The sequence below is a fragment of the Pseudomonas sp. CFBP13508 genome (assembly GCF_005233515.1).
In the GTDB taxonomy this organism is placed as follows: Bacteria; Pseudomonadota; Gammaproteobacteria; order Pseudomonadales; family Pseudomonadaceae; genus Aquipseudomonas; species Aquipseudomonas mercuritolerans.
The window spans coordinates 684,169-741,839 of sequence record NZ_QFZZ01000002.1; the positions used below are offsets into that span (position 1 = coordinate 684,169).

Genomic DNA, 57,671 nt, shown 5'->3' on the forward strand with positions numbered 1-57,671 from the left:
AGTAATCAAGGTAAATCGGCAATTTCATGGACTATCTCCTAAATCAGGGCTGGCGTGCCGCGGGTAGCTCTTCGGCTGTCATTCGACGGCGGACGCTTCAATCTTGTCCAGGCGTGGCGCCTTGCTGCTGCAACGGCGCTGGTCCTGACGCTGGGCCACTTCTTGTACCTCACGGCGAGTCACAAGGTCGGCCAAGCTGATACCGCTCAGAAATTCGTGAATCTGCAGGCTCAAATCGCACCACAGATGATGGGTCAGACAGGTATCGCCGGAATGGCAATCGCCCTGGCCCTGGCACTTGGTGGCATCGACCGATTCGTTCACCGCATCGATCACTTGGGCGACCTGAATGCCCTGCATGTCGCGGGACAACTGGTAGCCACCACCCGGACCGCGAACGCTGGAAACCAGGTTGCTGCGGCGCAGCTTGGCGAACAGCTGTTCGAGGTAGGACAGGGAGATGCCTTGGCGCTCGGAGATATCGGCCAGAGACACCGGCCCGTGCTGCGCGTGCAACGCCAGGTCAAGCATGGCGGTCACGGCGTATCGGCCTTTTGTAGTCAGTCGCATGGACAGTTACCACGGAGTTCGGAATGGGCGGGAGTATGCAATTCCCGAGCATTTAAGTCAACTATAAGACCTAGTGCTTTAGTCGGGTTTACCCGCAAAAGAGCGCGCGCACTATAGCAAAGACGGGGCGCGGACAGCCAGCGCAACCGCGTGATCGTTCTTCGCGAGCAGGCTCGCTCCCACATTGGAATGCATTCATCTGTGGGAGCGAGCCTGCTCGCGAAAAGCAGCGCCGCGGTTCAGCCGGCTTTGGATTCGTCCTTGCCCTTCACGCAGGCGAAATCTTCTTCACGCAGCTCAGGCAGATCTTTCGCACAGTAATTGCTGCCCAGATCCTTCAGCGCCCCGCACATACCCTCCAGACGCCCGTCCACCGCTTGCAGATGGTCGAGCAACTGGCCGATGGCGCGCGCCACCGGGTCGGGCATGTCTTCGCTGACACCATAAGCGTCGAAACCGATCTTTTCCGCCATGGCTTTGCGCTTGGCGTCCTGCTCTTCATCGGTCTTGACGATGATCCGCCCCGGAATTCCCACCACGGTGGCGCCCGGCGGCACTTCCTTGGTCACAACAGCGTTGGAGCCGACTTTGGCGCCGGCCCCCACCGTGAACGGGCCGAGAACTTTGGCACCGGCGCCGACCACCACGCCATCACCCAGCGTCGGGTGACGCTTGCCTTTGTTCCAACTGGTGCCGCCAAGGGTCACGCCTTGATAGATGGTGACGTCGTCGCCGATCTCGGCGGTCTCGCCAATGACGATGCCCATGCCGTGGTCGATGAAGAAACGCCGACCGACCTTGGCGCCCGGGTGAATCTCGATCCCGGTCAGCCAGCGACCGAAGTTCGACACCAGTCGCGCCAGCCATTTCAGTTCGTTGCGCCAGAGCATGCCGGCCAAACGATGAATCCAGATCGCATGCATGCCGGGGTAGCAGGTCAGAACTTCAAAAGCGTTACGCGCCGCCGGGTCTCGATGGAATACGCTTTGGATATCTTCACGCAAACGCTCAAACATCATTTAATCCTTCCGCTTTAGAAGCTCGCCACGGGCCGCTTTCTGGGTTTCCGTGAGGATGCCACGCAAAATATTCATTTCCGCCCGGCTGACCGAGCTGCGTCCGTACAACCGGCGCAGGCGCGCCATCAAGTGCCGTGGTTTTTCCGGATCGAGGAACTCGATGGCGACCAGCGTCTGCTCCAGGTGCTCATAGAATCGCTCCAGCTCATCCATGGTCGCCAGCTCGGCACTTTTCACCGAGGCCACTTCTTCTTTCTCGACTTTGCTCGGCTGACCCTGTGCGGCCAGCCAGGCCATGCGCACTTCATAACTCAACACCTGCACCGCCGCCCCGAGGTTCAGCGAACTGAACGTCGGGTCAGAAGGGATGTGCACATGAAAGTGACATCGCTGCAGCTCTTCATTGGTCAGGCCGGAGTCTTCACGACCGAACACCAAAGCGATCTCGGCGCCCTGCCCGGCTTCCTCGACCACTTTGTTGCCGCATTCGCGCGGATCGAGCAGCGGCCAGGGAATACGCCGGTCGCGGGCGCTGGTGCCGAGCACCAGATTGCAACCGACCAAAGCGTCTTCCAAGGTGGCGACGACTTGCGCGTTTTCAAGAATGTCGCCGGCACCGGAGGCGCGGGCGTCGGCCTCGTGGTGCGGGAAGACCCTCGGTTCGACCAGCACCAGTCGCGACAGACCCATGTTTTTCATGGCGCGCGCGGCCCCGCCGATATTGCCGGGGTGGCTGGTGTTGACCAGGACGACACGAATGTTCTGCAGCAAGGGAGGCGCTCTCGGACACAGGAAAGGGGGGCAAATCTTACAGAACAGCCTACCGTTAAGCTATGAAAGCGAACAGCGTCCTTCACCTGAAGAAAAGTTCTGATAGAATGCGCGGCTTTCTTTAACAACCTTAGGTGACACATCCATGCAGCCCATGCTGAATATCGCGCTGCGCGCCGCCCGCAGCGCCAGTGAACTGATCTTCCGCTCCATCGAGCGCCTGGATACCATCAAGGTCGACGAAAAAGACGCCAAGGATTACGTATCCGAGGTCGATCGCGCCGCTGAACAGAAAATCATCGATGCCCTGCGCAAGGCTTACCCGAATCACTCGATTCAGGGTGAAGAAACCGGCCTGCACGCTGGCACCGGCATCGAAGGCGAAGAGTACCTGTGGATCATCGATCCGCTGGACGGCACAACCAACTTCCTCCGTGGCATTCCGCACTTTGCAGTGAGCATTGCCTGCAAATATCGTGGTCGTCTGGAACACGCAGTGGTTCTGGACCCGGTCCGCCAGGAAGAATTCACCGCCAGCCGTGGTCGCGGCGCTCAACTGAACGGTCGTCGTCTGCGCGTAAGCGGTCGCACCAGCCTCGACGGCGCTCTGCTCGGCACTGGCTTCCCGTTCCGTGACGATCAGATGGACAACCTCGACAACTACCTGGGCATGTTCCGCGCCCTGGTTGGCCAGACTGCCGGCATCCGCCGCGCCGGTTCGGCGAGCCTCGACCTGGCTTACGTAGCTGCCGGTCGTTTCGATGCGTTCTGGGAATCGGGCCTGTCCGAGTGGGACATGGCTGCAGGCGCCCTGCTGATTCAAGAAGCCGGCGGCCTGGTGAGCGACTTCACCGGCGGTCACGACTTCCTGGAAAAAGGCCACATCGTTGCCGGCAACACCAAATGCTTCAAGGCAGTGCTGACGGCGATCCAGCCGCACCTGCCGGCCTCGCTGAAGCGCTAAGCTTTACGCGAAACCAAAAAGCACCCTTCGGGGTGCTTTTTTTATGCCTGCAATTCCAAACAGCACAATTCCCTGTGGGAGCGAGCCTGCTCGCGAATGGGCGTGTCAACAAAGGAAATATCAACTGTTGGACCATATTCGCGAGCAGGCTCGCTCCCACAGGTGAGAATCGCGCGCTGCCCTGAATCGCGGGTATAAAAAAAGCACCCCGCAGGGTGCTTCTTTTCACATCCGTAAATCCTTACTGAGCCGGCTCATTCTGCGACAGGATCAGCTTGCCTTCCTTGTCGACCGGAATCTGGTTACCCGGATCGCGATCCATCCGCACTTTGCCTTCCTTGCCATCAAGCGAGTAACGCACGTCGTAACCGACGACCTTGTCGCTGATGTCATTGACCGTGTTGCAGCGAGTTTGCGTAGTGGTGTAGGTGTCACGCTCCTGCATGCCCTCCTGCACCTTGTTGCCCGCGTAACCGCCACCGACCGCACCGGCCACCGTGGCAATCTTCTTGCCGGTACCGCCGCCAATCTGGTTACCCAGCAAACCACCGGCCAGCGCGCCGACCACGGTACCGGCGATCTGGTGTTGATCTTTTACCGGTGCCTGACGGGTCACCGTTACATCCTTGCATACTTCACGTGGAGTCTTGATCTGTGTCTTGACCGGCTCAACGGCTAATACTTGCGCATACTCAGGGCCGCTTTTAACCAGGCTGTAGGTGGCAACAGCACCCCCGGCTGTGACACCGACAGCACCCAATACCGCACCAACCAGCAACGACTTGTTCACATGAACCTCCTGACCATCACATGCGGGACGCGCCCGCGCTTCTCCCAGCCTTGGAGCACAAAAAAAGGCGCGAGTTCAACTCGCGCCTTTTGTTGGCTGACAGCCGGGAAATCGTGGCCGTTATGGACGGTCGTCGACTTCCTTATCGCTGTTGGCCGGAGGAATCAGATCCTCGGTGGTCAGGTTCAGCCAGATCAGCACCACGTTGGCGATGTAGATCGACGAGTAGGTACCCGCCAGTACACCGATGAACAGTGCGATGGAGAAGCCGAACAGGTTGTCGCCACCGAAGAACAGCAGCGCCGCGATCGCCAGCAGAGTGGAGATCGAGGTCGCCATGGTGCGCAGCAGGGTCTGGGTGGTCGAGATGTTGATGTTCTCGATCAGCGTCGCCTTGCGCAGCACGCGGAAGTTTTCACGCACCCGGTCGAAAACCACGATGGTGTCGTTCAGCGAGTAACCGATGATCGCCAGCACCGCCGCCAGCACCGTCAGATCGAAGGTGATCTGGAAGTACGAGAGGATACCCACGGTCACGATCACGTCGTGGATCAGCGACACAATGGCGCCGACCGCAAACTTCCACTGAAAGCGGAACGCCAGGTAGATCAGGATGCCGCCGAGCGCCAGCAGCATGCCGAGGCCGCCCTGGTCGCGCAGCTCTTCACCGACCTGCGGGCCGACGAACTCGACACGCTTGACCGTCGCCGGGTTGTCACCGCCGACCTTTTGAAGCGCTTCCGCTACTTGATGGCCCAACTGCGGGTCTTCACCCGGCATACGCACGAGCAGGTCGGTGGTCGCACCGAAGTTCTGCACCACGGCTTCGTGATAACCGGAAGTCGCCAGTTGCTCGCGCACCTTGGTGACGTCGGCCGGACGCTCGTAGGTCAGCTCGATGAGCGTACCGCCGGTGAAGTCCAGGCCCCAGTTCATGCCCTTGGTGGCGACACTGAACAAGGCAATGACGGTAAGCAGCAATGTGACGCCGAACGCGAAGTTGCGAACGCCCATGAAGTTGATTGTACGTAACATGGCAGCCCCTTAAATCCACAACTTCTTGAAGTCACGTCCGCCAAAGATCAGGTTGACCATTGCGCGGGTCACCATGATGGCCGTGAACATCGAGGTAAAGATCCCGAGGGACATCGTCACTGCGAAACCCTTCACCGGGCCGGTGCCCATGGCGAAGAGAATGCCGCCGACCAGCAAGGTGGTCAGGTTGGCGTCGAGAATCGCAGTAAATGCCCGGCCGAAGCCTTCGTTGATTGCCCGCTGCACAGTCATGCCGGCGGCGATCTCTTCACGAATCCGCGAGAAGATCAGTACGTTGGCGTCGACCGCCATACCCATGGTCAAGACGATACCGGCGATACCCGGCAGGGTCAGCGTGGCGCCCAGCAACGACATCAACGCCAGCAGCAGCACCATGTTCACCGCCAGCGCGACGGTGGCGATGACGCCGAAGAAGCGGTAGATGGCGATGATGAACAGCGATACGAACAGCATGCCCCACAGGGAAGCGTCGATACCTTTTGTGATGTTGTCAGCACCCAGGCTCGGACCGATTGTGCGCTCTTCAGCGAAGTACATCGGTGCAGCCAGACCACCGGCACGCAGCAGCAGCGCCAGTTCGGACGACTCGCCCTGACCGTTCAGGCCAGTGATGCGGAATTGCGCACCCAGCGGCGACTGAATGGTCGCCAGGCTGATGATCTTCTTCTCTTCCTTGAACGTCTGCACCGCAACGTCTTTCTCGACGCCATCAACCACTTGCTTGGTGTAAGTGGTGACCGGACGCTGTTCGATGAAGATCACCGCCATGCTGCGACCGACGTTGGAACGGGTCGCGCGGCTCATCAGCTCGCCACCATGACCATCCAGACGGATGTTCACTTCAGGCGTACCGTGCTCGCCGAAACCGGCCTTGGCGTCGGTGACCTGGTCACCGGTAATGATCAGACCACGCTCGATCTGTGCTGGCGGACGGTTGCCTTCACGGAATTCGAACGATTCGGAAGTGGCTTTCGAAGCGCCCGGCTCGGCGGCCAGACGGAACTCAAGGTTGGCCGTCTTGCCGAGAATACGCTTGGCTTCGGCAGTGTCCTGCACGCCCGGCAGCTCAACCACGATGCGGTTGGCGCCCTGACGCTGCACGATCGGTTCGGCAACACCCAGCTCGTTGACGCGGTTACGTACCGTGGTCAGGTTCTGCTTGATGGAGTATTCACGGATTTCCGCCAGCTTGGCCGGGGTCATCGCCAGACGCAGCACCGGTTGACCGTTGAGGTCGGCCGGAACAATGTCGAAATCGTTGAAGTTCTTGCGGATCAGCGCACGGGCCTGTTCGCGGGAGTCTTCATCGCTGAAGCCCAACTGAATGGCACCGCCCAGTTGCGGCAGGCTGCGATAGCGCAGCTTCTCTTTGCGCAGCAGGCTCTTGACGTCGCCTTCGTAGACTTTCAGGCGCGCATCGAGGGCTTTGTCCATGTCCACTTCGAGCAGGAAGTGCACACCACCGGACAAGTCCAGACCCAGCTTCATCGGGTGCGCACCGAGGTTGCGCAGCCATTGCGGGGTGGTCTGTGCCAGGTTCAGCGCGACGACGTAGTCATCACCCAATGCCTTGCGCACAACGTCCTTGGCCGGCAGCTGGTCTTCAGCCTTGCTCAGACGGATCAGACCGCCCTTGCCGCCCGCCGTCAGCGTAGCCGCCTTGACGTTGATGCCGGACTCTTTCAGCGCTGTGCTGACGCGAGCCAGATCGGCGTCATTGACCTGCAGAGCCGTGCTGGCGCCGCTGATCTGAATCGCCGGGTCATCGGGGTAAAGATTGGGAGCGGAATAAATCAGACCGATCGCCAGCACCGCCAGGATCAGAATGTATTTCCACAGAGGGTATTTGTTCAGCATCACGCCGCCCGTTATGAACGCGGGGCGCCTTGCGCGCCCCGTCGATTGAGTAGAAGTTGTTGCTCTTAGATCGCTTTCAGCGTGCCTTTTGGCAGCGTGGCGGCGATGGCGCCTTTCTGGAACTTCATTTCCACGGTGTCGGACACTTCCAGAACCACGAAGTCATCGGCAACCTTGGTGATCTTGCCGGCGATGCCGCCAGTGGTCACGACTTCGTCGCCCTTCTGCAGGCTGCTCAGCAGGTTCTTCTGCTCTTTGGCGCGCTTGGCCTGTGGACGCCAGATCATCAGGTAGAAGATGACCAGGAAGCCGACCAGGAAAATCCACTCGAAGCCGCCGCCCATTGGGCTTGCAGCAGCCGGTGCAGCTGCGTCAGCCATGGCGTTAGAGATAAAAAAGCTCATTTAGCACTCCAGTTGCAAATGTTGAATCTTGGGGTCAGAAAACTCAGTCCAAAGGCGGGACGGGAAGTCCGCGTTTGGCGTAGAAGGCATCGACAAAGGCGGCCAATGTACCCTGTTGAATAGCCTCGCGCAAACCAGCCATCAGCACCTGATAATGGCGCAAGTTATGGATGGTATTGAGCATGCTGCCGAGCATTTCGCCGCACTTGTCCAGGTGATGCAGATAAGCGCGCGAGAAGTTCTGGCAGGTGTAGCAATCGCAGGTCGGATCCAGCGGCGATTCATCATGGCGATGGAACGCGTTACGGATCTTCAGCACACCGGTATCGATGAACAGATGCCCATTGCGGGCATTACGGGTTGGCATCACGCAATCGAACATGTCCACCCCGCGGCGCACACCCTCAACCAGATCCTCCGGTTTGCCAACGCCCATAAGGTAACGAGGTTTGTCAGCGGGCATCTGGCCCGGCAGATAATCCAGCACCTTGATCATTTCGTGCTTCGGTTCGCCCACCGACAGACCGCCGATGGCGAGGCCGTCGAAGCCGATCTTGTCGAGGCCTTCGAGCGAGCGCATGCGCAGGTTTTCATGCATGCCGCCCTGGACGATACCGAACAGCGCTGCGGTGTTGTCGCCGTGCGCATTCTTCGAACGCTGCGCCCAACGCAACGACAGCTCCATCGATACGCGCGCGACGTCTTCGTCAGCCGGATACGGCGTGCATTCGTCGAAGATCATCACAATGTCGGAACCGAGATCGCGCTGCACCTGCATCGACTCTTCCGGGCCCATGAACACTTTGGCGCCGTCGACCGGAGAAGCGAAGGTCACGCCCTCCTCCTTGATCTTGCGCATCGCGCCGAGGCTGAACACCTGGAAGCCGCCGGAGTCGGTGAGGATCGGGCCTTTCCACTGCATGAAATCGTGCAGGTCGCCGTGTTCCTTGATCACTTGAGTGCCGGGACGCAGCCACAGGTGAAAGGTGTTGCCCAGAATGATTTCCGCGCCCGTGGCGACGATGTCGCGCGGTAGCATGCCCTTGACCGTGCCATAGGTGCCGACCGGCATGAACGCCGGGGTCTCGACGGTGCCACGGGGGAAGGTCAGGCGACCACGACGAGCCTTGCCATCGGTGGCCAGCAGCTCAAAGGACATTCGACATTCGCGACTCATTCTGTTTCCTCTGGGCCTGTCTGTTCAGGGGCAGTTGGAGCGGGATTGCGGGTGATGAACATCGCATCCCCGTAACTGAAAAAGCGGTATCCGTTTTCCACGGCGGCCTTGTAGGCGGCCATGGTTTCGGGATAACCGGCAAACGCGGAAACCAGCATCAACAGCGTGGATTCCGGCAAATGGAAATTGGTCACCAGGGCATCGACCACATGAAACGGCCGGCCCGGATAGATAAAGATGTCGGTGTCGCCACTGAACGGCTTGAGCACACCATCGCGCGCCGCACTTTCCAGCGAACGCACGCTGGTGGTGCCGACCGCAATCACCCGACCGCCACGCGCACGGCACGCAGCGACCGCATCGACCACATCCTGGCCGACTTCCAGCCACTCGCTGTGCATGTGGTGATCTTCGATCTTCTCGACACGCACCGGCTGAAACGTCCCCGCGCCGACGTGCAACGTCACGAACGCAGTCTCGACGCCCTTGGCGGCAATCGCCTGCATCAGCGGCTCATCGAAATGCAGCCCCGCCGTCGGCGCTGCGACCGCACCCAGACGCTGGGCATACACGGTCTGATAACGCTCGCGATCCGAGCCTTCATCCGGGCGGTCTATATAAGGAGGCAACGGCATGTGCCCGACGCGATCGAGCAGCGGCAACACTTCCTCGGCAAACCCCAGCTCGAACAACGCATCATGACGCGCGAGCATCTCGGCTTCGCCACCGCCGTCGATAAGGATCTTCGAACCCGGCTTCGGCGACTTGCTGGAGCGCACATGCGCCACCACGCGGTGCGCATCGAGCATGCGCTCGATGAGAATTTCCAGCTTGCCGCCGGACGCTTTCTGCCCGAACAGCCGCGCCGGAATCACCCGGGTATTGTTGAACACCATTAAATCGCCCGGGCGCAAATGCTCAAGCAAATCAGTGAATTGACGGTGTGCCAGGGCGCCGCTCGGCCCATCAAGGGTCAGCAGGCGACTACCGCGACGCTCGGCCAACGGATGGCGGGCGATCAGCGAATCAGGAAGCTCGAAAGTAAAGTCAGCAACGCGCATGATGGGGTTCGTCTAGCAGGGCCGGAAAGTCTAGCGGAAATATCAAAAATTGACCATGAAACGTGATTGACCAACGGTAATCACCTCTCTATACTTCGCCGCCATTGAGCCCTGATGGCGGAATTGGTAGACGCGGCGGATTCAAAATCCGTTTTCGAAAGGAGTGGGAGTTCGAGTCTCCCTCGGGGCACCATATAGCAGTATCTGAAAGTCTCTACCAGACTTTCAGACCCAGAGAAACCGGCCACTTGGCCGGTTTTTTTGTGCCTGTCTGTTTATCCCTACTCCTATCTCCCCCGCGCTCGTCAAAGGCTGGCGCGCAGGCCAGTTCGCAGAGTTGTCGGCGTGATGACTTCGGCAAAGACGTGCTCGTTCCATTGTAGACGTGAGTTTGCGCCTCGCCGGCAGTCGTTCGGGACGCAATGCACGCAACGACTTGCAGAGTTACCTCGGCGGTTTCGACAGTGCACAACGTGCGCGTCTGGTCACTCGTTTAGGCTGGCATGACAGCGCCTTTCTCCTGCCCGAGCAGCAGGTGGGCACGCACAGCGAGCACCTGCATTTCTACGAAGCGGGTGCGCAGCTTCCGCCGATCAGCGAAGCAGGCACATTGGAACAATGGCAACAGCAGATCGGCGCGTTGTGCGTCGGCAACCACCGCTTGGCGTTTGTCGTCGGCGTGGCCTTCGCGGGTCCGCTTCTGCACATGCTCGGCCATGAGTCGGGTGGCTTTCACCTCTACGGCGATAGCTCTGGCGGCAAGACCACTCACCTGCAAGTTGCGGCCTCGGTCTACGGCGGACCACGCTTGGTGCGATCGTGGCGATCGACCGATAACGCGCTGGAATCTATCGCAGCAGCACATTCGGACGGTCTCCTGGTACTCGATGAAATCGGCATGTGCGATCCGCGCATAATCGGCGAGACGGTTTACATGCTCGGCAATGGCACCGGTAAAGCTCGCGCCAATGATCGAGGCCAAGCAGGCCGACAGGTGCAGGAGTGGCGTTTGCTGTTTTTGTCCACGGGCGAGAAGACCTTGGCGCAGCACATGGCCGAAGCCAACAAGGAGCTAAAAGCGGGCATGGAGGTCCGCATGCTCGCCGTCCCGGCCGATGCCAGCAAAGGCCTCGGCATGTTCGACACGCTCAACGGTTTCGAAGACGCGGCAGCACTGTCCGACGCGCTCAAAGCCCGCGTGGCGAACTACTACGGCACGCCGCTCACCGCGTTCTTGACCGCGCTGTGCGAACCCGGCAAGCGCCACGGATGGGCGGCAATCCTGCGCCGCACGCTGGAAGGGTTTATTGCCCAGGCGCTGCCCGCCTCTGCGAGTGGACAGGCACACCGTGCCGCGGCGCGCTTTGGTCTCGCGGCTGCTGCGGGCGAGCTGGCCACCGCTATGGGCATCACCGGCTGGCCGGACGGGACCGCCACCACTGCTGCTCGCGTTTGCTTGAACGCTTGGCTCAACGAGCGAGGCGGCGCCGGCAACTTCGAAGGCGATGCGATCTTGGCGCGTCTGCGGCAAGTCATCGAGCGATTTGGTGAAAGCCGCTTCACACGGTGGGAATCGGCGGCGGCCAAGATTGATGAACACGGCCCTCGTACCATCGACCGCCTCGGCTTTCGCAAAACGCTGGAGCACGGTATGGGCGACACCATGCACACCACCAACACCTATTACGTGCTGCCTGAGGCGTGGCGCTCCGAGATCTTCCGGGGCATGAACATCAACGCCGTGAACAAGGAGCTGTTGCAGCGCGGAGTGCTGGAACCAGCCAGCGACGGCAAGGCATCGAGTTTGGTCCGGTTGCCCGGTTTGGGGCCACAGCGCTGTTACATCGTGAAGACGATTCCCGGAACGGATGACCGCGAGGCTCGGGCTGCCTGAGTGCATCTCTGCTGATCGAGGTAGCGCCGGCTTATTCCCGGCCTCGCCAGCCGTCATTCAACCCAAACCCAATTTGAAGGAACAAGAGAGATGAAAGAATTCCAAGCTTCTACCGAACAACATGAACTGCTAGCCAGCGAACTGGGCTGCAGCGAGGCCATCTTACTTTCACTGCCGAATTCGGATAGCACTCTCGCAGCCGCTGACTGCGAGAAGAAGCAACGGTTGATCAATGAGATCGACCAACTGACCACCCGCCGTGATAAATACCTGAGGGCGGCTGAAGAGCAATACGCCGAGATGGCACCTTTGGAAGCATTACTGGAGGGCGACGAAGAATTAGACGCGAATCGTCTGCGTGAAGTCCGCAGTGAGTACAACACGCTGAAACTTCCTTACGACTCAAATAAACACCATGCCTGGATCTTAGATGCTCAGATCACTCGACGCGAGCAACTGCTCAATCATGAAACCTTGATGGCGGGTTACACCGATTCGATAGCGAACTGGAAAGCCGACGAACTGGAGCTCAACGAAAAACGCGACAGCCTTAGCACGCGCTTGGTACAGGTCCAGCAGCAAGCAGAAGAGGATATGGCCAAGGCCCGGCAAGCCGAAACCGATGCCGCCACCGCTTATGCGCAGGCAGTGGCCTGGGGCGACACCGAGGGCGAAAAGAACGCCAATACAGACGCGCAAAAGGCTGCGAAAAACCTCGCGACTGCCATCGAGCACAATCGACGCCAGCACCTAATCATTAACGCGCTGGAGCAGGAGCTGGTCATCGTCGACCAGCACATTGCCGAGGCGCAAAGGGAACACACTGCCATCCAAAGAACGGCCTTGTTGCTGGCCGAAAAGGTACTGGAAGAGCAGTGGAACGAACAAGCTCAGGCACTGATGGATATGGGCGCCAAGCTATGGGCTGCTCAACGTTGCTGGGGGGCGAACACCTCAGCCTGATGAAGCTGGTGCTTCCAAAAGAAGGTGAAGATTTCCACAGCTGGAATTGGCACGAGCTGGCGGATCGATCCGGCCAGTACAGCGTGCAAGACATCCTAGCGCTTTAACCAACTTAGCCACTTCAAACAGCCTGCACATGCAGGCTGCTTGAAACCCCTGTCGAGCCTTTAGATCATGATTACTCAATTTGAAATTAATGCTGGCGCAAATACGAATGACGTTATTAAATCGAGGATAAGCCATTTGAAATGGTTTGCTTGATATTTTAGATATAAAAACCGAAAAAATAACGAGATTCCAGACGATGACTGTCGATCTTATCAAGGCAGAAATAAGCCGTATAGAAGGCCGTCTAAAAAAATAGTTGTTGGCGCTGGACATGTACGGGATACGACCATTCAAACTACCACAACCCAAGCATATGAAGCAGAATTCTTAAATCTTCCCATCATATAAAGGGAGACAGTAACAAAAAGCAAAAATAATCAAATGCCAAATATCATTCAAATTTTTCTCAGACTTGACTGACCAAGAAAACAATATAAGAGGGTTTAATACAGCCCTCTTATCCCCCATAAAAAAAACACATGCAAATCCCAATTCATACAGCTATCGATATAGTCCGCAACAATGCAAAATCACCTCAAGCCAAATCTGCACAACTGCATCCTGATGCCGCTGTATTTATGTAGTGTGGCTGGTCCCCATATCAATTGTGAGCCAAGCGTCAGCCCGCTCTTCCCCAGAGAAGAATGCACGAACCGAAGATCGAGGCTCTCTGTCGGCATTTTTTGAGAATTTTCTTCCTACCATGCAATAATTATTAGATTAAGCTGATTCCTGTCTAAGGACGCGGCCCGGGAAATAGCCGCCACCAGAAGGAATTGCCTATGCCGATCTCTGACCAGTCAACAGTCCTCGTCCCTGCTCAATCCACCCTGGCTCAAGAATCACCTTATCGCCTAAGGATATCTAGGCTAACGGTCGACAAATTGGGTGTAAAACTCTACGACAAGGCAAGTGCGGTGGTGGCTGAGCTCATCGCTAACGGATATGACGCAGACGCCGAAACGGTCACCGTACGCCTACCTCTAAACATTCAGCTAGCATCGCAATCCGGCGGCGTGCTGGCTGATCTAGGACATGTGATAGATGTGGAGGATGACGGCCACGGGATGTCGCCAGAAGAAGCGAACGATTTTTTTCTAAGGGTTGGCGCCGACCGGAGAGCCAGGCTCGGCCAAGATGGAGGCAAATCAAGACAGAAGAAACGCCCTGTAATGGGGCGAAAGGGTATAGGAAAATTAGCACCTTTCGGAATTTGCAGGAAAATTGAAGTGTGGTCTGCGGGTGGGGAAAAGACACCAAAAGGCTACGCCATAACCCATTTCCACATGGATTTCGACAAAATTGTCACAGACGAGGATGATGCTGTACCGTTGGAAATTGGCGACGAGGATCGAAAATGGAGTCCTAAATCCGGCACGCGGATTCGGATGACATCCTTTTTAGCTAAGCGTGTCCCAGATCAAAAAACCTTCCTGCGACAGCTATCTGTGAGATTCACCTTTGCCAAGCCAGACTTCAGAATTGTAATCGTTGATAAAAACAAGCCAGAAGATGAACCCGTTACGGTGGACCCATTAGATATTCCGCTTCTCCCAGGTACCCGTGTCGATGTATCTAGTAGGCCAGTTATTGCCGATGACGGTACTATGCTCGCAGTTACAGGTTGGCTGGGAATGGCCAAAGAAGCGTATAAAAACGAAGAGATGATGGGCGTGAGAATTTACGCACGGGGAAAAATTGCGGGGGTCACTCGTGATTTCAATCAACCGGCGGGCTTCACTGGCGAATTTGCAATGCGCTCATATCTTGTCGGGCAAGTGGAGGCAGAGTGGCTCGATCTTGACAAAGGAGAAGATCTGGTTCGAACCGATCGTCAAGATATACTGTGGGACTCCGATTATGGCCAGCTACTTCGTAAGTGGGGTGCTGAGCTTATCAAGGAAATAGCCCGCACTTCTCGAGAGCCTCGCCGAATTCGAATTAGAGATGAATTCCTCAAGAAATCCGGCATTGAAAGTAAAGCCAAAGAGCGTTTCGGAGATAGAGAAGTCGCGCGTGTAGCGATTGAGCTTGCAAAAAAATTCGGTGGATTTGCAGCTGAAGATGAACTCAACGATGAAACTTATGTCGAGGACCTGTCTCAAATTATTCTCTCTGTTGCGCCGCATCAAGCCTTAATGGAAGCTTTTCACGAATTCACCAATCAGGCGATCAAAGGTGAAGCCTCGTTGGATCAAATGCTAGACATATTTAATAAGGCTCAAATTGCTGAACTTGCGTCATATGCGCAGATAGCAGCTCAACGTGTACGAGTAATAAAAGACCTAGAACGCATCATCGATGAATCCATGGATGAGAATCAATTTCAGGCTCTTATTGCCAAAGCTCCCTGGCTTATCGAGCCATCTTGGACCGTCATCACAAAAAATCAAAGTTTGAAAAACTTCAAACATGCATTTGAAGCATTTTGGAAGAAACAGCATGGAACTGTAATAAGTTTAGCTATCGGATACGAAGACAAACGCCCAGACTTTACACTTGTTACTATCGACGGGCTTTTGCACATTGTCGAAATAAAAAAAGCGTCACATACACTGGATGATAGCGACTTTGAACGACTTATAAACTATCACGATGCGTTCAAACAATTCTTTGAAGAAAACAAAATCACAGTATCTGAGTTTTATCGAGAGTGGCGAATAGACTTGGTAGCGGATGGCGAAAACTTAAAAAAAAGCGCGAACAAGCATACCTATGAAAGTTTCGAAAACAGTGGAAGAATGAAACGCGTAACATGGCGAGATTTCCTTAGTCGCGCAAAAAAAGTCCATGAACAATTTTTGGATGTCTACGAGCTAGGCAAAGAAAAAAGACAAGGCAACACAATATGAAAAAGCTGCGAGCAGTAAGCTTATTCTCTAACTGCGGAGCTGGCGATGTCGGCTATCGGAAAGCAGGGTTTGAATTTGAAGTAATGGCCGAACTAGATCCGCGAAGACTAGAGGTTTGCCTATTAAATCATGACGGAGCCGAAGGAGTAGCAGGGGACTTAAGAGTTACTTGGCCAACCGTCATAAAAAAGTATAGATCTAGAGCTGGAAAAGCTCGTCCAGCTCTTCTGTGCGCCTGTCCTCCGTGCCAAGGAATGAGTTCAGCACGCTCCGGAAAGGGAAGCCATGACGATCCCGAAGCAGGTTCAAAAGATGAGCGTAACCTCCTTGTCACCATTGTCGCGAAAGTCGCCCTAGAGCTACAGCCGGGAATTTTGGTTGTAGAAAACGTACCGGCCTTCTTTTCACGCAAGGTGCACCACCCCGAGGATAAAGAGCCTGTCTCTGCTGCGAATTATCTAATAAGTACGCTTGCTGAAAACTATGTCGCCTTTCCCATTATTACTGATTTATGTGACTTTGGTATTCCTCAATCTCGTAATCGAGCGTTTCTCACACTAGTTCGCAAAGACCTACCTGGCTTAAAGGACATGTTAAAAATTGGACGTGCTCCTTTTCCTAGAGCTACACACGCCCTAGATGTCGGCAATAGCCGGCCCGTTACAATCATGGAGGCTCTCGATAGTTTTGGCTTACCAGAGCTAGATGCAGCCACATCAACTTCAGCAACTGCTGTGGAGTACGCGGGCTTTCATTCCGTTCCTGTTTGGAACGAGCGGATATATGCAATGGTAGCTGCGATACCTAAATCATCAGGTAAAAGCGCTTGGGAAAATGAAAGATGTATCGATTGCGGCCCCGTCAATGTTAACGCTGAATCAATTGTGTGCCCAATTTGCAGGTCGCCTCTATTGAGACCTATCGTCCAGGACGAAGGGGCCTATCGCTTTGTAAAGGGGTTCAAGAGCAGCTACCGTCGAATGCATGCCGAACGACCAGCAGCCACAGTGACCACCGCAAGCGGCCATATTGGTAGCGACTATACAATTCATCCAACGCAGAATCGCCTACTCAGTCCTATCGAATGCGCCCTTTTACAAACTTTTCCCTCTGATTTTAAATGGGGAAACACACTGAGTAAGTACGGACATTCAAACGTTCGAGAAATGATTGGTGAGGCGGTTCCACCGGCTTTTACAAAAATGCACGGACAAGTGCTACGGAGCATTTTCTTGAGAAAATGGGAAATCGCACCTATGCCTCAAAGTGACGAGCGCGTTAAAAAAGGCTGGGATAAATTAGCCGCAGCTGCTCGCAAAGACGGGCGTACTGACCCTAGAACCTTTTTCGACCTAAACACTTTTCAGAAACTGAATAAAGAAAAAAACACATCCTCAACTTTCAAAGCATCTGAATGTAATCTTTGATCATTCCGACAATTTAGCTGCGCGAATGTACTATTCGCGCAGCTGCTCACCCTCGAATCACTTAGGTGAACCCGGTACAGGCTTGAGCCTGGTTACCAAGTCGCGCAACAGCGGCTCTCTTTCACTCATTTGAGTCAGGAAATCTTGCACAGCTTGCCCACCCAATTCACAAACCTGCTGTACTCGGGAATCATCACCATATGGGTCCGTACCGACCAAGAGGGCACTAAGCAAATCCATATGCCCACGGCGCGACCGAAGCAAAACATTATCCCAAGTTTCAAACTTAATCACTTCGGACTCAAGCCTCGATATATAAGGAGCATGTGAACCTGCTACTAGAAGCCCAGTTACAGTAGCGGTTTGAAACCGTGAAGACAAATATAAAACATATGAATGAAGCTGTTGATATTCTTCATTTTCCGCTACATCGCCTGGCCCCTTCAGCTCCACAATCAGTATGTCTCTATCTTCCGGAGTTCCAAAAAAAACAAAGTCGGGCAGCGTTCTATCTGCCGGCATTGCCGGAAAAGGATTTCGTTTATCAATAAGATGCGCTTCATCTTTAACAATGGTTGCTAACGCTTTACGATAGACGTATTTTTCGTATTTTGTGTTTAGAATCCAAGGAAAACTTTCGATCAACTGCTGAAGCTGGGTTTCTTGACCTTTGAGGATATGCCCGTGAAGTTGCGTTAACGCAAACACCCGCAAAGAGAATGCTACCGCCAGCGAAAGGCTTTCTGGGACAAGCTCATCGTTTAGCCTATTAATTGAGCCTACAAATCCGTCCGGCTCGAACGTAGTCACTTCCTTCCAAAGCTCTTTAATAAGCTTACGGGCAGGCTCGTGGACCCACGCTTTGGCAGCGGCCTCAATCAATCGGATTTTTGCTTCCTGATCCTTACCGAGACGCGGAGAAACGTCACTTATCAATGATGCGAGATGAGTTTTTTCTGATGCACGCAATTTAATATTAGGCGACTTTTCAATAACGCGATTTATTAACTCTTGATCTTCCTTATCGGAAATTTCTCTACGTTTTTTCTCGTATTCTTTAATCCAAGACAAAACTGATTTTGCCCCCCACTCATGAAGAGACTCTAAGTCAGGATCCTCCCAATTAACGCTAGTACGATCTGTCGAAATTGTGTCTTGCTGCAATTCATCTATCCAATCAGCCTCGACAACGGCGTACATATATCGAGAAAAGATCTCACGACCTTTGACACCGAAAAAGAAAGGTCTGTCTTGGCCAATTTTCCCGTGAGCATAGACACCCACCCCAGCCTCTTCTTGTGACCATGTCGCCGACTTTACGAACCCAACCCAGTATTTTATCTTTTTCTCGCCTTGGGGAGTACTCAGAGACTGCTCTAACATACCTTCTGAAGGTATACGCAACTCCCACTCGGGGAAAGCGTCGCTTTCACCGAGAACGTCCCCATTGATATGAACTTTAAAATCAGGTCTAGTGAGGGTGACAGTAAAGCGCCTTCCTAAAGACTCACGCAATTGAGTTACCGGAATAGAGCGCTTTGAAGTTAGCTCTGTTGCGAAAATTAAAGTTCCAGACTTAGTAACCTCAATAGCTTTAACAAATCTGGCAAGCGTCTTTTCCATCTCTGGAAATTCGTTATTTTTCAATTCCGCCAACGGCACCTGATCTGCCAAAATTCTCGGTGCGTATATTGCAGTCGCCGAAACGTCTTCATTTTCCGACTGCAACATCAGGTTGTAATCGAATCTTAGCCACATCACTGACCCTTCGTGGACTGTAACCACATGGACAATACGTGCGACGCCGAACGGTGCAAGCTTTCCAATTCCTTTGCGGCCCATGGGATAACGCGATTCGACCTTCTTAACATCTTCTGGTCTAGGCTTGGGTCTTCCCACTACCAAATAATTGCTAACCAATAACGCTTTGCTCATTCCTACGCCATCATCAAACACACTGATCGCGTCAGGTATACCAATATCATTGGTTAACAAATCAACATAAACATTTTTGGCCATTGCATCCCAAGAATTGGACACAAGCTCGGCTAAAACATTCGTAGGCTTATTCTGATATAGCTTTAGGCCTAAATGCTCAATCACATTATGCGCAAATCTAAGGGTGAGGGGCACATTCTCTAGGGGGTCAGTCACTATATCCAGCCTTCCATTCCGTGCTCGCGCTTTGTCCAGGTCTACATGACCATCCCTGCGCTTTGTGGGTTAGTGGGTTAGTGGCCACTAGAATGCCACGCTCTACCTGCGATTGCAGCTTAAGACATCATCGCTGTATCTGCTGGAACCATTCTGGGACATATGATCCAGCCTTGAGGCACCATGCTTCTGTTACACCGCTCGTAGATGTAACCTCGTACCCCAAGGCTACGAAAAAGAATGTTACCAGCAGAAAACCTATATAAATCAATAACTTAAAGAACCTGTAACTTTCGTAACACCTGTAACCTCCTATAACCCCACTCCCCGGTGAGCAATGGTCATCCGGCGAGTATAGGCGTCGATTTAGACTTAGGCCGTGCGCTCCTTGCCTGCTGGGACCCCTGTTAGTGTAGAAAACATACGGGGTCGGAAACCCGCAGGACCTTGTTAGCGGGAGAATTCCCAGCTTAGTGAACAGGTGAACCGGGTGAACTGCCGGTTCACCTGTGCAATTGCCCTATGAAATGGCCTATCTGAGGTGACCATTACCGAAACGGTAATGGTGGCTGTTTTTCGATGTGTTTCTTTCAATTTCAATGATTGAAATTCAGTAACCCCTGAGTCCTCCCACTAACGAAGCCCCGCGGGTTTCCGACCCCGTGTGGGACGAAAAGCGCCAGGGGCCCCGGCGCTTTTCCGCTCAGAAAACGGTAACTCATCAAGGATCTGACCTATGGAGCTAAGCTGCGGGGGGACCTCATCATTAAGTGATCAAACAGTACTGCAGACCACGCTATGATCGCCCCAGCAATGAAGCTAGACGGAATAAGGAAGGTGCGACTTGAGAGATACATCAACAGACAAAAACTTGGTTGATCATCCTAGCTTGGTTGTTCTTTTCCCCCACATGCACAGCTACTGCGAAAAAGGTCTAAGCAATCATCTTGAAGGCAAAGATCGCTTTCAGGTTTCAGCCATTGAGACCTACGCCACCGGAGTCTTTTCACGGGTCGATGAGCTTGATACCGCGTTGGTCTCCTTGCGCTTAGCGTGCAGATTTGTAACTGAGCTTGGTTCCGAGCCAAGTCCGAGCCCAGCTATCTATCGTTACCACTACGAAAACTTCGTGCTTCGTGTAATAGGCCTGGTGGATCGGGCACATCGACTGGTGGGGGCTTCTCTGCTCCTGCCCTCAGAGAAATATGAGGCGATGGGAGGAAATAGCTTTGTTCAGAAAGCCACAAAAACAAAGCATCCTAAATTGTTTAGTGCTTTGGGCGCGGTAGCGAACGCCGTGAATAGCTACCGTGGACCTAGAAATGAGCTGATCCACTCAAGTGCTTACTCTAGTCGTGAGCTGGGGATATTCGTGGGGATAGAGCAGTTCAACGTGGATACCGGTTCGGTAGACGTGAACGAGCTTAAACGTGAGTACTCGTCGGCAGGAGCTGCCGAAATCGAGCGAACGATTCGACAGCTGATGGCAACCCTAACCGCGTTACTAGACGAGTTAGGCCCGGCCTTTTCCATAGCGCATAAATTCAACGCATCACAAACGAATTGATACAGGCGGCGCTTACCGTTAATTTCTATACCAATGCTCTTCTAGAATTGAGCAGCGTGTATCCCCATGTGTATCCCAGCATGTAGAATCTCGCTACAAGACACGGTTTATATGGAACGCTCGAGTCTCCCTCGGGCACCAACACAGAGAAAAAGGTCTTGCGAAAGCAGGGCCTTTTTTCTTCTTGAGGGAAGTGGTTTACATGCTGACCTGTTCATCAACAGCTTTTTTAGATGCAGGTGCAGCTATCAAAGTCGGAAAGCAATCTCCTTCCAGATATAGGCGTAGTTGTATTTCAGCCAGCGAACCAGAATTTTGTCGAATTGCCTCCGGCACCAATTCCTTTCTCTAGCTGATAGCCTCTGCTCTATCGACTGTCTCAGTAGGTCGGGATCGAACCCCGTCCATACCGGTGGCACTGCGGCCACGAGATTTGTGAAACACACCGGTGCGACCTCTGAATACAGGATTTCGTACAACATTTCCGGGTCGAAACCTCTGAGCTTGCTCGCTACAAATTCATATTCGACGGGAAAATCATTGAATGGCTCTGAGAGCGCGGCTCTGACTTCAGTCAGTTGTGGTTCAGCCAGACGACATGTCAAATGCGTAATTCCTTCAGCTATTCATAACGAATACAAAGACGGACTCATCAGCCATTGCCGAGACTGCACATGCCATCCAGCCGAGCCTCGAGTGTCAGTTTTACCGAGGGTTCCATCACCTCCATCTTCCCATCGAGTCTAGCGTCTGCGGCAGAAGGGCTAAACCCGATATTGCGCAATGTGGTTCAAGGAAAACACATTGCCATTCAGGTCATGGTAGGTGGCGAGAACGTGGCGATTCCCTATCGAATACACCACGAGGGGCGTGAGCAAAGCCGCTACCAGCTTACCGAGCTGCAAAGCGTCATGTACTCCTGCATCATGACTAGACATCATGATGGGCACGTCCGGCAACGTCAGTTGAAGCAAATCATCACTGTGTCTCAGCCATGGGTAGTCCCATTCGTGATTCAACTGGCCGGTGAATATGTCGTGGAGATACTCGATACCTGTGAAGATCATCTCGTGATGCTCGATCCGGTGCTATACGGCAACTTCATCAGGGATAACCCAGCGTATTTTCGTACTCAGCAGGATCGGATGATCAGTTACTGGGATTGTTACTACCGGCACCTTTACAAGCATCGTCAGGACTATGTGGGGTTCAGGCTGTTCGGGCACTTTTGTGAGTTAGCCAAGGGAAGGATCTGAGGTATTTCTGTACCGGGTAGGCTCCCATCAAACGGCTCCGTAAGGGATGAGCTTTTATTTCATCGGTTAGTTTAAAATGCGCCGCGCTCCGAATACCGCGATCCCCGAACGCCTCCAAGGATTTGCCATGGAAACCTCACTGGAAACCGTCGCCCTCTTCTCCCTCAAACTTGCCTACGAAGAAGAGGGCCTGAGCCCCATCCTGCGCGATGACATGGTCATGGGCGATTATCAGAAAGACGTTTTCGACTTACTGGTGAAGCGCGGCGATGTCGAGGCCATTCAGTTCAAGATGAACGAATGCCTGAACCTGGCGCTGGATGCTTTGGGCGGGGTCGAGAAGCCGTTGGGGCGGGAGTTGCGCAAGTTGTCGGCGGAGTTGGCTCAGGCGCGGTCGGTGGAGCAGCTGGGTCAGCCGCTGCTCGCGCTGAAGGGGTATCTGCGCGACATTCTTTGAGTGCCGCGCTAGAGCCATGCCGTTATCTCGTCCGATCAGCGACGAGCTTTCAGTACTCGAATATCCATTGGAAAGCCGTCAGCGCCAGCCAGTATTTTCCAGCCCATGTATTGAAACTCACCATTGGGATCGATGTAGTCGCCCTTCTCTGGCTGCCCGCCGCCAACTATCGCAACACGCTTCACTTCGCCGCAGCCGCCATCCGATGGTCGCACGGTATAGATCACATACGGCTTCACGTATTGCGTGGCGCGGAAGTATTGGCCGCAGATTTCGTCGACGGTGATGAGCATGGTTTTCAGGCGGGCTTCGCCGTCGGTGTCTTCGTGCAGTTTCAGGAAGGAGATGTCGCCGACGTCGCTGTAGCCGAGGGAACGGGCGCGTTGGTAGGCGGGGGAGTTCTGGTGCGCAATACGGCCCTCCTCCACACCCCGTTGCATTTGCGCGGCGAACTCGGCTTTGCCTTGGGCCAGGGTTGCCTCGGCGTGGGCCGCGACGTTTTCGCAGTGGGCGTACTCGCTGGAGTCGAGGTGTTGCGGTAGCAGGTTGAGGCGGCGCTCGTTCATGGAGGCGAGGCTGTCTTGCAGGCCGGACGTTAGTGCATAGGCAGCGGAGACGCGACCGCTCTGGACGTCGGCGATTGTCTCCTGCATCCGCTGGCAATTGGCGAGGTAGTAATCCCAGCTGGCTTGCGGGTGTTCTTGCGCGAAGCTGAAGGTCGGGGTGATGACGGCGACAAGGGTGAGGACGCCGAGCAGTTGCGGCAAACGGGTTGTGGAAAACATGGGTAGTCCATTACAGAGAAGGCATGGCGCGACGCTACTATTTTGCTATCGTGCCGTCCACTCTCAACAGGCGAACAAGTTGTCGCCTCTGTCTCGTAGCCAGGAAAGAAATCCGATGGATGCTGTGTTGTGTTTGGTAGTCATGGCTGCAATGTGGTTCTGGGTGGTGCGACAGCGCGGGCAATGGAATCTGTTGTTGGCGAACCTTGCCGGAGCGGGTAGCGCTGTGGTGGTCGGCATTGTCTTCACACTGCTTTATGACGCGCTGTTCGGCACCACCATGGCAGCGCCCGGACTGCATAACAGCCTGGTGGTGTTCATGACCAGCGCGGGCGTTCTGGCGGGTGTTTGGCTGTGGATCGCCAAGCGTCGTCAGCCGGCGCATCCGGTTGCCCGTCAACTGCTCGCGGGGGTCTGTGGCTTTGCCGCCGGGATGGTCACGTTGATTTTTCTGGCGGCGAATTATTTTCCGCAGCCGTAGCCGGACGGCGCGTCTATTTTGCTATCTTGCCGCGCATCGTCGGGGCTCGCTGATCGTCTCGCGCCGCGTTTGGATTGTTGAAAGGTAAGGAAAGGATCAAATGGAGTTTCTGCGTTTTCTGGCGTTCGTCGCTGTCTGGGGTTTCATGTGGCGCTGGGTGGTGAAGAACCGCGGTAGCTGGAATATTTTCTACGGCAATATCGTTGGCGCGGCGGGTGGGTTCATTGTCGGGCTGGTGATGTTGTCGATCACGTTCTCGCTGTTTCCTTCGTCGTTCGATCACGAGGCGCAGGCGCAAAACACGCCAGTCGTCGAATCGACCTCTGTGTTGCCTGAAGCCGAGGCTGTCACGCCCGCCACCGAGCTGAAAGATGCGCCGGTTTTTGCCGCCATTGAGGCGGACGACAAGCCTTCTCCCCCGGACTCCGCACTGTTGCCGAATAACGTCAGCCGAGCGCCGAAATCAATGGCGGTACAGACGGTGCTGAATCAGAGCGACTACGAGGGTCGCATGGCCCTGGCCGCACTGAACAAGAAGTTGCGCGGCGACGCACAGGCCGACAAGTCGATGATCGCGTATGTCATGTGCAGCCCGTTTGTCACCAGCACCCTGCGTTATCCCGCTTCGGCGCGTTTTGCTGACAGCAAAGCGCTGGTCAGTCATCGCTACAAGGATCAGGTCTACAGCTTCAGCAACAGCGTCACTGCGCGCAACATGAATGGCGACGATGTCACCTACCGTTTCGATTGCTCCGTGCAGGAATTGCCACGGGTTGATGCGACGGCTGGGGAGTGGCGTTTGCTGGCGCTGAAACTGCAAAAAGCCGACTCTTAAGGCTGATTTAAGGGATCAAGGCGCCGGCTGCGCTATTATCGCCGGCCTGTGCGCCTTGAGCTTTGCCCTCGATGTTTTCAACACCTGATGACCTTACCTCGCTGCCTCCTGTACTGGCCGGCCCGCTGCTGCGGCGGCTGGAGCCGACGCGCGTGGTGCTGTGGCTGGTGGGCTCGCGTGAACTGACGCTGACCTTGCGCCTGCAAGGTGTAGGAGATATCCCGCTCGACTCAGCGAAATGCACGGTCATTGCCGTAGGCCGTCATGCGTTCGTGCATCTGATCGACGTCCAACTTGAATGCGCCCTGCCCTGCGACACGTTTATCGATTACGACCTGCTGATCGATGACGCCATCGGTATGGCTGAGTGGGCGCCTCATCTGCTTTACCCCGGCGCTACCTGCGCGAACCTCGTCGTGCGTTCGCGGATCGACCAATTGCTCCACGGCTCCTGCCGCAAGCCGCATCATCCGGCAACCGATGGTTTGCTCTGCGTCGATCAATTGCTGGCCGACGAAGCCGATGCGCAACGACGTCCGGCGTTGCTGATGATGAGTGGTGATCAGGTCTATGCCGACGACGTCGCCGGGCCGATGCTGCGGGCGATTCATGCCTTGATCGAGCGTCTGGGTCTGTTCGATGAGCACCTTGACGGTGCCGTGGTCAGCGACAGCGCCAAGCTCTATGAGCACCCGGCCAGCTACTACCACCGCGCGGATTTGTTACCGGCGCTGGAGAGCAACGAGACCTTGCGCGAGCGATTTTTCGGTGGCGCGCGTAAGCCGATTTTCACCAGCAGCAGTGCCGACAATCACCTGGTGACGTTCGCCGAAGTCATGGCCATGTACATGCTGGTGTGGTCGCCGACGCCGTGGTCGCTGATCAATCCGAGCGCGCCGACGCTGACGCCGGAACGCCGCAAGCGCTACCACCTCGAGCAGACGCGCATCGATGCCTTCAAGGCGGGCCTGGGCAACGTCGCGCGGGCGCTGGCGCATCTGCCGAGCCTGATGATTTTCGATGATCACGACATCACCGACGACTGGAATCTTTCTGCGCAGTGGGAGGAAACCGCCTACGGCCATCCGTTCTCCAAGCGCATCATCGGCAATGCGCTGATTGCTTATCTGTTGTGTCAGGGCTGGGGCAACAACCCGGACGCTTTCAAAGGAATGCTGGAGCAGACCGCACAACTGAGCGCCAGTGGCGACGACGGCTATCTGGACATGCCAGTGCAGGACGATCTGATTGATCAGTTGCTGCGCTTTCAGCAGTGGCATTTCGTGCTGCCGAGCAGTCCGGCGCTGGTGGTGATCGACACGCGTACGCGGCGCTGGCGCAGCGAGATGGCACTCAAGCAGCCGTCGGGCCTGCTCGACTGGGAAGCCTTGAGCGAACTGCAGCAGGAACTGCTCGATCACCCTTCGGCAATCATCGTGTCGCCGGCGCCGATCTTCGGCGTGAAGCTGATTGAAACCGTGCAGAAAGTGTTCAGCTGGTGCGGTTATCCGCTGCTGGTCGACGCGGAAAACTGGATGGCCCATCGCGGCGCGGCCCAGGTGATCCTGAACATTTTCCGACACTCGCGCACACCGGGGAACTACGTGGTGCTGTCCGGCGATGTGCATTATTCCTTCGTCTACGAAGTGCTGATCCGCCACCGCAAGGCCGGCCCACGGATCTGGCAGATCACCAGCAGCGGCATCAAGAACGAATTCCCGCCAACGCTGCTGGAATGGTTCGACCGCCTCAACCGCTGGCTCTACTCCCCGCGCTCGCCGTTGAACTGGTTCACCAAACGCCGCTTGATGCGCATCGTCCCGTATACGCCGGAACATGCCGAGGCCGGGGAGCGGCTGTGGAATTCGGCGGGGATCGGACAGGTGTTTTTCAATGAACAGGGGCAGCCGAGCGAGATTGTTCAGCACAACTCGAATGGGGCGGAGAAGACGAGGATGCTGGCGCCGGAGTTTGCAAATGCGCCGGACTAAAGCCATGCGCTGATCTGTGGGAGCGAGCCTGCTCGCGAAGGCGCAATTTCAGTCGACATCTACTGTGAATAGTCGACCGCTTTCGCGAGCAGGCTCGCTCCCACAGGGTTTTGCGCAGACCAATCAATGTGCGGCTAGAGCCCGCCCAACCCCTCTGACGATCATCCCCACCTCGCGCTCATCAATCGTCAGCGGCGGCAGCAACCTGATGGTCTTGCCACGAGTCACGTTGATCAACAAGCCGTGATCCCGCGCGGCGATCAGCGTCAGATCGCGCACCGGTTGTTTCAGTTCGATACCGATCATGAGGCCCTGCCCCCGGATTGCCAGCACGTTCGGGTTGTCTGCCAATTCGGCGCGCAAGCGTTCCAGCAGCCGTGCGCCCTGCACCCGCGCATTCTCCAGCAGGCCTTGCTCTTCGATGATGTCCAGCACCGTGCAGCCAACCCGACAGGCCAGCGGATTGCCGCCGAAAGTGCTGCCGTGGCTGCCCGGGGTGAACAGGTCCGCCGCGCGGCCACGGGCCAGGCAGGCGCCGATCGGCACGCCATTGCCAAGGCCTTTGGCCAGGGTCATGACGTCGGGAACGATGCCTTCGTGCTGGAAGGCGAACCACTGCCCGGTGCGGCCGATACCGGTCTGGATTTCATCGAGCATCAGCAGCCACGAGTGGCGATTGCACAGGTCGCGCAGGGCTTTGAGATAACCTGGCGGTGCGACTTGTACGCCACCTTCGCCCTGAATCGGCTCGACCAGAATCGCCACGATGCGCGCGCCGTGTTTGCGCTGTATTTGCTCCAGCGCGGCGAGATCGCCGAACGGCACTTTGACGAAGTCCCCCGGCAGTTCGTTGAAGCCCAGGCGCACCGCCGGGCCATCGCTGGCAGACAGCGTGCCGAGGGTGCGGCCATGAAACGCGTTGGCCATGACCACCACCAGCGGCTGCTCGATGCCTTTGCGCCAGCCGTACAGGCGCGCCAGTTTCAGTGCCGTCTCGTTCGCTTCGGCGCCGGAGTTGTTGAAAAACGCGCGCTCCATCCCCGACAACACAGTCAGCCGCTTGGCCAGTTGTTGTTGCCAATCGATGCTGTACAGGTTGGAGGTGTGCAGCAGCAATCCCGCCTGCTCGCTGATCGCCGAGACAATGCGCGGATGCGAGTGGCCGACATTGGTCACTGCCACGCCGGCAACAGCGTCCAGATATTCGCGCCCCGCCTGATCCCACAGGCGCGTGCCCAGGCCCTTGGTGAAACTCAGGGCCAGTGGTTGGTAGGTATTCATCAGGGCGGCGGTCATGACGTGAAACTCCATTGCAGGTCGGTGTTTTTGCAGTATGGTTAGCCACCTGAGCTGGATAAACTCGGAAAAACTTCAATCATTTAAAAGCTGAGCTTGATAATGGATTTGTTCCAGTCGATGGGCGTGTACGTCAAAGTGGTCGAAACCGGGAGCATGACGGCCGCCGCCGCTAAGTGCGAAATGTCGACGACGATGGTGGGCAATCATCTGCGCGCGCTGGAGCAACGGCTCGGCGTGCAACTGCTGCAACGCACCACGCGCCGCCAGCGCCTGACCGAATTCGGCAGCGTCTATTATCAGCGCTGCCTGGAAGTGCTCGGCCTGGTGGCCGACTCCGAACGCCTGGCCGAACAAGCTTCGGACGAGCCGCGCGGTTTGCTGCGTATCACCGCGCCGCTGACCTTCGGCGTCGAACGACTGACCCCGGCCCTCAGCGAATACTCCTTGCTCTATCCGCAAGTGAAGCTCGACGTGGTGCTGACCAACAGCCGTCCGGATCTGCTGGAGAACGGCCTCGATGTCGCGTTCCGCCTGGGCAATTTCGACCAATCCAACCTGATCGCCCGGCCTTTGATCGACTACACCCTGACGGTCTGCGCTTCCCCCGAATACATCGCGCGGCGCGGCATGCCGCACACGCCACAGGATTTGCAGCAACACGAATGTCTGTCCTTCGCCTACCCGGCTGGGGATGACTGGCAATCGGTGGAAAAACGCTGGCGTCTCAGCGGCCCGGAAGGTGAAGTCCTCGTTGACGTCAGCGGGCCGATGCTGATCAACAGCTCCGCCGGACTGCATCAAGCGGCGCGCAACGGCATGGGCATCATGATGCTGCCCGATGCGCTGGTGGAGCAGGATCTGCGCGACGGCAAACTGGTCAGGGTAATGACGGACTACCAACCGCCGAGCAGGCCGATGCATCTGTTGTATGCGCAGGATCGCTATCGACTGCCGAAGCTGAGAAGGTTTGTCGAGTTTGCGATGCGTACGTGGGGGAAACCCGCTGACGCCATGCTCGGAAAATAACGCACGCCGGGAAAAATCCCGACCACCATACCGTTGCTCCGTGACAACGCCGCCCCGCTCCCCTAAATTAGTCGGCCTGAAAAAGACCTCGTGCTTTCTCGCCTCAACTCAAGTTAAAAAAGTAGTGAAATTTCAATGTCCGATTTCAACACCGCTGAATCCGTAGTCACCCAGTCGTCCAAAGCGGAATACGAAAACTCCATCAATCTTTCACAACACCTGCCACAAGCCAAAATCATCAGCGAGATGGTCCTGGACGCGTTCCAGTCGACCCGCGAAAGCGACCAGATCCGTGAATTGCGTGCGGCGATCCGTCAGGCGCATGACAGCTTTGATGACGACAAGGCGTACGAGCTGATGGGCGAACTCAAGCGCCTGAAAGACGCCGAGGCAGCGGACATCGCCGCGCTGGAAGACCTGAGCAGCAGGTTCTCGATCGGGCGCATTCTGTCCAGCTTCAAGGACGATCCGGCGTTTCAGGAAATCGTTTATGGTCTGGCGCTGAAGGTGCTGAATCAGACCCACCAGGCGATCAGCAACCCGAGCGGCGGCAAGAGCAAGGCCGCCAAAAAGAAAGAAGTGGAAATCTTCACCATCAGCAAGGACGGCGCCAGCGTAACCCTGCCAATGCGCACGCCGCGTTCGCGCCTGAATGTTGATCGTGAGGCACTGGAATTCCTCGGTTTCACCTTCGTGGGTGAAGGCGATGAAGCCGAGCTGGAGAGCGAAACCTTCGTCGATAACGCCGGCACGGAACAGGCGGTGAACCGCAAGAACATCATCACTGCCCTGCAGCAGCAGACGGCGTTTGACGGGTATAGCATCGCGGCGCAGTAATCTGCAAAGCGCTTGCGAAAAAGCCCCGCACTGAGATTCAGGCGGGGCTTTTTGTTGTCCGGCTTGTGATTCGTGAGGAGGCGAAAATCGTCGCCCCTCATCGGAACGCCGCCCGCCCAGCCCTCTCCCGAGGGAGAGGGAGCCGACTTGTGTGATTTTCAAACCTGAGTTCGGCTCGGTATTTCAGGTCGGCGTATATCTTGAGAGCCCCTCAGTCAGTCCCCTCTCCCTCCGGGAGAGGGTTAGGGTGAGGGCAAACCGCTACCCCCCTCAAGCCGAAGGATGCAACGCCGCAATCATGTCCACTTCAATCGCCGCATTCTTCGGCAACTGATACACGCCGATGGTCGTGCGCGTATGCCGCCCGGCATCACCCAGCACATGGCTGAAGACATCCGAAGCGCCGTTGGCCACTTCGCTCAGGTCGACAAAGTCAGCAGTCGACTTCACATACACCGTGACACGCAACAACGCGCGAATCTTGTCCAGCGAACCGACCGCATCGACGATCAGCGCCAGGCAACGCATGGCGCTGATGCTTGCGGCGGCTTGCGCATCCTTGAGGTTCAATTCCAGCCCCACGCGACCGGGATACAGGACCTTGCCATTGACCCGCGGCACCATGCCGCTGATGTACAGCTCATCGTGATGACGGATCAGCGGCGCGTAATTGCCACCGGCGGTGTTCTCGCCATAGATGTCGTAGTTGAGTTCTTTGGCCAGGGCGATAAAGCGCTCATCGCAGGTCATCCGTTCGGTCATTGCGCCCAGCCTTTTTGAGTTAAGCCAATTTGTTTAGCCAGATGAGGGCCGCATCAGACTCACTGGCATGCCGTTGACATATTTGGATCCAAATCTAGGTCTTTTACTTGAACTGCGCAACCAGCCAATACAAAGGCCAGTTTCAAAGCACTTCGGCTCTCCCGCCACACTAATGCCAGTCGGCGGGGCATATCGCTACGATTGTGTCCATCCGATAGCAAACCTAATGTCCTGGAAAAGCGACAGACAATCCAACCCGTGGCTAAGCACTTAGCTACTTATTTGCGGTTATAGGTGCTTTCCGCTATAACCATGAATAATTCCGTATGAGATCTAGCTGTGGACAAGAATACCAACCCCTTCAACCCCGGAGCAGGTGTTTCCCCACCCGAATTAGCGGGCCGATCGGAAGTACTCGAAACGGCAGAGACTGCATTGGCTCGCACAAAGCGCGGCAAGCACGCAAAATCCTTGATGATATTGGGCCTACGCGGTGTCGGAAAAACGGTACTTCTGAATCAGATCAAAGATCGAGCTTTGGCATTGGGTTATCTCGCCGAAATGCAGGAGGCCCATGACGGTGCGGAGTTGAAACAGCTCTTGATTCCGGTGTTACGCCGCGTGCTGTTGCGTTTGGATCGAGTGCAGAACACGGTCGAGACGGTCAAAAGAGGGATACGCATACTTCGTAGCTTTATCGGCAATATCACCATCGCGGCGGGCGGGGCCGAAGTTACGCTTGGCGGAGACTCCGAAGCCGGCTATGCCGACAGTGGCAATCTGGAAGATGATCTCCGTGACGTTCTGATAGCAACAGCGGAGGCCGCGAGGGACGCAGGGAAACCAGTCGCCATTTTGATTGATGAATTACAGTATCTTTCCAAAGATGAGCTTGGCGCGCTTATCCGCGGCATCCACGCGGTCAACCAGGCAGCTCTCCCTCTGATTCTTTTTGGCGCGGGTCTTCCACAGCTTGCGGGCCAAGCAGGCGATGCGAAAAGTTATGCGGAGCGACTATTCGAATTTCCTCGTCTGGGCGCTCTCTTAGAGACAGATGCCTGGAAAGCCTTGCGTGATCCTGTTGAAGAAGAAGGCGCCAGTATCTCTGACGACGCATTGCGTGAGATTTTTGAAAAAACCCACGGCTATCCCTATTTTTTGCAGGAGTGGGGCTATACCGCTTGGAACATTGCCAAAGCACCGACCATAACCGAGGCCGATGCGCAGGCAGCGACAGAGGAAAGCATCCGTAAACTTGACGAGTCGTTTTTCAGGGTCCGCTTTGATCGCACCACGCCGGCTGAAAGGGACTACATGCGTTGCCTTGCCGAGTTGGGAGAGGGACCGCAACGCTCTGCTGACGTAGCCAAAGCGCTGGGGCGAAACGCTACGAGCCTGGGCCCCGTACGCGATAGCCTGATCAAAAAGGGCATGATCTACAGTCCCGAGTACGCACTGATAGCATTCACCGTTCCGTTGTTCGATGAATTTATGAGGCGTGTGACTGCCTCACCACTTACATAAACGTCGCATTAGTCACACACCCCTCAAGCCGCCACCACAAGCTGTTGGGCCAAGGAGCAGGCAAATCGGCACACTCCAGGCCAGCCAACAAAAAACCCCGCACATCTCTCAACGTGCGGGGTTTTTCCTGAAGCTTGCGAACCTTACGGCGCGTACGTCAGCAGCAGCTCTGTCGGTACCTTGAAGTCCAGGGACATCATGACGCTCAACGCAGTGATGGTGAAGATCGAGAACACGAACAGCTTGCGTGCCCAGACGGTGTCATCAACTGCCTTGTAGCCGGTCCAGGCCATGTACAGCCAGTACATGCCCATGGCGGCGGCGACGGCGAGGTAGCTCATGCCGGCGTAGCCGCTGAAGGTCAGCATCAAGGTCGCCACGAGGAACGCCAGGATGTAGAGCAGGATGTGCTTCTTGGCCACTTGAATGCCGCGTTTCACTGGCAGCACCGGAATCGATGCGGCCAGGTAATCGTTGAAACGGAAAATCGCGATGGCGTAGGAATGCGGCATCTGCCACAGGCTGAACATCACCAGCAGGGTCAGTGCGGCCATGTCGAAGCTGTTGGTCACGGCAACGTAACCGATCACTGGCGGCATGGCGCCCGACAGACTGCCCACCAGCGTGCCGTGAACCGACTTGCGCTTGAGGTACAGGCTGTAGAAGCCGACGTAGATGATGAAGCCGATTACTGCGAACAAGGCAGCCAACGGGTTGGCCACCTTGTACAACAAGGCAACGCCGAAAACACCCAGAATGGTCGCGTAAACCAGGGCCAGTTTCAGGGAGATGAGGCCCTGGACCAGCACACGGTTCTTGGTGCGTTCCATCTTCAGGTCGATGTCGCGGTCGATGCAGTTGTTGAACACGCAACCGGAGGCCACGACCAGGGAAGTACCGATCATGGCGGCCAGAAACACCGCCAGATCGACATGCCCTTTCGAGGCCAGGAAGAACCCGCCTGCCACAGAAAGCACGTTACCGAAAATGATCCCCGGTTTGGTGATTTGGATAAAGTGCTTGAGCGACATCGGGTCTACCTCACTTCGCCATCATGTACGTGTGGATGCTGAACATGATCCACAGCGACAGGCCAACCAGCAGCACGATCACGATCGCCGTAAAGACGAATGCGATCACGTTGTTACGCTGTGCAATGGAACGGTCCAGGTGCAGGAAGTAATACAGGTGAACGATCACCTGGATCACTGCGAACAGCAGAACGATTGCCAGCGTCGTCGACTTCGGCAGGGTCGGGTACATCACCAGACCGAACGGAATGACGGTCAGGATTACCGACAGGATGAAGCCGATGGCGTACGACTTGACGCTGCCGTGGCCAGCATCGTGGCTGTCATGGGAGTGTGCATTAGCCATTACAGAGTCCCCATCAGGTAAACAACGGTGAAGACGCAAATCCAGACCACGTCCAGGAAGTGCCAGAACAGGCTCAGGCAGCTCAGACGGGTCTTGTTGGTCGACGTCAGGCCATGCTTGTTGACCTGATACATCATGATGCCCATCCAGATCAGACCGGCCGAAACGTGCAGACCGTGGGTACCGACCAGGGTGAAGAACGCCGACAGGAAGCCCGAACGGCTAGGACCGAAGCCCTCGGAGATCAGCAGGTGGAACTCGTTGATCTCCATGGCGATGAAGCCCGCGCCGAGCAGGAAGGTCATGAACAACCAGCCCAGGACCGCCTGCTTCTTGCCTTTGTACAACGCCAGCATGGCGAAGCCGTAGGTGATCGAACTGAACAACAGCAGAGCGGTTTCGCCCAGCACGTATGGCAGTTCGAAGATGTCGTGGCCCGACGGGCCACCGGCAACGTTGTTTACCAGTACTGCGTACACCGCGAAGATCGACGCAAACAGAATGCAGTCGGTCATCAGGTAGAGCCAGAAACCGTATACGGTCATCTCGCCCGAGTCGTGGTGATGGTCATCGTGCCCATGGTCACCATGGGCGTGTCCAACATTGGTCACTAAGTTCGACATGGTTTAAGCCTGTTCCAACGAGGTTTCAACACGGGTGGCATTGGCCGGGATTTTCCCTGCCGCGACCAGACGCTTGTGCTGCTCGGCTTCGATACGCTCGATCGTTTCAACCGGAACCATATAGCCCTGGTCGTCACGTGCAGCGTGGATCACGAAGTAAACGACGGTGCCCACCAGGCTCGCGATCGCCAGCCACCAGATGTGCCAGATCATCGCGAAACCGAAGACGGTCAACAGCGCGCCCATCACCACGCCAGTGGCGGTGTTGTTCGGCATGTGGATCGGCTCGTACTTGGCCGGACGCTGGTACGCAGTACCGTTTTCCTTGGCTTCGGTGAACGGGTCGATGCAGTCAGCCTTAGGCAGCACAGCGAAGTTGTAGAACGGTGGTGGCGACGAGGTCGACCATTCCAGGGTGTGTGCATTCCACGGGTCACCGTGATCGCAAACGTTCTCTGGCTTGTTGCGGTCACGCACACTGACGTACAGCTGGATCAGCTGGCAGGCGATACCGGCAGCAATCATCACCGCACCGAACATGGCAACGTACAGATACGGTACCCACTCAGGGTTGGTGGTGGCGTTCAGACGACGGGTCATGCCCATGAAGCCCAGTGCATAGAGCGGCATGAACGCGACGAAGAAGCCCGAGATCCAGAACCAGAACGCTGCTTTACCCCAGCCTTCGTGCAGCTTGAAGCCGAACGCTTTCGGGAAGTAGAACGCGAAGCCAGCGATGTAACCGAATACCGCACCGCCGATGATCACGTTGTGGAAGTGCGCGATCACGAACAGGCTGTTGTGCAGCACGAAGTCAGCACCCGGGATGGCCAGCAGTACGCCGGTCATGCCGCCGATGGCGAAGGTCACCATGAAGCCCAGAGTCCACATTACCTGGCTGGTGAAGCGCAGACGGCCCTGGTAGATGGTGAACAGCCAGTTGAACAGCTTCACACCCGTCGGGATGGAAATCAGCATCGTCGCCAGACCGAAGAAGGCGTTGACGCTTGCACCCGAACCCATGGTGAAGAAGTGGTGCAGCCAGACCATGAAGCCCAGTACCGAGATCGCGCCCGAGGCGTAGATCATCGAGTGGTGGCCGAACAGTTTCTTGCCGGTGAAGGCCGAGATCACTTCCGAGAAGATGCCGAAGGCCGGCAGGATCAGGATGTAAACCTCAGGGTGGCCCCAGGCCCAGAACAGGTTGACGTACATCATCGGATTGCCACCAAGTTCATTGGTGAAAATGTGGAAATCCATGTAACGGTCAAGGGTCAGCAGTGCCAGGGTAGCGGTCAGGATCGGGAATGAAGCCACGATCAGAACGTTTGCCCAGGTGCAGGTCCAGGTGAAGATCGGCATGTCCATCAGTTTCATGCCAGGGGTACGCATTTTCAGTACGGTCGCGAGGAAGTTGACCCCGGTTAACGTCGTACCCAATCCGGATAGCTGTAGCGCCCAGATGTAGTAATCCATACCCACGCCAGGACTGTATTGCAGACCCGACAGCGGCGGATACGCAACCCAACCGGTCTTGGCGAATTCACCGATACCCAGCGACAGGTTGATCAGCACAACGCCGGACACCAGCAGCCAGAAGCTCAGGGAGTTCAGGAACGGGAACGCAACGTCACGCGCGCCGATCTGCAGCGGCACTGCAAGGTTCATCAGGCCGGTGAAGAATGGCATCGCCATGAAGATGATCATGATCACACCGTGAGCGGTGAAGATCTGGTCATAGTGTTCAGGTGGCAGGTAGCCAGGCGAACCCTCGGTGGCCATGGCCAACTGGGTACGCATCATGATCGCATCGGCAAAGCCGCGCAACAGCATGACCATGGCGACGATGATGTACATCACGCCGATTTTCTTGTGGTCGACCGAAGTCAGCCACTCGGTCCACAGGTACGTCCACTTCTTGAAGTAAGTGATCGCAGCGAACAGCGCCAGACCGCCGAGGGCGATCATGGCGATGGTCACCATCACGATCGGCTCGTGGAATGGGACTGCTTCCCAACTTAATTTACCAAACATCGTTTACTCCTCTGCCCCGGCAGCTGAATGCGAACCCGCGTCAATATCCGTGGCCGCCACTTCTTTCTCTTTCTTCTCGTGCTTCAGCGGCTTGCCCGGCTTCATACCTTCGTACTTGTCGACGATGATCTGGAACTGGTTCGGCGTGACCGACGAGTAGAGTTCGACTGGGTTGTTCTGGCTCGGTTTGGCCAGGGCCGCGTATTCAGCCTGATCAAGCTGTTTAGGCGACTTCTTGACTTCACTTACCCAGGCGTCGAAATCTTCCTGAGTGGTGGAGATAGCCTTGAATTTCATACCGGTGAAACCGGCACCGCTGTAGTTGGCGGAGATACCGTCCATCTCAGCGTTGCGGTCAGCGATCAGGTGCAGCTTGGTCTGCATGCCCGCCATCGCGTAGATCTGGCCGCCCAGGCCCGGGATGAAGAACGAGTTCATCACGGCATCGGAGGTGATCTTGAAGTTGATTGGCGTGTGCGCCGGGAACACGATCTTGTTGACCGTGGCAATGCCTTGTTCCGGGTAGATGAACAGCCACTTCCAGTCCAGCGCGACGACTTCGATGGTCACCGGCTTGACGTCAGACTCGATCGGACGATACGGGTCCAGCTCGTGAGTCGAGATGTAAGTGATGTAGCCCAGGGCGATGATGATCAGCACCGGGATGGTCCATACGGCCACTTCGATCTTGGTCGAGTGCGACCACTTCGGCGTGTAGACGGCGTTCTTGTTCGAAGCGCGGTACTTCCAGGCAAACAGGAAGGTCATGACGATGACCGGCACGACGACCAACAGCATCAGCAGCGTGGCGGTGATGATCAGGTTGCGCTGTTCCAGGCCGACCTGGCCCGTTGGATTGAGCAAGGTCATGTTGCAGCCTCCCAGCAACAACGTGCCGAGCAGCGGCACTAGGCCTAGTAATCTGGGGTACCTGTTTTTACTCATCTCACGACCTCTAAAGCAGCTTGCGCAATGCAGTTGGGTTTTGATCGCCAACACTTCACCCTGCCAAGGGTTGGCATTTTCTTTGGATTGAATAAGGGCCGCCCGTCGCGCGTACACGCTCGACAAAACCTTGGGACAGCGTTCAGTTCTTATTCGAATTCGTGGTCAAAGGCCTTGTTACAGACCAATTCCATTTGGTGCGGAAAGTTGGAAAGGCACCGACACCTGGGTGTCTCGAAAGCCTCGCGGCTTGCTCGACACCCGACCTCCTGATCAGTTCCTTGATAAGGGCTGAACAGCGCCGGGAATTCAGTGCGGGCGATTGTAGATAGGTAGCGCCCTATACACCATGTCTTATCCCGAAATAATTTTTATCACTCAGAGCAACAATCCATCGCCATTTTTGCAAAAGTTGCGCAAGTTATCGAAAGCGTTTCTCAATAAAAGCAGCAAAATCCGCCAACGTAACCGCCTCAAATCAGACAGCTCTGCACCCGATCTACAAACGCTGGAGCGGCGCAAAGCCCGATGTTCCAAGGGCTTCGCCCATCTGCCGGCGCCTGTTAAAACTGCCTGCTCTGGTACGCCCGTGCTGAAGCCCGAAAACGCTGAAACTGGCCAATGTTTTTATGTAACAGGCGGCCAATCCGCCGTATCCCGAGTCCCTGCGACAGCCCCTGTGTGACAACATGTCGCACATTTGCCGCACGCTTCATTGCCGTTCGTCACGGTGTTTTCACAAACGCTCTGAAATGCAAAACGCCCCGATTTTCATCAGCGAAAATCGGGGCGTTTTGTTTATCGGCAGGTGCGCGCAGAAGTTGACTCAGCGCAGCGTTTTTCGATTTCGCGAAGTCAGCAGCGGCACCAGAATCACCACCAGCACGAACGCCACCAGCGCCCATTGCGCCAGCGACAGACCGAGGATCGGTGGATACGGCGTCGAGCAGAAACCGTCGACCTGGAAGCCCAGCGGGAAGATTTTTGCCAGCGGCAGATCATCGACAATCGGCTGCAGCACATCGACGCCACAGCTCACCGCCGGATAGAACTGCGTATAGACGTGATGCCCGGCCACACCGGCCCCGGCAATCGCACAGATCACTACCAGCGTCTCGAACACGGTGATGCTGCGACGGCTGCGCATGCCCGCACCGATGAAGGCGAACAGGGCGATCAACAACAGTGCATAGCGCTGCAGAATGCACAGCGGGCAAGGTGCTTCGCCGAGCACGACCTGCATGTAAAGTGCGCCGCCGATCAACGCCAGGCAGATGATCCCCAGCAACACCAGATAGCGCCGCTCACGCCCCAACCGCATCGTTTCCTCGCTCATTGCCTTTCCTTTGTAAGTCCATGGTCCAGCCGGCCGGCGGCTGAAATTGTCGCAAGTCTACACCGGGGCAATAAACGATAGAGCGGTTAAGGAATGATTAACCAACATGGCTTTTGCGGCGCGCAGAAGATTCGCGAGCAGGCTCGCTCCCACAATGGATCTGCGTCGAACGCAAATCCGGTGGGCGCGAGCCTGCTCGCGAACGACACAACTCGGTCTCGGATCACTCCAGAGCAGCAGCCGGCCCGAAGAACTCGTAACGGCTCTGCTTCTCCGGCACGCCCAACGCTTTCAGGTGCCGTTTGATCGCGCCCATGAACCCTTTAGGCCCGAGGAAGTACGCATCGACATCGCGCTGCGCCGGCAGCCACTGGCCGAGCAGTTCTTCGCTGAGCAGGCCGACCTTGTCCGCCGCCGGGCTGACGCCATCCTCTTCGGCGTAGCAATAGAAGCGCTTGAGTTGCGGATGGCGCGCCGCCAGCCCATCGACCCAGTCGCGGAACGCGTGGACGCTGCCGTTGCGCGCGCAGTGGATAAAGTGCACCGGGCGTTCGGTGGCCAGCGCAGCTTCCAGCATCGCCAGCGTCGGGGTGATGCCGACGCCGCCGCTGATCAGCACCAGCGGCTTGTCGCTGGCCGCCAGGGTGAATTCGCCCGACGGCGGGAACAGTTGGATGCTCGAGCCGACGTGCAGTTGATCATGCAGATAGTTGGACGCGCGGCCATTCGGTTCACGCTTGACGCTGATGCGGTACTGACCGTTATTGGCCAGTGACGACAGCGAATAGTTGCGACGGATTTCTTCGCCGTCGAGGATCAGCTTCATGCCGATGTACTGACCCGGTTCGGCCGCAAGAATCGGCCCTTTGTCTGCCGGTTCGAAGTAGAACGAGGTGATTTCCGCGCTCTCCTGCACCTTCGCCGCGACGATGAATCCCCGCGCACCGCGCCAGCCGCCGACGGCGTGTTCCTTCTGGTCGTAGATCGCGGTCTCCGCGCCGATGAGAATGTCGGCCAGTTGCCCGTATGCCGCTCCCCAGGCACTCATCACCTCAGGCGTGGCGATCTCTTCGCCGAGCACTTCGGAAATGGCGCGCAGCAGGCAGGTGCCGACGATCGGATAGTGCTCTGGCAGAATCTGCAGGGCGACGTGCTTGTTGATGATCTTCGCCACCAGATCGCCCAACTGGTCGAGCTGATCGATGTGCCGGGCGTACATCAGCACGCCGTTGGCCAAGGCACGCGGCTGATCGCCACTGGCCTGGTGCGCCTGGTTGAACAACGGCCGCACCTCTGGGTATTCGGAAAGCATCATGCGGTAGAAATGCGTGATCAACGCCTCGCCGCCGCTTTCCAGCAGAGGCACGGTGGATTTGATGATGGCACGATCCTGGACGCTAAGCATAAAGTGACTCCTGCGCTTTCTTGAAAGATTGCCTTGGGGTTATCAGCTTTCGTGCCAACTAATTAATCCTTTATTTTCAATAGTTTGGGATCAACCTAGTCATTTCGACACAAATGAACGTATAGTCATCACGACTACACCTTGTCTCTTTGACTACATAATCATGATCGCCAAATCCCTGCTTACCGCCCTGCTGCCTCTGGTCGCCGACCTGTCCCGCGAACTGCCCGAAGGTGAGCGCTACCGGCGCCTCCTCGAGGCCATGCGCGCCTTGTTGCCCTGCGATGCCGCCGCGTTGTTGCGTCTGGATGGCGAATCATTGGTGCCGCTGGCGGTGGACGGTCTAAGCACCGACACTCTCGGCCGGCGCTTCAAGGTCAGCGAGCACCCGCGTTTTGAAATACTGCTGGCCGGCGCCGGGCCGACGCGCTTCGCTGCCGACAGCGACTTGCCCGATCCTTACGACGGATTGGTCGATGGCCTCGACGATCATCTTGAAGTTCACGACTGCCTCGGCTGTCCTTTATTCGTCGATGAAAAACTCTGGGGCCTGATCACCCTCGACGCACTGGACCCGGAGCGTTTCGAGCCGATCGAACTCGACGCCCTGCAAGCCTTCGCCAGCCTCGCCTCGGCCACGGTCAATGCGGCCGAACGCATCGAACGTCTGGCCACCCGCGCCGAAGACGAGCATCAGCGCGCCGAGGTTTACCGTCAGGCCAGCGGTCAGCAGAACCGCGAAATGATCGGCCAGAGCAAGGCGCATAAACGTCTGGTGGAAGAAATCAATCTGGTCGGCGGCAGTGATCTGACCGTTCTGATCACCGGCGAAACCGGGGTCGGCAAAGAGCTGGTAGCCCAAGCGATCCACGCCGCCTCCGCGCGCGCCGACAAACCGATGATCAGCCTCAACTGCGCCGCCCTCCCCGACACGCTGGTGGAAAGCGAACTGTTCGGCCACGTGCGCGGCGCCTTCACCGGCGCCACCAGCGACCGGCGCGGCAAGTTCGAACTGGCCAATGGCGGCACGCTGTTTCTTGATGAAGTCGGCGAGCTGTCGCTGACAGTCCAGGCGAAGTTGCTGCGCGTATTGCAGAGCGGTCAATTGCAGCGCCTGGGCTCGGACAAGGAGCACCAGGTCGACGTGCGTCTGATTGCCGCGACCAATCGCGATCTGGCCGAAGAAGTGCGCAGCGGTCGCTACCGTGCCGACTTCTATCACCGTTTGAGCGTGTATCCGCTGCGAGTGCCGGCGCTGCGTGATCGCGGGCGCGACGTGTTGCTGCTCAGTGGTTTCTTTCTCGAGCAGAACCGCTCGCGCATGGGCCTCAATAGCCTGCGCTTGAACAGTGATGCTCAGGAAGCGCTGCTGGCCTACACCTGGCCGGGGAATGTCCGGGAGCTGGAGCATTTGATCGGGCGCAGTGCGCTGAAGGCGTTGGGCAATTGCAAGGTCAGGCCGAAGATTTTGAGTCTGAGCGCGGCGGATCTGGATCTGCCCCGTGAGGTTGTGGATAACGTGGTTGCGCCTTCTAATGCAGACTTGGCCAATGCAATGCCGATGATCGGTGGTGATTTGCGCAGTGCCACCGATGAGTTTCAGCGGCGCCTGATCAGCGCAGCGCTGGAGCGTCATCAGGATAACTGGGCGAGTGCGGCGCGGGAGTTGGGGGTGGATCGGGCGAATCTGGGGCGGATGGCTAAGCGTTTGGGGATGAAAGATTGATAGATGACGGCCAAGAGCCAAATGCCCCTCACCCCAGCCCTCTCCCAAAGGGAGAGGGAGCCGATTGGGGGATATTGGAGAACTCTGTCGACCTGAACGTGATTTACCGAATCCATAACCTGACAGGCTCCTGTGCGCTAGTCGATTCAAGCTCTTCGAATCCATAATCGACTCGTTTTTTCAGGTCAATGTATGACGCGCGACACCTCGGTCGGCCCCCCTCTACCTCCGGGAGAGGGCTGGGGTGAGGGGCTTTTGATCTGTGACGACAAACTAAAGCCCACCCCATTCAAGCCGATAACCCGGCATCAAAGGTTTCTGGCGATTTCCACTCTCGCCCATCCACAGAAGGTTCTTATGTCCTCCACCAAAGCCCGCGCAGATTCACTTTCGCTTCTGCTGTTTACCTTGCGCAGCGGCAAGCTGATGGCGATCAACCTGCTGAAAGTCAGTGAAATCATCCCCTGCCCGCCGCTGACCAAGCTGCCGGAGTCGCACCCGCACGTCAAAGGCATCGCCTCCCTGCGCGGTGCATCGCTGTCGGTGATCGACCTCAGCCGCGCGATCGGCGAGCGGCCGCTGGAAGATCCCAACGGTGGCTGCCTGATCGTCACCGATGTCAGCCGTTCCAAGCAGGGTCTGCATGTGCAGGCGGTGAGCAAGATCGTCCATTGCCTGACCACCGACATCAAGCCGCCACCGTTCGGCTCCGGCGGCTCGCGCGCCTACATCACCGGCGTGACCTCGGTGGACGGTACGCTGGTGCAGGTGCTGGATATCGAAAAAGTCATCCACAGCATCGCCCCGGCGCAGATCGAAATGGCGCCCACCGACCTGACCATGGAAGACGCCGAAGTGCTCGGCAACGCGCGCATTCTGGTGGTCGATGACAGCCAGGTGGCCCTGCAGCAATCGGTGCACACCCTGCGCAACCTCGGCCTGCAATGCCACACCGCGCGCAGTGCCAAGGAGGCCATCGACTGCCTGCTCGACCTGCAAGGCACCGCGCAGCAGATCAACCTGATCGTCTCCGACATCGAGATGTCCGAGATGGACGGCTACGCCTTCACCCGCACCCTGCGCGAGACCCCGGACTTTGCGCACTTGTACGTCTTGCTGCACACCTCCCTCGACAGCGCGATGAACAGTGAAAAGGCGCGGCTGGCCGGTGCCAATGCGGTGCTGACCAAGTTCTCCTCGCCGGAGCTGACCCAACGCCTGATCGAAGCGGCCAAGCACGTCGCGGCCAACGGGCACTGAGTCTTGACCGAAACGTTTTGCTTTCTGCTGCGGCGCGACTTGAGTGAAGCGGTGCCGGATGCGCAGTGGCCGGACGGGGTTGAGCTGTCCGTCTACCGCGAGGAGCTGGCGCCGGCGGTGCATCAGTTGATGCAGCTTGGACATCTGAAAGGTGGCGGTCGAGTGCCGTCACTGGACGACTGGCGTCAGCGCTTTGCCAGCGACCCTGAATACGATCCAGCATTGTGTTTCGTGGCCTGCGATGCCGAGGGCGTGGTGGGCGTGGCGCAGTGCTGGACCAGTGCGTATATCAAGAATCTGGTGGTGCATCCGCGAATGCAGGGCCGGGGGCTTGGGCGGGCGTTGTTGCTGCATGCCTTCAGCGTCTTTCAACAGCGGCGTGAAGGGTTTGTCGATTTGCGGGTTCTGGAGGACAACCTGCGGGCGCGGCGGTTGTATGAAAGTGTCGGGATGTATGTGGTCCGCCGGGAATTGGTGCCGGACTGATTAAGTCAAAAGATCGCAGCCTTCGGCAGCTCCTACAGGAGGGCGCACATCCATGAAGGAGCCGCCGAAGGCTGCGATCTTTTAGCGGTGCCCCAGGCAACAAAACTCTTCAGGCAGACTCCAACCTTGGCCACCCACGACCAAGGAAGCCCAATTTGAAAATCCTCACCGCAATCCTGCTCAGCCTCACCGCCCTCGCCTCCCAGGCCCACGCCTCCAGCCCCGACGCCTGGGCCGCCTACGACAAGACCGTGCTCGCCAGTTGCACCAAGGCCAGCGGTCTGAAAAACGTCAAACCGGTCGGCACACCTGCGCAATTCGATGACCGCGTCGGTTACACCGCCGTTCTGCTGCAAGGCCAATACCCGCAAAAACACATGAAAGGCCAGCAAGGCAGCGAGCTGTGTCTGTACAACAAACAGTCGAAAACCGCGTACGTCACCGAGTGGGATTCGATTCGCCCGACCGCCAACCCCCAGTGAATGGCGCACTACTTGCTTCGACCCGGCCCTGTGCGGTGGTTTTCCGCCACCGTTTCACACCCTGATTGAAGACAGATCGCTCAATGAATACGACGTTTTCCTGCGTAGGTTGCGGCAAATGCTGCACCGACCACCATGTCCCGCTGACGCTCGCCGAAGCCCGCATGTGGGCGGCCGATGGCGGTCAGGTGATCGTGCTGGTCGAGGCGTTTCTTGGCAATGGCCTGGGCCTGCCGGCGCAGCAGCGCGAACATGCCGAGCGCCGTTCGGCAGTGGTCCGCAGTGGCACTGCCGATGCTCATGTGGCGATCACCTTTGCCGCCTACAACGTCGGCCCCTGCCGGAATCTTGACGACGACAAGCGCTGCCGGATCTACGAGCGGCGCCCGCTGGTGTGCCGGATTTACCCGGCGGAAATCAATCCGCACATCCCGCTCAATCCTGCTGCCAAGGATTGCCCACCGGAGTCCTGGGAACAGGGACCGGAGCTGATCGTGGGCGGCGAGTTGGTTGATCGGGAACTGCTGGAGTTGATTCAGCGTTCGCGTCAGGCGGATCGGGATGACATCAGACTCAAGGATGCGATCTGCGCAACGTTGGGGATTCGCACCACGGCGCTCAAGGGCGACGGGTTCACCGCGTACTTGCCGAACATGGATGCCTTTGCGGCAGTGATCGACCAAGTGAGCGCGCAACCGCTGGCGGCGCGAACCAGTGAATGGCTGTTTCATTTGTCTGGCGATGACGTAGCCGGACAGGTACTGGCTGCGGGTGGGCAGGTGGTGACCGAGCCGGCGCAGACTTATGCGTTCATTTCATTGCGCGCGGCTTGATCTGACATTTGTGGTGTAGCGGCTGTCGCATTCGCGAGCAGGCTCGCTCCCACATTGGATCTGCGCCAAACACAAAACCTGTGGGAGCGAGCCTGCTCGCGAAGAGGCCAGCACCATAACTTTCCGATGTCAGCGCTTGCCCATCGACCGACGCGTACCCGGCGGCGCCATGCCCGGGGTTTTGGTGTGGCCATTCTTCGCGCCATTCTTGTACCACGGCTGATTCGAGCCTTTCGCCGAGGCAAGCTCGCCCGGCTTGAACGGGAACTTGAACGGCGGAATCTCGGCCTTGGTTTCGCTGGCATCAGCCACTTCAGCCGGGACGTCGCTCACAGCGTCGTCAACCGGCGGTTGGGTCGGGGAAGTCATAAAAGCTCCGGGAACAAAAAGTCGGCCCGATCAGAGAGCCGCAAAGGCGCGCAGTATACCTGTGCGCTCTGGCTCGGCATCTGAAGATTTGCACCGTGCGCTGAACGGGTTTCCCTTCACCCTAACCCACTCCCGAGGGAGAGGGGACAGACCGAGGTTTTTACTCAAGGTTCGCCGACAAGGGATACCGAGTCGAACTCAGGTTTGAAAAGCCCACAAATCGGCTCCCTCTCCTTGGGGAGAGGGCTGGGCGGGCGGCGTTCCGATGAGGGGCGAATCCAACACAAGACCATCGCCGCACACTGCTACTCCCCAGCTATCCAAACGAAACTGACAATCCTGACAGCCAGCCGTCACCCTGCCGACCGCCTGACCGGTTTATAACTGGTCAATCTGCCCAAACTCCAGACTTCGGCGCCGCGCATGTCCATCCAGAAAAACAAAATCCTGCTGGCCACTTTCCTCATTCTGCTGGCAGCCGCCGGCCTGTGGTTCGCGTTGAAACCGGCGCCGGCCAAACTGGCTACACCGACTGCCATCCCGGTGCGGGTGGTGACGGTCAGCGCCAAAGACGTGCCGCGTTACACCAGCGGCATCGGCTCGGTGCTGTCGCTGCACAGCGTGGTGGTGCGCCCGCAGATCGACGGCATTCTGACGAAGATCCTGGTCAAGGAAGGTCAACTGGTCAAAGCAGGCGACCTGCTCGCCACCATCGACGACCGCTCGATCCGCGCCAGCCTCGACCAGGCCCGGGCGCAGTTGGGCGAGAGTCAGGCGCAGTTGCAGGTCGCGCTGGTCAATCTCAAGCGCTACAAACTGCTCAGCGTCGACGACGGCGTGTCGAAGCAGACCTTCGATCAGCAACAGGCACTGGTCAACCAGCTCAAAGCCACGGCACAAGGCAATCAGGCCTCGATTGATGCAGCGCAAGTGCAACTGTCCTACACGCAGATTCGCTCCCCGGTCACCGGGCGCGTCGGTATTCGTACGGTCGATGAAGGCAACTTCCTGCGCATGACCGACACCCAAGGCCTGTTCACCGTCACGCAGATCGACCCGATCGCCGTCGAGTTCTCCCTGCCGCAGCAGATGCTGCCGACCCTGCAGAGCCTGATCAGCGATCCGCAACGCGCCCCGGTCAAGGCGTACATCGGAGCCGATACTGATGGCGAAACCGGCAATCTGCTCGGCGAAGGTCAGCTGACCCTGATCGACAATCAGATCAACGCCAACACTGGCACCATCCGCGCCAAGGCCGAATTCGCCAATGCCAGCCAGAAGCTCTGGCCGGGTTTGCTGGTGACGGTAAAAATTCAGACGGCTGTGGATAAAGATGCGCTGGTGGTTCCGCCCACCGTCGTACAGCGTGGCCTCGAACAACACTTTGTTTACCGCGTGAAGGACGACAAGGTCGAGGCGGTGCCGGTGCAAATGGTTTATCAGGGCAGCGGCCAGGACATCATCAAAGGTGTCAACGCTGGTGACGTGCTGGTGACCGACGGCCAGTCGCGACTCAAACCTGGCTCGAGCGTGCAAGTCATGAGCGAGCCAGCGCAAGTGGTGCAGGCGGAGCCCAAGCCATGAACTCGCACAAGGGCATCTCGACCTGGTGCATCGATCACCCGGTGGCGACGATTTTGCTGACGTTCGCTTTGGTACTGGTCGGCGTAATTGCCTTCCCGCGCTTGCCGATTGCGCCACTGCCGGAAGCGGAGTTTCCTACGATCCAGGTCTCGGCACAGTTGCCCGGCGCCAGCCCGGACACCATGGCTTCCTCAGTGGCGACGCCGCTGGAGGTGCAATTCAGCGCCATCCCCGGCATGACCCAGATGACCTCCAGCAGCGCGCTGGGCTCAACCCTGCTGACCCTGCAATTTACCCTCGATAAAAGCATCGACACCGCCGCCCAGGAAGTACAGGCGGCGATCAACACCGCCGCCGGCAAGTTGCCCAAAGACATGCCGACGCTGCCCACATGGAAGAAGGTCAACCCGGCCGACAGCCCGGTGCTGATCCTCAGTGTCAGCTCGACACAGATGCCCGGCACCGAGCTCAGCGACCTGGTGGAAACCCTTCTCTCGCGTCAGATCAGCCAGATCGACGGCGTCGGCCAGATCAACATCACCGGTCAGCAACGCCCGGCGATTCGCGTGCAGGCTTCGGCGGACAAACTCGCGGCGATTGGCCTGACCCTCGCCGATATCAGACTGGCGATCCAGCAGACCAGCCTTAATCTGGCTAAAGGTGCGCTGTACGGCGAATCAAGCATCTCCACGCTCTCGACCAACGATCAGTTGTTCCACCCCGAGGACTACAGCCAGCTCATCGTTTCCTACAAGGACGGCGCCCCGGTTCACCTGCGCGATGTCGCCAAAGTCGTCAACGGTGCGGAAGATGCCTACGTGCAGGCCTGGGCCGGTGATCGGCCGGGAGTGAACCTGGTGATCTCGCGCCAGCCCGGCGCCAACATTGTTGAAACCGTCGACCGCATTCAAGCCGCCCTGCCCGGCCTCGAAGCGATGCTGCCGGCCTCGGTGCAGGTGAAAACCCTGATCGACCGCACGCAGACCATTCGCGCCTCGCTGCATGAAGTCGAGATCACTTTGCTGATCGCAATCCTGCTGGTGGTCGCAGTGATGGCGCTGTTCCTGCGCCAGTTATCGGCGACGCTGATTGTCTCGGCGGTGCTCGGTGTCTCGCTGATCGCCAGTTTCGCCCTGATGTACGTCCTCGGTTTCAGCCTGAACAACCTGACGCTGGTGGCGATCGTCGTCGCGGTCGGCTTCGTCGTGGACGATGCGATTGTGGTGGTGGAAAACATCCATCGCCATCTCGAGGCCGGCGACGATATGCGCGAGGCGGCGATCAAGGGGGCTGGCGAGATTGGCTTCACCGTCGTTTCGATCAGCTTCTCGCTGGTGGCGGCGTTTATTCCGTTGCTGTTCATGGGCGGTGTGGTCGGGCGACTCTTCAAGGAATTCGCCCTGACCGCGACTTCGACGATCATGATTTCCGTGGTGGTGTCGCTGACGCTGGCGCCAACCCTTGCCGCGCTGTTTATGCGTAAGCCGGTACATCACGCCAATGCCAAACCCGGCTTTAGTGAACGCTTGCTCGGCTGGTACGAAAAAGGCCTGCGTCGCGCTCTCGATCATCAGAAATTGATGATCGGCGTGTTCGGTCTCTCGCTGGCGTTGGCGGTCGCCGGGTACATTTTCATTCCCAAGGGGTTCTTCCCGGTGCAGGACACCGGGTTCGTCCTCGGCACCACCGAAGCCGCTGCGGACATTTCCTACGGAGATATGGTGAAAAAACACTTGGCCATGGCCGAAATCGTCGCGGCCGATCCGGCGGTGCAGGCGTTTTCTCATTCGGTCGGGGTTTCCGGCAGCAACCAGACTATCGCCAACGGGCGCTTCTGGATCGCCCTGAAAAAACGTGGCGATCGCGATGTCAGCGCCAGCCAGTTCATCGATCGCATCCGCCCGCAGCTGATGAAAGTCCCCGGCATCGTCCTGTATCTGCGCGCCGGGCAGGACATCAACCTAAGCTCCGGCCCCAGCCGTGCGCAGTACCAATACGTACTCAAGAGCAACGACGGCGCGACCCTCGCCACCTGGACCCAGCGCCTGACCGAAAAACTGCGCAGCAATCCGGCATTCCGCGACATATCCAATGACCTGCAACTGGGCGGCAGCATCACTCACATCAGCATCGACCGCAGCGCCGCCGCGCGCTTCGGCCTGACCGCCAGCGATGTCGACGAGGCGCTGTACGATGCATTCGGCCAACGGCAGATCAATGAATTCCAGACCCAGGTCAACCAATACAACGTGATTCTCGAGCTGGACACCAAACAGCGCGGCAAGGCCGAAAGCCTCAACTATTTCTACCTGCGCTCACCACTGAGCGGCGAGATGGTGCCGCTGTCGGCGCTGGCAAGGTTTGACGCGCCAACCATCGGCCCGCTGTCGATTGCTCACGACGGCATGTTCCCCGCCGCCAACATGTCATTCAACCTCGCCCCTGGCGTGGCATTGGGCGATGCGGTGATTCAGCTCAACCAGGCCAAGGCCGAGATCGGCATGCCCACCGCGATCAGCGGCAATTTCCAGGGTGCGGCGCAAGCGTTCCAGAGTTCGCTGGCCAGCCAGCCGTGGCTGATTCTGGCGGCGCTGGTGGCGGTGTACATCATTCTCGGCGTGCTTTATGAAAGCTTCGTGCATCCGCTGACGATCATTTCGACCCTGCCGGCGGCAGGTCTGGGCGCGGTGATCATGCTGTGGATCTGCGGCCAGGACTTTTCGATCATGGCGTTGATCGGCCTGGTGCTGCTGATCGGCATCGTCAAGAAGAACGGCATCCTGATGATCGATTTCGCGCTCGAGGCGCAGCGCCAGCGCGGACTGTCGCCGCAGGAGGCGATTTTCGAAGCGTGCATCACCCGGTTCCGGCCGATCATCATGACCACCCTCGCCGCGCTGCTCGGCGCATTGCCGCTGATGCTCGGCTACGGCACCGGCGCCGAATTGCGCCAGCCGCTGGGGATTGCCGTAGTCGGCGGTTTGCTGGTCAGCCAGATGCTGACGCTGTTCACCACGCCGGTCATATACTTATGGCTCGAGCGGCTGTTTCACCGGCACTCACACCCACTAGCCCCAACGCCCGCAACGGCACTGGCGACCACAGACTGAGGCGGTCATGCGCGTTCTGATTATCGAAGACGAAGAAAAAACCGCGGACTATCTGCACCGTGGCCTGACCGAACAGGGCTACACCGTCGACCTTGCCCGCGACGGTGTCGAAGGCCTGCATCTGGCGCTGGAATGCGACTACGCGGTGATCGTCCTCGACGTGATGTTGCCGGGGCTCGACGGCTTCGGCGTACTGCGCGCGTTGCGTGCGCGCAAGCAGACCCCGGTGATCATGCTCACCGCCCGCGAGCGCGTCGAAGATCGCATCAAGGGCCTGCGCGACGGCGCCGACGATTACCTCGGCAAACCGTTTTCCTTTCTCGAACTGGTTGCCCGCCTGCAAGCCCTGACCCGCCGTAGCGGCAGCCACGAACCGGTGCAAGTGACCATCGCCGACCTGTGGATCGACCTGATCAGCCGCAAGGCCACCCGCAACGGCACGCGCCTGGATCTGACCGCGAAAGAGTTTTCCCTGCTCAGCGTGCTCGCCCGACGCCAGGGCGAAATCCTCTCGAAAACCGCCATCGCCGAGATGGTCTGGGACATCAATTTCGACAGTGACGCGAACGTCGTCGAAGTCGCAATCAAACGCCTTCGCGCCAAACTCGACGGGCCGTTCGACGAGAAATTGCTGCACACCATTCGCGGCATGGGTTATGTGCTGGAGAGCCGTGGTGTCCAGTAATTCGATTGCTCTGCGCCTGAGCGGCATGTTCACGCTGGTCGCGCTACTGGTGTTTCTGTTGATCGGCGGTGCGCTTTATCAACAGGTGGACAAGGGCTTGGGATTGTTGCCCGAAGCCGAGCTGGATGCGCGCTACAGCGTGCTCGAATCGGCGCTCAATCGCTTCGGTACACCGGAACATTGGGTGAAGATCAACGCCAAGCTGAAGCTGCTCGGCGAAGAAGACAAGCGCATCCGTTTCTGGGTGGTCAGTGGTGATCCGGGTTACGAATATGGTCAACCCGATGCCGTCATTCGGGCCTTCGCTCAAGGTCCGCCAGGCATGCATGATCTGCATTTGGCCGACCATCCTTATCCGCTGAAAGTGCTGCTGACCGAGTTGCCGGCCAAGGATCAGCGCCCGCCGCTGCGCTTCATGATCGGCATCGATACCGAAACCTTCCATGAGACGCAGCACAATCTGCTGATCGCGTTGATCGGTCTGGCGATCGCCGGTGTGCTGATGGCTTCGGCGCTGGGCTATTGGGTGGCGCGCATCGGCCTCAAACCGTTGATCAGACTGTCGCAGGAAGCCCAACGGTTGGCGCCCCCGCTAAGAGCCGGACGCTTGCGTCTGTCGCCGCTGCCGCCGGAACTGGAGCAGTTTGTCGAGTCGTTCAATTCGACGCTGGAGCGAGTCGAACTGGCCTATTCGCGGCTGGAATCGTTCAACGCCGACGTAGCCCACGAATTGCGTTCGCCGCTGACCAACCTGATCGGCCAGACTCAAGTCGCGCTGACTCGCGGGCGCTCGGCCGAACACTATTTCGAAGTACTGCAATCCAATCTTGAAGAGCTGGAACGGCTGCGCTCGATCATCAACGACATGCTGTTTCTGGCCAGCGCCGATCAGGGCAACAAGGCGACCAAACTGACCTCGACGTCACTGGCTGATGAGGTGGCGACGACGCTGGACTATCTGGATTTCATCCTTGAAGACGCGCAGGTTGAAGTGCAGGTCAGCGGCGATGCGCAGGTGCAGATCGAGGTCGCGCATTTGCGCCGGGCGCTGATCAATTTGCTCAGCAACGCGGTGCAGCACACCAAACCGGGTCAGGTGATCGAGGTGCGCATCGAGGTTGAAGAGCATCTGGTGAGCATCGGTGTGGCCAACCCCGGATCGCCAATTGCCAGCGAGCATCTGCCGAGGTTGTTCGAACGGTTTTATCGGGTCGATGCCTCGCGCAGCAACAGTGGCAACAACCATGGGTTGGGGCTGGCGATCGTCAAGGCGATTGCGCTGATGCATGGCGGGGATGTGTTTGTGCGCAGCGATCAGGGCATGAACACCTTTGGCATCAACCTCCCGGTCTGAATGCTCAGCCAAGCCCTGTGGCGAGGGGATTTATCCCCGCTCGGCTGCGCAGCAGTCGCAAATCCTGTGCACAACCTCTAAGAATCTTTGAGGCTGGAATTCTTGGGGCCGCTTCGCAGCCCAACGGGGATAAATCCCCTCGCCACAGGCCGCCATCACGCACAGACCGGGTTGTTACCCGTGCCGATCTTTGCTTTTGCTGTAACAGTCATTTATGAAAATCACGCTGTTTCCCAACCCTCGGCAACCTTATCTTTGCCCGCACCAAACAGCACTCGCCAAGCGAGAAGGTTTTCAAGATGTCCAACAGTATGGGTATTGCCAGCGCATTCGTTTTGTCCTCATTGATCCTGTCGCCGATGGCGATGGCTGAAGAATCGCAAACGTTCGTCGCGCAAAAAGTCGCTCGCGCACAGGCATTCGATCAGCATCAGGCCGAAGTGATGGCCAAGGCTCAAGACGCGACGCAATCCCCACAGGCCGCTACTTCCCAGGCTCAAGCGCTCGAGAAAGACAGCTGAGTCGCACCGCGAAAGATTTCCCTCGACGCGGTTGTTTGGCTCTTCCCGTTCAACCGTCGTCACTCCAGGCCGCTGCCATTCAGCGGCCTTTTTTCGTTGTGGTCTGAAAGCCGTCTGCTGCGTCTGTAACAACAAGAAACATCAAGCCGCTCAAGAACCAGAGCGGCCCGCTGACCCAAGGAGCCCCACCGCACGTGTTTTACCCTGTCCGCCTCACCCCGCTGTTCATTGCAATTGCCGCAACGATTGCCCCCGCTGTCCACGCCGATGAGTCTGCCCAACAGGGCTTCGTCGCAGGCTCGAGCCTCAACCTCAACGCCCGCAACTACTACATGAATCGCAACCGCTTGCAGAAGGCCGACGACAATATCGAGTGGGGTCAGGGTTTTCTCGGCGTGTTCCAGTCCGGCTACACCGAAGGCACGGTCGGCTTCGGCGTCGATGCCCACGCCATGCTCGGTTTGAAACTCGACGGTGGTGGCGGGACCGACGGTTCGAGCATCCTGCCGATCAGCGATGGCAACGGCAAAGCGCCGGGCTCGTTCTCCACCGCAGGCGGGACGTTGAAGTTGCGCGCCTTCGATACCGAGTTGAAGGCCGGTGATCTGTTCCTCACCAACCCGGTGATTGCCGGCGGCGACACGCGGATGCTACCGCAGACCTTTCGTGGCATCAGCCTGAGCAACCACAGCTTCGACGGCTGGTTGATCGAAGGTGGCCAGGCCAGTTTCACCAAGCCCTATAACCAGAGCGGTCATACCCGCATCGGAACGTCGTACGGTTCGCTCGCCGACGGTGACGAAAGCCAGCACCTGAACTGGGCCGGTGTGGCCTGGAGCGGAGTTGAGGGCCTGACCAGCAGTCTTTACGCCTCCGAGCTCAAGGACATCTGGAACCAGTACTACTACGACCTCGACTACACCTGGCAACTGAACGATCTGGTCAGCCTCAACCCGGGCCTGCATTTCTATCACACGCAAGACACCGGTGATGCGCTGCTGGGCAACATCGACAACAACACCTGGAGCACGCATCTCACCGTCGGCATCGGCAACCACAGCGTCACCGCCGCCTACCAGCGGGTCAACGGCAACACACCATTCGACTACATCAGCCAGGGCGACAGCGTTTACCTGGACAACTCGCAGCAGTATTCGGACTTCAACGGCCCGAACGAACGCTCGTGGAAGCTCAAGTACGCTTATGACTTCACCGGTGTCGGCATGCCCGGCCTGACTTCGGCGCTGTCATATTCGCGCGGCACGGTGGACCTGACCAAAGCCGACCCTAACAGCGCAGGCTATTCGAGCTGGTACAGCGCCGATGGCCGCAACGCCAAACATTGGGAACGCGATATCGATTTGCAGTACGTCGTGCAAAGCGGCCAGGCCAAGGATCTCGCGGTGCGCCTGCAATGGGCCACCAACCGTGGCGGCAACGGCTACGGCGCGATTGATTCGGATACAGATGAATACCGCGTGATCATCGACTACCCGGTCAACGTCTTCTAAGATCGGCGCTGCGTTTTTCAGATCCTCTGATCTACCCTGTGGGAGCGAGCCTGCTCGCGAAAGCGGTGTGTCATTCAACACAGATGTTGACTGACAATCAGCTTTCGCGAGCAGGCTCGCTCCCACAGGTTCGTCCGGCGTCAGCCCAACTAAGCTTATGAAACCACTCCAACCGGCTCCTCATCATGATCGCCAGCCGCAAGCCTTCCACCACAGGCCTTACCGGTCGCCCCGAGCGCCTGCTGATCCTCGGCAGCCTGCTGACCGTGATTGCGATGGTGTGCATCGTCACCTTCCTGCTGATTCGCGAGTACGCCAGTGCGCAGGAAGCCGCCACGCGCCGCGCCACGACCATCGCGCAATTGATCGATGCCGATGTGCTGCGCACCGTCGAGCTGTACGACCTGACGCTGCAAGGGCTAATCGCCGCCGCCCAGCGTGACGACCTGCAGAACGTCTCGCCGCAGATCCGTCATCTGGCACTGTTCGATCGCTCTGCCACCGCGCGCTTCAAGGGCGACATCCTCCTGCTCGACAAGCATGGCGAGGTGATCGCCGACTCCTCGCGCATCGAAGCGAAACCGGGCAATTTCGCCGATCGCGATTATTTCCTCGCCCACGCATTCAACCGCGACATCGGCATGTTCATCAGCCGACCGTTCAAGACCCGCTGCGATTGCGAAGAGGCCGATCAGTGGCGCATCAGCTTCAGCCGGCGCATCTCCTCGCAGACCGATGAATTCCTCGGCGTTGCCGTCGCTTCGTTGAAACTCGACTACTTCGACGACCTGTTCAAAAGCCTCGACATCGGCACCGACAGCACACTGAACATCATCAACAGCGATGGCGTGCTGCTCGCGCAGAAGCCCTATTTGCAAAGCGATTCGGTGGGCAAAAGTTTCGGCAACCGGCCCAACGTCGTGCGGATTCTCAACGATCGCGATGGCAGCGGCAGTTTCACCAGTACCTCGAGCATGGATAAACAACGCCGGCTCTATACCTACTCGCGGGTCGGCAATCTGCCGTTGACCGTGATGGTGGCGCTGTCCAGCGAGGAAGTGTTCGGCACCTGGCGGCGCACGGCGATCCTGATCAGCGGCGCCACCGGCGTGTTGTGCCTGGGCCTGTTGTGGCTGACCTGGCTGCTGGCCCGGGAACTGCGTTTGCGCCATCGCGCCGAACGCGAACTGGCGCAACTGGCTGCCACCGATGACCTGACCGGTGTGGCCAACCGGCGCATGCTCGATCAGACCCTGCGCCACGAATGGTTCCGCGCCCAGCGCTCGGGCCAGCCGCTGTCGGTGATGATGATCGATGCCGACCACTTCAAGGCCTTCAATGATCGTCATGGCCATCAAGCTGGGGATCAGGTCTTGCGTGAATTGGCCAAGGTAATCACCGCGAACGTGCGACGCCCGGCAGATCTGGTCGCGCGGTATGGCGGTGAAGAGTTTTCGGTGATTCTCGCCGAGACCGACAGCGCAGGAGCGCAGCAGATCGCCGAGCAGATTCGCCAGGCTGTGGAAGATTTGCCCTGGGTTGAAGGCGCTGAGCGGGCGATGACCGTGAGTATCGGCATCGCCACCTGGACATCGGCGAGCGAGATGACACTGGAGCAGTTGTTGTTTGCAGCGGACAAGGCGTTGTATCAGGCCAAGGAAGGCGGGCGTAATCGCGTTGTAGTGTCAGTTTAAAGTCAAAAGATCGCAGCCTTCGGCAGCTCCTACATCTGGAATGCGGTATCCCTGTAGGAGCTGCCGAAGGCTGCGATCTTTTGATCGTATAAAGGGCATAAAAAAAGGCCATCCGAGGATGGCCTTCAAAAAACTAGAGAGGTTTTTTACTTACACCGCCGCAACCGGGCGCATGTAAGAGATTGGTGCGGTGCTGGCGTCTTCGAACGTCACCACTTCCCAAGCGTCTGTCTGCTCAATCAATTTGCGCAGCAGCTGGTTGTTCAGTGCATGACCGGACTTGAAGCCTTTGAACTCACCAATAAGGCTGTTGCCCAGCAGGTACAGGTCGCCAATCGCGTCGAGGATCTTGTGTTTGACGAATTCGTCTTCATAACGAAGACCGTCTTCGTTCAACACGCCATCAGCGTCGACCACGATCGCGTTTTCCACGCTGCCGCCGAGTGCGAGGTTATGCTTGCGCAGGTACTCGATGTCACTCATGAAACCAAAGGTACGGGCGCGGCTGACTTCTTTTACGAACGAAGTGCTGGAAAAATCCACGCTTGCACTCTGGGTGCGGTCCCGGAATACCGGGTGATCGAAATCGATCTCGAAGCTCACCTTGAAGCCTTCGAAAGGGACGAAAGTGGCGCGCTTGTCGCCGTCTTCCACTGTCACTTCACGCAGGATGCGGATGAATTTCTTGGCGGCGTCCTGTTCTTCCAGGCCTGCCGATTGAATCAGGAATACGAAGGGTCCAGCGCTGCCATCCATGATCGGGACTTCGGACGCGGAGAGCTCGACGTAGGCGTTATCGATGCCCAGGCCAGCCATGGCCGAGAGCAAGTGCTCTACCGTGTCCACTTTGACGTCGCCATTGATCAGCGTCGTCGACATAGTGGTTTCACCGACGTTTTCCGCGCGGGCAGGAATCTGCACCACAGGGTCGAGGTCAGCGCGACAAAACACAATGCCAGTGTCGACAGGCGCAGGCTTGAGGGTCAGATAGACCTTCTCACCGGAGTGCAGGCCTACACCTGTGGCACGGATAATATTTTTCAGTGTGCGTTGTTTAATCATGGCTTGGGCCGCTTCAGCGCAAATTGCGAACTGGTATCAACAAAGGCTGGCGATGATAGCAGACCATGCCTTTGCTGAACACCAATCACCTTCATAGCCCTGATACATTCCATCAATCGGCCTGACGACGCAGGAATGCCGGAATGTCCAGGTAGTCCAGGTCATCCTGCGGATTCATCTTCGCGGCAGCCGCAGCACCGGCCTGAGCCTGGTTGCGCATGACGGTCGGACGGTCCAGATCACGGTAGTTCACCGCTGGCTGCTCCTGACGGGCCGGAGCCGGTTGTTGCACCTGCGCCGAAGCCATCGAGGTGTGAACGGTGTTGTCGATAACCTTTACAGGCTTCTCGATTTTCGCGCCCAGACCGGTGGCAACCACGGTTACGTGCAGCTCGTCGCGCATGTCCGGATCGATAACGGTACCGACCTTGACCATCGCGTGCTCGGAAGCAAAGGCTTCGATGATCGAACCAACGTCGGAGTACTCACCCAGGGACAGGTCAGGACCGGCGGTGATGTTCACCAGAATGCCGCGCGCGCCTTGCAGGTTGACGTCTTCCAGCAGCGGGTTGCGGATTGCCGCTTCGGTAGCTTCACGTGCACGGTTCGGACCGCTGGCGCAGCCAGTGCCCATCATCGCCATGCCCATTTCGCTCATCACGGTACGCACGTCGGCGAAGTCGACGTTGATCATGCCCGGACGCTTGATGATGTCGGAGATACCGCGAACGGCACCGGCCAGTACATCGTCAGCCTTGGCGAAAGCCGACAACAGGCTTGCGTCTTTGCCGAGGATGGTCAGCAGTTTTTCGTTCGGAATGGTGATCAGCGAGTCGACGCTCTCCGAAAGCATGCGGATGCCTTCGTCGGCAATCTGCATACGCTTGCGGCCTTCGAACGGGAACGGACGGGTCACGACCGCAACGGTCAGAATGCCCATTTCCTTGGCCACTTCAGCGATGATCGGCGCTGCACCGGTACCGGTTCCGCCGCCCATGCCGGTGGTGATGAACACCATGTTGGTGCCGGCCAGCACTTCAGCGATGCGCTCGCGGTCTTCCAGAGCGGCTTGACGGCCGACCTCAGGATTGGCGCCGGCGCCCAGGCCTTTGGTCACGCCGGTGCCCAGTTGCAGAATGGTCCGCGCGCCGATGTTTTTCAGCGCTTGAGCATCGGTGTTGGCGCAGATGAACTCAACGCCTTCGATGTTGCTCTTGACCATGTGATTGACAGCGTTGCCGCCGCCACCGCCGACACCGATAACTTTGATTACCGGGCTTGCGGGGATGTTGTCTACGAGTTCGAACATTTTCCCTCTCCTTACATTCTCTAGTTTTTTCGCCTACTGCTGTTTGTAGCGGTGTATCTACTGCAGTTGCTTGCCGCT

General features: G+C 57.5%; 50 protein-coding genes, 1 tRNA gene and 2 pseudogenes (1 of these 53 running past the window's edge). 28 read left to right on the forward strand and 25 right to left on the reverse strand.

From position 1 onward, the window contains the following. The 4 genes from PspCFBP13508_RS07500 to trmJ form a co-directional block, all read right to left on the reverse strand. On the reverse strand, positions 1–28 hold the beginning of the coding sequence (locus PspCFBP13508_RS07500) for an IscS subfamily cysteine desulfurase (RefSeq protein WP_016773324.1). 1,187 nt of this gene lie to the left of the window's left edge; 28 of the gene's 1,215 nt are visible here — the first part of the coding sequence; its start codon is at positions 26–28; its stop codon lies off the left edge, out of view. A gap of 50 nt (positions 29–78) precedes the next feature. Then, entirely contained in the window at positions 79–570 is a 492-nt protein-coding gene (iscR, locus tag PspCFBP13508_RS07505) for a Fe-S cluster assembly transcriptional regulator IscR (RefSeq protein WP_016773323.1), read from the reverse strand. 239 nt (positions 571–809) lie between these two features. Then, positions 810–1,586, reverse strand: coding sequence for a serine O-acetyltransferase (cysE, locus tag PspCFBP13508_RS07510; RefSeq protein WP_024014221.1), 777 nt, complete (start codon positions 1,584–1,586; stop codon positions 810–812). Positions 1,587–1,589: 3 nt separating this feature from the next. After that, positions 1,590–2,360, reverse strand: a complete 771-nt coding sequence (gene trmJ, locus PspCFBP13508_RS07515) for a tRNA (cytosine(32)/uridine(32)-2'-O)-methyltransferase TrmJ (protein WP_073473313.1) — start codon at positions 2,358–2,360, stop codon at positions 1,590–1,592. Between the two features lie 145 nt (positions 2,361–2,505). Between trmJ and suhB the strand changes: the two genes are divergently transcribed. Further along, the gene (suhB, locus tag PspCFBP13508_RS07520) at positions 2,506–3,324 is read left to right on the forward strand and encodes an inositol-phosphate phosphatase (RefSeq protein ID WP_016773320.1); all 819 of its coding nucleotides are present in this window, start codon (positions 2,506–2,508) and stop codon (positions 3,322–3,324) included. Between the two features lie 241 nt (positions 3,325–3,565). On the opposite strand, the gene PspCFBP13508_RS07525 is transcribed toward suhB, so the two are convergent. The 6 genes from PspCFBP13508_RS07525 to queA form a co-directional block, all read right to left on the reverse strand. Continuing rightward, a complete protein-coding gene (locus PspCFBP13508_RS07525) occupies positions 3,566–4,114 on the reverse strand; it encodes a glycine zipper 2TM domain-containing protein (protein ID WP_007916907.1) in 549 nt (182 codons plus the stop codon). Positions 4,115–4,234: 120 nt separating this feature from the next. After that, the gene (gene secF, locus PspCFBP13508_RS07530) at positions 4,235–5,149 is read right to left on the reverse strand and encodes a protein translocase subunit SecF (protein ID WP_137214103.1); all 915 of its coding nucleotides are present in this window, start codon (positions 5,147–5,149) and stop codon (positions 4,235–4,237) included. Between the two features lie 9 nt (positions 5,150–5,158). Continuing rightward, a complete protein-coding gene (gene secD, locus PspCFBP13508_RS07535) occupies positions 5,159–7,027 on the reverse strand; it encodes a protein translocase subunit SecD (RefSeq protein WP_016773318.1) in 1,869 nt (622 codons plus the stop codon). Between the two features lie 65 nt (positions 7,028–7,092). Next, positions 7,093–7,431 (reverse strand): preprotein translocase subunit YajC, encoded by a 339-nt coding sequence (gene yajC, locus PspCFBP13508_RS07540; RefSeq protein WP_016773317.1) that lies wholly within the window; start codon positions 7,429–7,431, stop codon positions 7,093–7,095. Positions 7,432–7,474: 43 nt separating this feature from the next. Continuing rightward, positions 7,475–8,590 (reverse strand): tRNA guanosine(34) transglycosylase Tgt, encoded by a 1,116-nt coding sequence (gene tgt, locus PspCFBP13508_RS07545; protein ID WP_160768392.1) that lies wholly within the window; start codon positions 8,588–8,590, stop codon positions 7,475–7,477. 14 nt (positions 8,591–8,604) lie between these two features. Next, the gene (gene queA, locus PspCFBP13508_RS07550; RefSeq protein WP_137214104.1) at positions 8,605–9,669 is read right to left on the reverse strand and encodes a tRNA preQ1(34) S-adenosylmethionine ribosyltransferase-isomerase QueA; all 1,065 of its coding nucleotides are present in this window, start codon (positions 9,667–9,669) and stop codon (positions 8,605–8,607) included. Between the two features lie 108 nt (positions 9,670–9,777). Between queA and PspCFBP13508_RS07555 the strand changes: the two genes are divergently transcribed. The 5 genes and pseudogenes from PspCFBP13508_RS07555 to PspCFBP13508_RS07575 all read left to right on the forward strand — a co-directional run bounded on the left by PspCFBP13508_RS07555 (position 9,778) and on the right by PspCFBP13508_RS07575 (position 16,913). Further along, positions 9,778–9,862, forward strand: a tRNA-Leu gene (locus tag PspCFBP13508_RS07555). A 157-nt stretch (positions 9,863–10,019) separates the two neighbouring features. Further along, positions 10,020–11,563, forward strand: a pseudogene (locus tag PspCFBP13508_RS07560) (DUF927 domain-containing protein); the annotation flags it as partial. A gap of 228 nt (positions 11,564–11,791) precedes the next feature. After that, positions 11,792–12,633 (forward strand): annotated as a pseudogene (locus PspCFBP13508_RS07565) (chromosome segregation protein SMC). A gap of 783 nt (positions 12,634–13,416) precedes the next feature. After that, positions 13,417–15,486, forward strand: a complete 2,070-nt coding sequence (locus PspCFBP13508_RS07570) for an ATP-binding protein (RefSeq protein ID WP_137214105.1) — start codon at positions 13,417–13,419, stop codon at positions 15,484–15,486. Beyond that, positions 15,483–16,913 (forward strand): DNA cytosine methyltransferase, encoded by a 1,431-nt coding sequence (locus tag PspCFBP13508_RS07575; RefSeq protein WP_137214106.1) that lies wholly within the window; start codon positions 15,483–15,485, stop codon positions 16,911–16,913. Before PspCFBP13508_RS07570 ends, PspCFBP13508_RS07575 begins: the two co-directional genes overlap by 4 nt. A 57-nt stretch (positions 16,914–16,970) precedes the next feature. Here PspCFBP13508_RS07575 and PspCFBP13508_RS07580 read toward each other — a convergent pair whose 3' ends face one another. Further along, positions 16,971–19,067, reverse strand: coding sequence for an ATP-binding protein (locus tag PspCFBP13508_RS07580; protein ID WP_178084474.1), 2,097 nt, complete (start codon positions 19,065–19,067; stop codon positions 16,971–16,973). A gap of 844 nt (positions 19,068–19,911) precedes the next feature. Between PspCFBP13508_RS07580 and PspCFBP13508_RS07585 the strand changes: the two genes are divergently transcribed. Further along, positions 19,912–20,634, forward strand: a complete 723-nt coding sequence (locus tag PspCFBP13508_RS07585; protein ID WP_137214107.1) for a Cthe_2314 family HEPN domain-containing protein — start codon at positions 19,912–19,914, stop codon at positions 20,632–20,634. Positions 20,635–20,882: 248 nt separating this feature from the next. Here the strand turns inward: PspCFBP13508_RS07585 and PspCFBP13508_RS27605 are convergent, their stop codons facing one another. Then, positions 20,883–21,227, reverse strand: coding sequence for a hypothetical protein (locus PspCFBP13508_RS27605; protein WP_137214188.1), 345 nt, complete (start codon positions 21,225–21,227; stop codon positions 20,883–20,885). 81 nt (positions 21,228–21,308) lie between these two features. Between PspCFBP13508_RS27605 and PspCFBP13508_RS07595 the strand changes: the two genes are divergently transcribed. Beyond that, positions 21,309–21,890 carry a hypothetical protein gene (locus tag PspCFBP13508_RS07595; protein WP_137214108.1) on the forward strand — a complete coding sequence of 194 codons (582 nt, stop codon included), beginning with the start codon at positions 21,309–21,311 and terminating at the stop codon, positions 21,888–21,890. A gap of 127 nt (positions 21,891–22,017) precedes the next feature. Further along, on the forward strand, positions 22,018–22,347 hold the full coding sequence (locus PspCFBP13508_RS07600; protein ID WP_123444200.1) for a hypothetical protein: 330 nt from the start codon (positions 22,018–22,020) through the stop codon (positions 22,345–22,347). 35 nt (positions 22,348–22,382) lie between these two features. Here the strand turns inward: PspCFBP13508_RS07600 and PspCFBP13508_RS07605 are convergent, their stop codons facing one another. After that, entirely contained in the window at positions 22,383–23,132 is a 750-nt protein-coding gene (locus PspCFBP13508_RS07605) for a hypothetical protein (protein WP_137214109.1), read from the reverse strand. Positions 23,133–23,247: 115 nt separating this feature from the next. Here PspCFBP13508_RS07605 and PspCFBP13508_RS07610 point away from each other — a divergent pair, with 115 nt between their 5' ends. From PspCFBP13508_RS07610 to PspCFBP13508_RS07620, 3 genes are all read left to right on the forward strand, one after another. Continuing rightward, on the forward strand, positions 23,248–23,613 hold the full coding sequence (locus PspCFBP13508_RS07610) for a hypothetical protein (protein ID WP_137214110.1): 366 nt from the start codon (positions 23,248–23,250) through the stop codon (positions 23,611–23,613). Between the two features lie 100 nt (positions 23,614–23,713). Further along, positions 23,714–24,448, forward strand: a complete 735-nt coding sequence (locus tag PspCFBP13508_RS07615) for a hypothetical protein (RefSeq protein ID WP_071173532.1) — start codon at positions 23,714–23,716, stop codon at positions 24,446–24,448. A gap of 71 nt (positions 24,449–24,519) precedes the next feature. Beyond that, positions 24,520–26,439, forward strand: coding sequence for an alkaline phosphatase D family protein (locus PspCFBP13508_RS07620; RefSeq protein ID WP_137214111.1), 1,920 nt, complete (start codon positions 24,520–24,522; stop codon positions 26,437–26,439). Between the two features lie 123 nt (positions 26,440–26,562). On the opposite strand, the gene PspCFBP13508_RS07625 is transcribed toward PspCFBP13508_RS07620, so the two are convergent. After that, on the reverse strand, positions 26,563–27,735 hold the full coding sequence (locus tag PspCFBP13508_RS07625; RefSeq protein ID WP_137214112.1) for an aspartate aminotransferase family protein: 1,173 nt from the start codon (positions 27,733–27,735) through the stop codon (positions 26,563–26,565). A gap of 102 nt (positions 27,736–27,837) precedes the next feature. On the opposite strand from PspCFBP13508_RS07625, the gene PspCFBP13508_RS07630 reads away from it, so the two are divergent. After that, the gene (locus tag PspCFBP13508_RS07630) at positions 27,838–28,764 is read left to right on the forward strand and encodes a LysR family transcriptional regulator (RefSeq protein ID WP_137214113.1); all 927 of its coding nucleotides are present in this window, start codon (positions 27,838–27,840) and stop codon (positions 28,762–28,764) included. Between the two features lie 135 nt (positions 28,765–28,899). Beyond that, positions 28,900–29,601, forward strand: coding sequence for a hypothetical protein (locus PspCFBP13508_RS07635; protein ID WP_137214114.1), 702 nt, complete (start codon positions 28,900–28,902; stop codon positions 29,599–29,601). A gap of 270 nt (positions 29,602–29,871) precedes the next feature. On the opposite strand, the gene PspCFBP13508_RS07640 is transcribed toward PspCFBP13508_RS07635, so the two are convergent. Further along, on the reverse strand, positions 29,872–30,363 hold the full coding sequence (locus PspCFBP13508_RS07640) for a RidA family protein (protein ID WP_137214115.1): 492 nt from the start codon (positions 30,361–30,363) through the stop codon (positions 29,872–29,874). Between the two features lie 339 nt (positions 30,364–30,702). On the opposite strand from PspCFBP13508_RS07640, the gene PspCFBP13508_RS07645 reads away from it, so the two are divergent. Further along, a complete protein-coding gene (locus PspCFBP13508_RS07645) occupies positions 30,703–31,887 on the forward strand; it encodes an ATP-binding protein (RefSeq protein WP_130911222.1) in 1,185 nt (394 codons plus the stop codon). A gap of 143 nt (positions 31,888–32,030) precedes the next feature. Here PspCFBP13508_RS07645 and cyoE read toward each other — a convergent pair whose 3' ends face one another. From cyoE to cyoA, 5 genes are read right to left on the reverse strand one after another with little or no spacing between them, the layout of a single operon-like run. Then, positions 32,031–32,918: a heme o synthase gene (cyoE, locus tag PspCFBP13508_RS07650; RefSeq protein WP_137214116.1), complete on the reverse strand. Its 888-nt coding sequence runs from the start codon at positions 32,916–32,918 to the stop codon at positions 32,031–32,033. Between the two features lie 10 nt (positions 32,919–32,928). Beyond that, positions 32,929–33,264 carry a cytochrome o ubiquinol oxidase subunit IV gene (gene cyoD, locus PspCFBP13508_RS07655; protein ID WP_011335842.1) on the reverse strand — a complete coding sequence of 112 codons (336 nt, stop codon included), beginning with the start codon at positions 33,262–33,264 and terminating at the stop codon, positions 32,929–32,931. Beyond that, the gene (cyoC, locus tag PspCFBP13508_RS07660) at positions 33,264–33,887 is read right to left on the reverse strand and encodes a cytochrome o ubiquinol oxidase subunit III (RefSeq protein WP_016773303.1); all 624 of its coding nucleotides are present in this window, start codon (positions 33,885–33,887) and stop codon (positions 33,264–33,266) included. The genes cyoD and cyoC overlap by 1 nt, the downstream gene beginning before the upstream one ends. 3 nt (positions 33,888–33,890) lie before the next feature. Then, on the reverse strand, positions 33,891–35,921 hold the full coding sequence (cyoB, locus tag PspCFBP13508_RS07665; RefSeq protein WP_039761405.1) for a cytochrome o ubiquinol oxidase subunit I: 2,031 nt from the start codon (positions 35,919–35,921) through the stop codon (positions 33,891–33,893). A 3-nt stretch (positions 35,922–35,924) separates the two neighbouring features. Then, on the reverse strand, positions 35,925–36,866 hold the full coding sequence (gene cyoA, locus PspCFBP13508_RS07670; protein ID WP_024014231.1) for a ubiquinol oxidase subunit II: 942 nt from the start codon (positions 36,864–36,866) through the stop codon (positions 35,925–35,927). A gap of 349 nt (positions 36,867–37,215) precedes the next feature. On the opposite strand from cyoA, the gene PspCFBP13508_RS07680 reads away from it, so the two are divergent. Continuing rightward, on the forward strand, positions 37,216–37,551 hold the full coding sequence (locus PspCFBP13508_RS07680) for a hypothetical protein (RefSeq protein ID WP_137214117.1): 336 nt from the start codon (positions 37,216–37,218) through the stop codon (positions 37,549–37,551). 141 nt (positions 37,552–37,692) lie between these two features. On the opposite strand, the gene PspCFBP13508_RS07685 is transcribed toward PspCFBP13508_RS07680, so the two are convergent. Together PspCFBP13508_RS07685 and hmpA are read right to left on the reverse strand one after the other, a co-directional pair. Continuing rightward, entirely contained in the window at positions 37,693–38,202 is a 510-nt protein-coding gene (locus PspCFBP13508_RS07685; protein ID WP_137214118.1) for a disulfide bond formation protein B, read from the reverse strand. Between the two features lie 223 nt (positions 38,203–38,425). Continuing rightward, complete coding sequence (hmpA, locus tag PspCFBP13508_RS07690; RefSeq protein WP_137214119.1) at positions 38,426–39,607, reverse strand: NO-inducible flavohemoprotein; 1,182 nt, start codon at positions 39,605–39,607, stop codon at positions 38,426–38,428. A 163-nt stretch (positions 39,608–39,770) separates the two neighbouring features. Here hmpA and norR point away from each other — a divergent pair, with 163 nt between their 5' ends. The 5 genes from norR (at position 39,771) to PspCFBP13508_RS07715 (ending at position 44,394) form a co-directional block, all read left to right on the forward strand. Next, positions 39,771–41,333, forward strand: coding sequence for a nitric oxide reductase transcriptional regulator NorR (gene norR / locus PspCFBP13508_RS07695; RefSeq protein ID WP_137214120.1), 1,563 nt, complete (start codon positions 39,771–39,773; stop codon positions 41,331–41,333). A 357-nt stretch (positions 41,334–41,690) separates the two neighbouring features. Further along, positions 41,691–42,593 (forward strand): chemotaxis protein, encoded by a 903-nt coding sequence (locus PspCFBP13508_RS07700; protein WP_016773296.1) that lies wholly within the window; start codon positions 41,691–41,693, stop codon positions 42,591–42,593. A 3-nt stretch (positions 42,594–42,596) separates the two neighbouring features. After that, the gene (locus PspCFBP13508_RS07705) at positions 42,597–43,079 is read left to right on the forward strand and encodes a GNAT family N-acetyltransferase (protein ID WP_137214121.1); all 483 of its coding nucleotides are present in this window, start codon (positions 42,597–42,599) and stop codon (positions 43,077–43,079) included. A gap of 155 nt (positions 43,080–43,234) precedes the next feature. After that, entirely contained in the window at positions 43,235–43,561 is a 327-nt protein-coding gene (locus tag PspCFBP13508_RS07710; RefSeq protein WP_137214122.1) for a hypothetical protein, read from the forward strand. 83 nt (positions 43,562–43,644) lie between these two features. After that, entirely contained in the window at positions 43,645–44,394 is a 750-nt protein-coding gene (locus PspCFBP13508_RS07715; RefSeq protein ID WP_137214123.1) for a YkgJ family cysteine cluster protein, read from the forward strand. Between the two features lie 129 nt (positions 44,395–44,523). Here PspCFBP13508_RS07715 and PspCFBP13508_RS07720 read toward each other — a convergent pair whose 3' ends face one another. Beyond that, positions 44,524–44,763: a hypothetical protein gene (locus tag PspCFBP13508_RS07720; RefSeq protein ID WP_137214124.1), complete on the reverse strand. Its 240-nt coding sequence runs from the start codon at positions 44,761–44,763 to the stop codon at positions 44,524–44,526. Positions 44,764–45,186: 423 nt separating this feature from the next. Here PspCFBP13508_RS07720 and PspCFBP13508_RS07725 point away from each other — a divergent pair, with 423 nt between their 5' ends. The 7 genes from PspCFBP13508_RS07725 to PspCFBP13508_RS07755 all read left to right on the forward strand — a co-directional run bounded on the left by PspCFBP13508_RS07725 (position 45,187) and on the right by PspCFBP13508_RS07755 (position 55,222). Next, the gene (locus tag PspCFBP13508_RS07725) at positions 45,187–46,347 is read left to right on the forward strand and encodes an efflux RND transporter periplasmic adaptor subunit (RefSeq protein ID WP_137214125.1); all 1,161 of its coding nucleotides are present in this window, start codon (positions 45,187–45,189) and stop codon (positions 46,345–46,347) included. After that, the gene (locus tag PspCFBP13508_RS07730; RefSeq protein ID WP_137214126.1) at positions 46,344–49,457 is read left to right on the forward strand and encodes a multidrug efflux RND transporter permease subunit; all 3,114 of its coding nucleotides are present in this window, start codon (positions 46,344–46,346) and stop codon (positions 49,455–49,457) included. Before PspCFBP13508_RS07725 ends, PspCFBP13508_RS07730 begins: the two co-directional genes overlap by 4 nt. Positions 49,458–49,464: 7 nt before the next feature. Next, complete coding sequence (locus PspCFBP13508_RS07735; RefSeq protein WP_137214127.1) at positions 49,465–50,142, forward strand: heavy metal response regulator transcription factor; 678 nt, start codon at positions 49,465–49,467, stop codon at positions 50,140–50,142. Then, the gene (locus tag PspCFBP13508_RS07740) at positions 50,132–51,496 is read left to right on the forward strand and encodes a heavy metal sensor histidine kinase (RefSeq protein ID WP_137214128.1); all 1,365 of its coding nucleotides are present in this window, start codon (positions 50,132–50,134) and stop codon (positions 51,494–51,496) included. The genes PspCFBP13508_RS07735 and PspCFBP13508_RS07740 overlap by 11 nt, the downstream gene beginning before the upstream one ends. 299 nt (positions 51,497–51,795) lie before the next feature. Then, on the forward strand, positions 51,796–52,017 hold the full coding sequence (locus PspCFBP13508_RS07745; RefSeq protein WP_122693152.1) for a hypothetical protein: 222 nt from the start codon (positions 51,796–51,798) through the stop codon (positions 52,015–52,017). A 194-nt stretch (positions 52,018–52,211) separates the two neighbouring features. Continuing rightward, complete coding sequence (locus PspCFBP13508_RS07750) at positions 52,212–53,528, forward strand: OprD family porin (protein WP_137214129.1); 1,317 nt, start codon at positions 52,212–52,214, stop codon at positions 53,526–53,528. Between the two features lie 185 nt (positions 53,529–53,713). Continuing rightward, on the forward strand, positions 53,714–55,222 hold the full coding sequence (locus PspCFBP13508_RS07755; RefSeq protein WP_137214130.1) for a sensor domain-containing diguanylate cyclase: 1,509 nt from the start codon (positions 53,714–53,716) through the stop codon (positions 55,220–55,222). Positions 55,223–55,372: 150 nt separating this feature from the next. Here PspCFBP13508_RS07755 and lpxC read toward each other — a convergent pair whose 3' ends face one another. Together lpxC and ftsZ are read right to left on the reverse strand one after the other, a co-directional pair. Then, positions 55,373–56,284: a UDP-3-O-acyl-N-acetylglucosamine deacetylase gene (gene lpxC, locus PspCFBP13508_RS07760; RefSeq protein ID WP_007916984.1), complete on the reverse strand. Its 912-nt coding sequence runs from the start codon at positions 56,282–56,284 to the stop codon at positions 55,373–55,375. Between the two features lie 112 nt (positions 56,285–56,396). Beyond that, positions 56,397–57,593, reverse strand: a complete 1,197-nt coding sequence (ftsZ, locus tag PspCFBP13508_RS07765; protein WP_016773283.1) for a cell division protein FtsZ — start codon at positions 57,591–57,593, stop codon at positions 56,397–56,399. Between the last annotated feature and the right edge of the window lie 78 nt (positions 57,594–57,671).

Excerpts from the sequence above, each read along its gene's own strand:
- ftsZ (WP_016773283.1), bottom strand. The coding sequence starts at position 57,593 with ATGTTCGAACTCGTAGACAACATCCCCGCAAGCCCGGTAATCAAAGTT.
- PspCFBP13508_RS07605 (WP_137214109.1), bottom strand. The coding sequence starts at position 23,132 with ATGTTTTCCACAACCCGTTTGCCGCAACTGCTCGGCGTCCTCACCCTT.
- PspCFBP13508_RS07620 (WP_137214111.1), top strand. The coding sequence starts at position 24,520 with ATGTTTTCAACACCTGATGACCTTACCTCGCTGCCTCCTGTACTGGCC.
- suhB (WP_016773320.1), top strand. The coding sequence starts at position 2,506 with ATGCAGCCCATGCTGAATATCGCGCTGCGCGCCGCCCGCAGCGCCAGT.
- tgt (WP_160768392.1), bottom strand. The coding sequence starts at position 8,590 with ATGTCCTTTGAGCTGCTGGCCACCGATGGCAAGGCTCGTCGTGGTCGC.
- secD (WP_016773318.1), bottom strand. The coding sequence starts at position 7,027 with ATGCTGAACAAATACCCTCTGTGGAAATACATTCTGATCCTGGCGGTG.
- PspCFBP13508_RS07730 (WP_137214126.1), top strand. The coding sequence starts at position 46,344 with ATGAACTCGCACAAGGGCATCTCGACCTGGTGCATCGATCACCCGGTG.
- hmpA (WP_137214119.1), bottom strand. The coding sequence starts at position 39,607 with ATGCTTAGCGTCCAGGATCGTGCCATCATCAAATCCACCGTGCCTCTG.
- cysE (WP_024014221.1), bottom strand. The coding sequence starts at position 1,586 with ATGTTTGAGCGTTTGCGTGAAGATATCCAAAGCGTATTCCATCGAGAC.
- PspCFBP13508_RS07755 (WP_137214130.1), top strand. The coding sequence starts at position 53,714 with ATGATCGCCAGCCGCAAGCCTTCCACCACAGGCCTTACCGGTCGCCCC.
- PspCFBP13508_RS07625 (WP_137214112.1), bottom strand. The coding sequence starts at position 27,735 with ATGACCGCCGCCCTGATGAATACCTACCAACCACTGGCCCTGAGTTTC.
- PspCFBP13508_RS07595 (WP_137214108.1), top strand. The coding sequence starts at position 21,309 with ATGCCATCCAGCCGAGCCTCGAGTGTCAGTTTTACCGAGGGTTCCATC.
- PspCFBP13508_RS07720 (WP_137214124.1), bottom strand. The coding sequence starts at position 44,763 with ATGACTTCCCCGACCCAACCGCCGGTTGACGACGCTGTGAGCGACGTC.
- cyoE (WP_137214116.1), bottom strand. The coding sequence starts at position 32,918 with ATGTCGCTCAAGCACTTTATCCAAATCACCAAACCGGGGATCATTTTC.
- PspCFBP13508_RS07735 (WP_137214127.1), top strand. The coding sequence starts at position 49,465 with ATGCGCGTTCTGATTATCGAAGACGAAGAAAAAACCGCGGACTATCTG.
- PspCFBP13508_RS07700 (WP_016773296.1), top strand. The coding sequence starts at position 41,691 with ATGTCCTCCACCAAAGCCCGCGCAGATTCACTTTCGCTTCTGCTGTTT.
- PspCFBP13508_RS07615 (WP_071173532.1), top strand. The coding sequence starts at position 23,714 with ATGGAGTTTCTGCGTTTTCTGGCGTTCGTCGCTGTCTGGGGTTTCATG.
- PspCFBP13508_RS07680 (WP_137214117.1), top strand. The coding sequence starts at position 37,216 with ATGTCTTATCCCGAAATAATTTTTATCACTCAGAGCAACAATCCATCG.
- cyoD (WP_011335842.1), bottom strand. The coding sequence starts at position 33,264 with ATGGCTAATGCACACTCCCATGACAGCCACGATGCTGGCCACGGCAGC.
- PspCFBP13508_RS07745 (WP_122693152.1), top strand. The coding sequence starts at position 51,796 with ATGTCCAACAGTATGGGTATTGCCAGCGCATTCGTTTTGTCCTCATTG.
- PspCFBP13508_RS07715 (WP_137214123.1), top strand. The coding sequence starts at position 43,645 with ATGAATACGACGTTTTCCTGCGTAGGTTGCGGCAAATGCTGCACCGAC.
- PspCFBP13508_RS07635 (WP_137214114.1), top strand. The coding sequence starts at position 28,900 with ATGTCCGATTTCAACACCGCTGAATCCGTAGTCACCCAGTCGTCCAAA.
- PspCFBP13508_RS07610 (WP_137214110.1), top strand. The coding sequence starts at position 23,248 with ATGGATGCTGTGTTGTGTTTGGTAGTCATGGCTGCAATGTGGTTCTGG.
- cyoC (WP_016773303.1), bottom strand. The coding sequence starts at position 33,887 with ATGTCGAACTTAGTGACCAATGTTGGACACGCCCATGGTGACCATGGG.
- PspCFBP13508_RS07685 (WP_137214118.1), bottom strand. The coding sequence starts at position 38,202 with ATGAGCGAGGAAACGATGCGGTTGGGGCGTGAGCGGCGCTATCTGGTG.
- secF (WP_137214103.1), bottom strand. The coding sequence starts at position 5,149 with ATGTTACGTACAATCAACTTCATGGGCGTTCGCAACTTCGCGTTCGGC.
- PspCFBP13508_RS07725 (WP_137214125.1), top strand. The coding sequence starts at position 45,187 with ATGTCCATCCAGAAAAACAAAATCCTGCTGGCCACTTTCCTCATTCTG.
- iscR (WP_016773323.1), bottom strand. The coding sequence starts at position 570 with ATGCGACTGACTACAAAAGGCCGATACGCCGTGACCGCCATGCTTGAC.
- PspCFBP13508_RS07640 (WP_137214115.1), bottom strand. The coding sequence starts at position 30,363 with ATGACCGAACGGATGACCTGCGATGAGCGCTTTATCGCCCTGGCCAAA.
- lpxC (WP_007916984.1), bottom strand. The coding sequence starts at position 56,284 with ATGATTAAACAACGCACACTGAAAAATATTATCCGTGCCACAGGTGTA.
- cyoA (WP_024014231.1), bottom strand. The coding sequence starts at position 36,866 with ATGAGTAAAAACAGGTACCCCAGATTACTAGGCCTAGTGCCGCTGCTC.
- PspCFBP13508_RS07575 (WP_137214106.1), top strand. The coding sequence starts at position 15,483 with ATGAAAAAGCTGCGAGCAGTAAGCTTATTCTCTAACTGCGGAGCTGGC.
- cyoB (WP_039761405.1), bottom strand. The coding sequence starts at position 35,921 with ATGTTTGGTAAATTAAGTTGGGAAGCAGTCCCATTCCACGAGCCGATC.
- PspCFBP13508_RS07600 (WP_123444200.1), top strand. The coding sequence starts at position 22,018 with ATGGAAACCTCACTGGAAACCGTCGCCCTCTTCTCCCTCAAACTTGCC.
- queA (WP_137214104.1), bottom strand. The coding sequence starts at position 9,669 with ATGCGCGTTGCTGACTTTACTTTCGAGCTTCCTGATTCGCTGATCGCC.
- norR (WP_137214120.1), top strand. The coding sequence starts at position 39,771 with ATGATCGCCAAATCCCTGCTTACCGCCCTGCTGCCTCTGGTCGCCGAC.
- yajC (WP_016773317.1), bottom strand. The coding sequence starts at position 7,431 with ATGAGCTTTTTTATCTCTAACGCCATGGCTGACGCAGCTGCACCGGCT.
- PspCFBP13508_RS07630 (WP_137214113.1), top strand. The coding sequence starts at position 27,838 with ATGGATTTGTTCCAGTCGATGGGCGTGTACGTCAAAGTGGTCGAAACC.
- PspCFBP13508_RS07570 (WP_137214105.1), top strand. The coding sequence starts at position 13,417 with ATGCCGATCTCTGACCAGTCAACAGTCCTCGTCCCTGCTCAATCCACC.